Origin of the sequence: Mycobacterium sp. E2733, assembly GCF_001667585.1 — a bacterium.
In the GTDB taxonomy this organism is placed as follows: Bacteria; Actinomycetota; Actinomycetes; order Mycobacteriales; family Mycobacteriaceae; genus Mycobacterium.
Map to the genome: position 1 here is coordinate 170,566 of NZ_LZJZ01000061.1, position 53,801 is coordinate 224,366.

Annotated in this window: 58 protein-coding genes, 1 tRNA gene and 3 pseudogenes; 37 read left to right on the top strand and 25 right to left on the bottom strand. The window is 63.3% G+C overall.

Annotated features, from left to right (window positions below; all coding sequences use genetic code 11):
* The first annotated feature begins 251 nt into the window (after positions 1–251).
* On the top strand, positions 252–482 hold the full coding sequence (locus tag A5678_RS11805; RefSeq protein WP_068042410.1) for a hypothetical protein: 231 nt from the start codon (positions 252–254) through the stop codon (positions 480–482).
* 87 nt (positions 483–569) lie between these two features.
* Here the strand turns inward: A5678_RS11805 and A5678_RS11810 are convergent, their stop codons facing one another.
* The 3 genes from A5678_RS11810 to A5678_RS11820 all read right to left on the bottom strand — a co-directional run bounded on the left by A5678_RS11810 (position 570) and on the right by A5678_RS11820 (position 2,026).
* Positions 570–854 carry an ANTAR domain-containing protein gene (locus tag A5678_RS11810; RefSeq protein WP_197502107.1) on the bottom strand — a complete coding sequence of 95 codons (285 nt, stop codon included), beginning with the start codon at positions 852–854 and terminating at the stop codon, positions 570–572.
* Positions 855–859: 5 nt separating this feature from the next.
* Complete coding sequence (locus A5678_RS27510) at positions 860–1,012, bottom strand: hypothetical protein (protein ID WP_197502108.1); 153 nt, start codon at positions 1,010–1,012, stop codon at positions 860–862.
* 342 nt (positions 1,013–1,354) lie between these two features.
* A complete protein-coding gene (locus A5678_RS11820; protein ID WP_231983642.1) occupies positions 1,355–2,026 on the bottom strand; it encodes a peptidoglycan recognition family protein in 672 nt (223 codons plus the stop codon).
* A gap of 190 nt (positions 2,027–2,216) precedes the next feature.
* Here A5678_RS11820 and A5678_RS11825 point away from each other — a divergent pair, with 190 nt between their 5' ends.
* Positions 2,217–3,752 carry a serine hydrolase gene (locus A5678_RS11825; protein WP_231983643.1) on the top strand — a complete coding sequence of 512 codons (1,536 nt, stop codon included), beginning with the start codon at positions 2,217–2,219 and terminating at the stop codon, positions 3,750–3,752.
* Here the strand turns inward: A5678_RS11825 and A5678_RS11830 are convergent.
* Positions 3,749–4,471, bottom strand: a complete 723-nt coding sequence (locus A5678_RS11830; RefSeq protein ID WP_068042418.1) for a M15 family metallopeptidase — start codon at positions 4,469–4,471, stop codon at positions 3,749–3,751. The two genes, A5678_RS11825 and A5678_RS11830, sit on opposite strands and share 4 nt — an antisense overlap.
* Before the next feature lie 53 nt (positions 4,472–4,524).
* A complete protein-coding gene (locus A5678_RS11835) occupies positions 4,525–5,418 on the bottom strand; it encodes a universal stress protein (protein ID WP_068042421.1) in 894 nt (297 codons plus the stop codon).
* A 330-nt stretch (positions 5,419–5,748) separates the two neighbouring features.
* Between A5678_RS11835 and A5678_RS11840 the strand changes: the two genes are divergently transcribed.
* Positions 5,749–6,066 carry a hypothetical protein gene (locus A5678_RS11840; protein ID WP_068042423.1) on the top strand — a complete coding sequence of 106 codons (318 nt, stop codon included), beginning with the start codon at positions 5,749–5,751 and terminating at the stop codon, positions 6,064–6,066.
* Positions 6,067–6,091: 25 nt separating this feature from the next.
* Here A5678_RS11840 and A5678_RS11845 read toward each other — a convergent pair whose 3' ends face one another.
* Positions 6,092–6,307: a hypothetical protein gene (locus A5678_RS11845; protein ID WP_068042425.1), complete on the bottom strand. Its 216-nt coding sequence runs from the start codon at positions 6,305–6,307 to the stop codon at positions 6,092–6,094.
* 157 nt (positions 6,308–6,464) lie between these two features.
* Here A5678_RS11845 and A5678_RS11850 point away from each other — a divergent pair, with 157 nt between their 5' ends.
* Positions 6,465–7,397, top strand: a complete 933-nt coding sequence (locus A5678_RS11850) for a DMT family transporter (RefSeq protein ID WP_068042427.1) — start codon at positions 6,465–6,467, stop codon at positions 7,395–7,397.
* A gap of 3 nt (positions 7,398–7,400) precedes the next feature.
* Here the strand turns inward: A5678_RS11850 and A5678_RS11855 are convergent, their stop codons facing one another.
* Positions 7,401–8,264 carry a phytanoyl-CoA dioxygenase family protein gene (locus tag A5678_RS11855; protein WP_068042429.1) on the bottom strand — a complete coding sequence of 288 codons (864 nt, stop codon included), beginning with the start codon at positions 8,262–8,264 and terminating at the stop codon, positions 7,401–7,403.
* A 96-nt stretch (positions 8,265–8,360) separates the two neighbouring features.
* Here A5678_RS11855 and A5678_RS11860 point away from each other — a divergent pair, with 96 nt between their 5' ends.
* The 6 genes from A5678_RS11860 (at position 8,361) to A5678_RS11885 (ending at position 12,502) form a co-directional block, all read left to right on the top strand.
* Positions 8,361–8,744, top strand: a complete 384-nt coding sequence (locus A5678_RS11860; RefSeq protein ID WP_068042561.1) for a DUF732 domain-containing protein — start codon at positions 8,361–8,363, stop codon at positions 8,742–8,744.
* Between the two features lie 56 nt (positions 8,745–8,800).
* Positions 8,801–9,223, top strand: a complete 423-nt coding sequence (locus A5678_RS11865; protein ID WP_231983644.1) for a YkvA family protein — start codon at positions 8,801–8,803, stop codon at positions 9,221–9,223.
* 102 nt (positions 9,224–9,325) lie between these two features.
* Positions 9,326–9,577: a hypothetical protein gene (locus tag A5678_RS11870; RefSeq protein ID WP_068042433.1), complete on the top strand. Its 252-nt coding sequence runs from the start codon at positions 9,326–9,328 to the stop codon at positions 9,575–9,577.
* 58 nt (positions 9,578–9,635) lie between these two features.
* The gene (locus A5678_RS11875) at positions 9,636–10,031 is read left to right on the top strand and encodes a DUF4267 domain-containing protein (protein ID WP_068042434.1); all 396 of its coding nucleotides are present in this window, start codon (positions 9,636–9,638) and stop codon (positions 10,029–10,031) included.
* A gap of 60 nt (positions 10,032–10,091) precedes the next feature.
* Complete coding sequence (locus A5678_RS11880; RefSeq protein ID WP_068042436.1) at positions 10,092–11,654, top strand: adenylate/guanylate cyclase domain-containing protein; 1,563 nt, start codon at positions 10,092–10,094, stop codon at positions 11,652–11,654.
* Between the two features lie 20 nt (positions 11,655–11,674).
* The gene (locus A5678_RS11885; RefSeq protein ID WP_068042438.1) at positions 11,675–12,502 is read left to right on the top strand and encodes an LLM class F420-dependent oxidoreductase; all 828 of its coding nucleotides are present in this window, start codon (positions 11,675–11,677) and stop codon (positions 12,500–12,502) included.
* A gap of 3 nt (positions 12,503–12,505) precedes the next feature.
* Here A5678_RS11885 and A5678_RS11890 read toward each other — a convergent pair whose 3' ends face one another.
* From A5678_RS11890 to A5678_RS11900, 3 genes are all read right to left on the bottom strand, one after another.
* Positions 12,506–13,951 (bottom strand): YdiU family protein, encoded by a 1,446-nt coding sequence (locus tag A5678_RS11890; RefSeq protein ID WP_197502116.1) that lies wholly within the window; start codon positions 13,949–13,951, stop codon positions 12,506–12,508.
* A gap of 39 nt (positions 13,952–13,990) precedes the next feature.
* Positions 13,991–14,560 carry a hemerythrin domain-containing protein gene (locus tag A5678_RS11895; RefSeq protein ID WP_068042442.1) on the bottom strand — a complete coding sequence of 190 codons (570 nt, stop codon included), beginning with the start codon at positions 14,558–14,560 and terminating at the stop codon, positions 13,991–13,993.
* Between the two features lie 217 nt (positions 14,561–14,777).
* Complete coding sequence (locus tag A5678_RS11900) at positions 14,778–15,056, bottom strand: WGxxGxxG family protein (RefSeq protein ID WP_068042444.1); 279 nt, start codon at positions 15,054–15,056, stop codon at positions 14,778–14,780.
* Positions 15,057–15,385: 329 nt separating this feature from the next.
* Between A5678_RS11900 and A5678_RS11905 the strand changes: the two genes are divergently transcribed.
* The 11 genes from A5678_RS11905 (at position 15,386) to A5678_RS11950 (ending at position 25,043) form a co-directional block, all read left to right on the top strand.
* On the top strand, positions 15,386–16,348 hold the full coding sequence (locus A5678_RS11905; protein WP_068042564.1) for a hypothetical protein: 963 nt from the start codon (positions 15,386–15,388) through the stop codon (positions 16,346–16,348).
* A 236-nt stretch (positions 16,349–16,584) separates the two neighbouring features.
* Positions 16,585–17,508 (top strand): CoA ester lyase, encoded by a 924-nt coding sequence (locus A5678_RS11910; protein WP_068042446.1) that lies wholly within the window; start codon positions 16,585–16,587, stop codon positions 17,506–17,508.
* A gap of 19 nt (positions 17,509–17,527) precedes the next feature.
* Positions 17,528–18,220: a DsbA family protein gene (locus A5678_RS11915; protein ID WP_068042449.1), complete on the top strand. Its 693-nt coding sequence runs from the start codon at positions 17,528–17,530 to the stop codon at positions 18,218–18,220.
* Between the two features lie 215 nt (positions 18,221–18,435).
* The gene (locus A5678_RS11920; RefSeq protein WP_231983645.1) at positions 18,436–19,437 is read left to right on the top strand and encodes a site-specific integrase; all 1,002 of its coding nucleotides are present in this window, start codon (positions 18,436–18,438) and stop codon (positions 19,435–19,437) included.
* A gap of 148 nt (positions 19,438–19,585) precedes the next feature.
* Positions 19,586–19,774 carry an AlpA family transcriptional regulator gene (locus A5678_RS11925; RefSeq protein WP_068042568.1) on the top strand — a complete coding sequence of 63 codons (189 nt, stop codon included), beginning with the start codon at positions 19,586–19,588 and terminating at the stop codon, positions 19,772–19,774.
* A gap of 129 nt (positions 19,775–19,903) precedes the next feature.
* Complete coding sequence (locus A5678_RS11930) at positions 19,904–20,839, top strand: DNA-primase RepB domain-containing protein (RefSeq protein WP_197502110.1); 936 nt, start codon at positions 19,904–19,906, stop codon at positions 20,837–20,839.
* Positions 20,836–21,387: an AAA family ATPase gene (locus tag A5678_RS11935; protein WP_068042456.1), complete on the top strand. Its 552-nt coding sequence runs from the start codon at positions 20,836–20,838 to the stop codon at positions 21,385–21,387. Before A5678_RS11930 ends, A5678_RS11935 begins: the two co-directional genes overlap by 4 nt.
* 17 nt (positions 21,388–21,404) lie before the next feature.
* On the top strand, positions 21,405–21,944 hold the full coding sequence (locus A5678_RS11940; protein ID WP_068042458.1) for a hypothetical protein: 540 nt from the start codon (positions 21,405–21,407) through the stop codon (positions 21,942–21,944).
* Positions 21,945–23,403: 1,459 nt separating this feature from the next.
* Positions 23,404–23,820 carry a hypothetical protein gene (locus A5678_RS11945; protein WP_068042460.1) on the top strand — a complete coding sequence of 139 codons (417 nt, stop codon included), beginning with the start codon at positions 23,404–23,406 and terminating at the stop codon, positions 23,818–23,820.
* Positions 23,821–23,826: 6 nt separating this feature from the next.
* Positions 23,827–24,303, top strand: coding sequence for a hypothetical protein (locus A5678_RS27045; protein ID WP_156746862.1), 477 nt, complete (start codon positions 23,827–23,829; stop codon positions 24,301–24,303).
* A 356-nt stretch (positions 24,304–24,659) separates the two neighbouring features.
* Positions 24,660–25,043 (top strand): hypothetical protein, encoded by a 384-nt coding sequence (locus A5678_RS11950; protein WP_156746863.1) that lies wholly within the window; start codon positions 24,660–24,662, stop codon positions 25,041–25,043.
* Positions 25,044–25,050: 7 nt separating this feature from the next.
* Here A5678_RS11950 and A5678_RS11955 read toward each other — a convergent pair whose 3' ends face one another.
* The 3 genes from A5678_RS11955 to A5678_RS11970 all read right to left on the bottom strand — a co-directional run bounded on the left by A5678_RS11955 (position 25,051) and on the right by A5678_RS11970 (position 27,263).
* Positions 25,051–25,281 carry a hypothetical protein gene (locus A5678_RS11955; protein WP_156746864.1) on the bottom strand — a complete coding sequence of 77 codons (231 nt, stop codon included), beginning with the start codon at positions 25,279–25,281 and terminating at the stop codon, positions 25,051–25,053.
* Between the two features lie 338 nt (positions 25,282–25,619).
* The gene (locus tag A5678_RS27880) at positions 25,620–26,369 is read right to left on the bottom strand and encodes a hypothetical protein (protein WP_231983646.1); all 750 of its coding nucleotides are present in this window, start codon (positions 26,367–26,369) and stop codon (positions 25,620–25,622) included.
* A 9-nt stretch (positions 26,370–26,378) separates the two neighbouring features.
* On the bottom strand, positions 26,379–27,263 hold the full coding sequence (locus A5678_RS11970) for a restriction endonuclease (RefSeq protein ID WP_068042467.1): 885 nt from the start codon (positions 27,261–27,263) through the stop codon (positions 26,379–26,381).
* A 457-nt stretch (positions 27,264–27,720) separates the two neighbouring features.
* On the opposite strand from A5678_RS11970, the gene A5678_RS11975 reads away from it, so the two are divergent.
* Positions 27,721–27,930 carry a hypothetical protein gene (locus A5678_RS11975; protein ID WP_156746865.1) on the top strand — a complete coding sequence of 70 codons (210 nt, stop codon included), beginning with the start codon at positions 27,721–27,723 and terminating at the stop codon, positions 27,928–27,930.
* Between the two features lie 178 nt (positions 27,931–28,108).
* Here A5678_RS11975 and A5678_RS11980 read toward each other — a convergent pair whose 3' ends face one another.
* Positions 28,109–29,383 (bottom strand): HNH endonuclease signature motif containing protein, encoded by a 1,275-nt coding sequence (locus A5678_RS11980; RefSeq protein WP_068042470.1) that lies wholly within the window; start codon positions 29,381–29,383, stop codon positions 28,109–28,111.
* On the opposite strand from A5678_RS11980, the gene A5678_RS28320 reads away from it, so the two are divergent.
* From A5678_RS28320 to A5678_RS11995, 3 genes are read left to right on the top strand one after another with little or no spacing between them, the layout of a single operon-like run.
* The gene (locus A5678_RS28320) at positions 29,322–29,678 is read left to right on the top strand and encodes a DUF488 domain-containing protein (protein ID WP_068042571.1); all 357 of its coding nucleotides are present in this window, start codon (positions 29,322–29,324) and stop codon (positions 29,676–29,678) included. The genes A5678_RS11980 and A5678_RS28320 overlap by 62 nt on opposite strands.
* Before the next feature lie 20 nt (positions 29,679–29,698).
* Positions 29,699–30,574: an LLM class F420-dependent oxidoreductase gene (locus A5678_RS11990; RefSeq protein ID WP_068042472.1), complete on the top strand. Its 876-nt coding sequence runs from the start codon at positions 29,699–29,701 to the stop codon at positions 30,572–30,574.
* Positions 30,571–31,188, top strand: a complete 618-nt coding sequence (locus tag A5678_RS11995; protein ID WP_068042474.1) for a GNAT family N-acetyltransferase — start codon at positions 30,571–30,573, stop codon at positions 31,186–31,188. Before A5678_RS11990 ends, A5678_RS11995 begins: the two co-directional genes overlap by 4 nt.
* 1 nt (position 31,189) lies before the next feature.
* On the opposite strand, the gene crcB (A5678_RS12000) is transcribed toward A5678_RS11995, so the two are convergent.
* Entirely contained in the window at positions 31,190–31,573 is a 384-nt protein-coding gene (gene crcB / locus A5678_RS12000; RefSeq protein ID WP_068042475.1) for a fluoride efflux transporter CrcB, read from the bottom strand.
* Positions 31,570–31,965, bottom strand: coding sequence for a fluoride efflux transporter CrcB (gene crcB / locus A5678_RS12005; protein ID WP_068042477.1), 396 nt, complete (start codon positions 31,963–31,965; stop codon positions 31,570–31,572). Before crcB (A5678_RS12005) ends, crcB (A5678_RS12000) begins: the two co-directional genes overlap by 4 nt.
* A gap of 104 nt (positions 31,966–32,069) precedes the next feature.
* Between crcB (A5678_RS12005) and pgm the strand changes: the two genes are divergently transcribed.
* From pgm to A5678_RS12025, 4 genes are all read left to right on the top strand, one after another.
* Positions 32,070–33,698 (top strand): phosphoglucomutase (alpha-D-glucose-1,6-bisphosphate-dependent), encoded by a 1,629-nt coding sequence (gene pgm, locus A5678_RS12010; RefSeq protein WP_068042479.1) that lies wholly within the window; start codon positions 32,070–32,072, stop codon positions 33,696–33,698.
* Between the two features lie 74 nt (positions 33,699–33,772).
* Positions 33,773–34,960, top strand: a complete 1,188-nt coding sequence (locus tag A5678_RS12015) for an MFS transporter (protein ID WP_368664893.1) — start codon at positions 33,773–33,775, stop codon at positions 34,958–34,960.
* 53 nt (positions 34,961–35,013) lie between these two features.
* Positions 35,014–35,086: transfer RNA gene (locus A5678_RS12020), tRNA-Ala, on the top strand.
* Between the two features lie 296 nt (positions 35,087–35,382).
* Positions 35,383–36,267, top strand: a complete 885-nt coding sequence (locus A5678_RS12025) for an alpha/beta fold hydrolase (protein ID WP_068042483.1) — start codon at positions 35,383–35,385, stop codon at positions 36,265–36,267.
* Here the strand turns inward: A5678_RS12025 and A5678_RS12030 are convergent.
* Positions 36,256–37,440 carry an ATP-grasp domain-containing protein gene (locus A5678_RS12030; RefSeq protein ID WP_068042485.1) on the bottom strand — a complete coding sequence of 395 codons (1,185 nt, stop codon included), beginning with the start codon at positions 37,438–37,440 and terminating at the stop codon, positions 36,256–36,258. The two genes, A5678_RS12025 and A5678_RS12030, sit on opposite strands and share 12 nt — an antisense overlap.
* Before the next feature lie 874 nt (positions 37,441–38,314).
* On the opposite strand from A5678_RS12030, the gene A5678_RS26465 reads away from it, so the two are divergent.
* Genes A5678_RS26465 through A5678_RS27050 form a run of 3 tightly spaced genes read left to right on the top strand, consistent with a single transcriptional unit; the run spans position 38,315 to position 42,550 of the window.
* Positions 38,315–40,033: a serine/threonine-protein kinase PknH/PknJ gene (locus A5678_RS26465; RefSeq protein WP_156746866.1), complete on the top strand. Its 1,719-nt coding sequence runs from the start codon at positions 38,315–38,317 to the stop codon at positions 40,031–40,033.
* Positions 40,030–40,767: a sensor domain-containing protein gene (locus A5678_RS12040; RefSeq protein ID WP_197502111.1), complete on the top strand. Its 738-nt coding sequence runs from the start codon at positions 40,030–40,032 to the stop codon at positions 40,765–40,767. The genes A5678_RS26465 and A5678_RS12040 overlap by 4 nt, the downstream gene beginning before the upstream one ends.
* 28 nt (positions 40,768–40,795) lie before the next feature.
* A complete protein-coding gene (locus tag A5678_RS27050; protein ID WP_068042489.1) occupies positions 40,796–42,550 on the top strand; it encodes a serine/threonine-protein kinase PknH/PknJ in 1,755 nt (584 codons plus the stop codon).
* Between the two features lie 225 nt (positions 42,551–42,775).
* Here A5678_RS27050 and A5678_RS27055 read toward each other — a convergent pair.
* The 3 genes and pseudogenes from A5678_RS27055 to A5678_RS26475 all read right to left on the bottom strand — a co-directional run.
* A pseudogene (locus tag A5678_RS27055) lies at positions 42,776–42,947 on the bottom strand (dihydrolipoyl dehydrogenase); the annotation flags it as partial.
* A gap of 457 nt (positions 42,948–43,404) precedes the next feature.
* A complete protein-coding gene (gene amrS, locus A5678_RS12050; RefSeq protein ID WP_068042491.1) occupies positions 43,405–44,511 on the bottom strand; it encodes an AmmeMemoRadiSam system radical SAM enzyme in 1,107 nt (368 codons plus the stop codon).
* Between the two features lie 49 nt (positions 44,512–44,560).
* A pseudogene (locus tag A5678_RS26475) lies at positions 44,561–44,659 on the bottom strand (histidinol-phosphatase); the annotation flags it as partial.
* Here A5678_RS26475 and A5678_RS12055 point away from each other — a divergent pair.
* Together A5678_RS12055 and A5678_RS27060 are read left to right on the top strand one after the other, a co-directional pair.
* Positions 44,613–45,827 carry an aldose epimerase family protein gene (locus tag A5678_RS12055; protein ID WP_231983647.1) on the top strand — a complete coding sequence of 405 codons (1,215 nt, stop codon included), beginning with the start codon at positions 44,613–44,615 and terminating at the stop codon, positions 45,825–45,827. The pseudogene A5678_RS26475 and the gene A5678_RS12055 overlap by 47 nt on opposite strands.
* A 63-nt stretch (positions 45,828–45,890) precedes the next feature.
* Positions 45,891–46,163: a hypothetical protein gene (locus A5678_RS27060; RefSeq protein WP_156746868.1), complete on the top strand. Its 273-nt coding sequence runs from the start codon at positions 45,891–45,893 to the stop codon at positions 46,161–46,163.
* A 574-nt stretch (positions 46,164–46,737) separates the two neighbouring features.
* On the opposite strand, the gene A5678_RS12060 is transcribed toward A5678_RS27060, so the two are convergent.
* Positions 46,738–48,018: an adenylate/guanylate cyclase domain-containing protein gene (locus tag A5678_RS12060; protein ID WP_068042493.1), complete on the bottom strand. Its 1,281-nt coding sequence runs from the start codon at positions 48,016–48,018 to the stop codon at positions 46,738–46,740.
* Between the two features lie 259 nt (positions 48,019–48,277).
* Here A5678_RS12060 and A5678_RS27065 point away from each other — a divergent pair.
* Positions 48,278–48,394, top strand: a pseudogene (locus tag A5678_RS27065) (transposase); the annotation flags it as partial.
* Between the two features lie 7 nt (positions 48,395–48,401).
* Here A5678_RS27065 and A5678_RS12065 read toward each other — a convergent pair.
* Positions 48,402–48,638 (bottom strand): hypothetical protein, encoded by a 237-nt coding sequence (locus A5678_RS12065; RefSeq protein ID WP_068042495.1) that lies wholly within the window; start codon positions 48,636–48,638, stop codon positions 48,402–48,404.
* 85 nt (positions 48,639–48,723) lie between these two features.
* Entirely contained in the window at positions 48,724–49,119 is a 396-nt protein-coding gene (locus A5678_RS12070; protein ID WP_068042497.1) for a universal stress protein, read from the bottom strand.
* Between the two features lie 776 nt (positions 49,120–49,895).
* On the opposite strand from A5678_RS12070, the gene A5678_RS12080 reads away from it, so the two are divergent.
* On the top strand, positions 49,896–50,240 hold the full coding sequence (locus A5678_RS12080) for a hypothetical protein (protein ID WP_068042501.1): 345 nt from the start codon (positions 49,896–49,898) through the stop codon (positions 50,238–50,240).
* Positions 50,241–50,631: 391 nt separating this feature from the next.
* Entirely contained in the window at positions 50,632–51,048 is a 417-nt protein-coding gene (locus A5678_RS27070) for a hypothetical protein (RefSeq protein WP_156746869.1), read from the top strand.
* A 502-nt stretch (positions 51,049–51,550) separates the two neighbouring features.
* On the opposite strand, the gene A5678_RS12085 is transcribed toward A5678_RS27070, so the two are convergent.
* The gene (locus A5678_RS12085; protein ID WP_156746870.1) at positions 51,551–51,853 is read right to left on the bottom strand and encodes a hypothetical protein; all 303 of its coding nucleotides are present in this window, start codon (positions 51,851–51,853) and stop codon (positions 51,551–51,553) included.
* Between the two features lie 37 nt (positions 51,854–51,890).
* Positions 51,891–53,801 (bottom strand): hypothetical protein (locus tag A5678_RS27515; protein WP_197502112.1); only part of this gene is annotated, 1,911 nt, incomplete at its 5' end.

The window sequence follows — 53,801 nt, forward strand, 5'->3', positions numbered from 1 at the left end:
AGTCTTTCGTTTGCTCGGGGAGGAGCTTTCATGACCTATCGCCGTCTTGCTTGGGGGCTCAGCGCGGTGGTAGCCGCGGCTATCATTCCGGTCGAGGCCCATGGCGAGCCGCCGACAAAGTGTCTGACCAACACTCCCAAGGGCAAGCAGGTCTACGTGCCCTGCGATCTGCTCAACGCCGGTGCCAATTTCCCGCCGGGGCAGCGTTGTCCTCCACCACTTGAGCAGTACCCGAAAGATGTGGCGGACTGGTGTGGCGAAGGCCCAGGCCTTGCGAGTCCCACGCCAGCGAGTCCTACGAGCCCGACGAGCCCGACGAGCCCCGTGCACCCAACGAGCTCAGTGCGGACCACGAGCCCAACGAGTCCTGCGACCTCAACAACCCCAACGAGTCCTGCGACCTCAACGACTCCCACGAGTCCCACGACCTCAACGAGTCCCACGACCTCAACGACTCCCACGAGCCCGGCCGCTCCCGGTAATGCAGGGTGACAGTTCCGGCAGCTCCGCTCAGTGCACGACGTGCGGCCGCCGAAGTGGAGTATCACCGCTGCGGCGATGGGCCCAGCTCAGTCAGCCACGATGCGAAGGCCGTTGAACCCGTGGTTTCTTCTCTGGGGTGAGGCGAAGCCCGACACATCTGTTCCCAGGCCGCGCACGGCTTCCGCCGGCAACTCGCGGTTGATTACGTGTTCGGCGACCACGCACATTTGCATCCTGGTGTTGCGTGACATTGTGCGGAGTACTGCTAAGGATTGTGCGGCGTCGAGTTTGAAGCGCTCGCTGATGATGTCCGTGGCTTGCGCGATGACGTCTCCAGGCCAGACATGACTCGAATTGGCGCTGTCAGCCATCGCTTCTAGCCGGCCTGCCCGCACTCGCCAGGTAATTCGGAAAGTTCGGTGAGCGTCCTGGCCTGGGCCCGCTGAACCGCGGCGAGCATCCGTGCGCTCAAATCCAGGCATTCCCGCTCCCCGACGCCGCCGTTGACGGAATATGCGATCTGGCGCACCTGGATAGCGAATTGGGTTAGGTCATCACAAAGTTGTTTCATGGGAGCCTTCTGGCGCTGAAAGGGCTTAACAATAGCCATATATGCCGCGGACGCCCACGTCCCGTCCGACTTAGACCCAATTCCGGACGCCTACGTCCAGCCGAATCGGGGTAGTAATGATGCCTAGATCCTATACCGGCGAAGCGGCTTTGCACTACCGCGCCTGTACAAACACCCGCTGCGCTCGATTGCCATCGGTCAACACCTGTCGCTCAGTCACCCTCGCCCCAAAGGGCCCCGTCGCCGGCGTGATCTCACGCTGCTATCGCAATATCCGGGGCCATCGGCGGTAAGCGCTGGTCAGTTGCCTGCCTCGATTGCCGCGACTCGTGCGGCCGCATCGGATCCGCAGAAGCGCTGCAGGTCCACTCCTCCCGCGGCCAGCAGATCGTCAACGCGGCGTTTCAGGTCACCCGAGGAGAGGTGGGCGTACAGGTTTGCGCCGGGGCAAGACGTCTGGGCGAGGTCGCGATGGCCGGCCAATGTCGTGGTTGCGATACGAAAATTCTGGGCGGCCCATGCGAAGACGCGAGCCGCCCCCTGAAGCTGGGCCTCTGACACAGCCTCTTGATCGAAGTCTCCTTCGCAGAGGACTAGGAAATGGCCCGTGGTGTCGTAGTCCGTCGCGGTGTCGCCGGCGATTTCAGTGCTCCGGAGTTCGTAGACGTTGCCATTGCGGTCGACGCCGACGTGGTAGGCGATGTCGATCCACCCGTGCTGATCCTGGTGGTACCGCTGATCCAGTCGGAGGTGGCCTGGGGCATTGCGGTTGTCGCCGAGGACGACGGCCTCGTGGTGGAGGGTCATCCGGGTGATGGTGTGGCGCTTTCCGCCAGAGCGGGCCGGGCGCGCGCCCCAGGCGTCTCGGCATAGCAACAATGCCGAAGTGGTCGCGGTCAGGCCGACGGTGGTCGTCGCGGAAATAGGCGGAGCCGAAGGTGGCCTGGCGCCGATCATGGACGCCACGCCCACGCCGCCGGCCAACCCTAAAAGGCGGCGACGGCTGACAACGGCTGGCGGTTCATGGGGCCGGCCGAGTGCAGGCTCGCACATCGTCCTCACGATACGGGCGTGATCCCGGGGCGCGGGATGCGTTTGGTGTCCTCTCTTGACGCCGTCAAGATTCGAAAACAAAATCGCAGGTAACGAGATGAGCTCCACGATGAATCGACCGGTCGCCGCAGGCTTCCGCGGTGCGATGCGAACCGCCATTGCCGCCGGGACCGCCCTCCTTGCGATCACCACCGGTTGCTCGCGTGGCGACGCGGGACCGGCGCTGGGGGCGAGCACGCAGACCCCCAGACCGGACGTCGCAACGGTCGTCAAGCCGCCCGACCCGGCTCCCGCAATCGATTTCGTACCCGTCTCCAAGCTGATCAATGGTGCGATTGCGGCGAACCGTTTGCCAGGCGCGGTGGTCGTCATCGGGCATGGTGGCAAGGTCGTCTTTCACCAGGCCTACGGTTCGCGCAAACTTGCAGGCGAACCGGGACTCGACGGGCTGCCGGCCCCTGCGGAGCCGATGACCGAGGACACGATCTTCGACTTGGCGTCGTTGACGAAGAACGTTGCAACGGCGACTGCGGTCATGCAGCTCTACGAGCAAGGCAAGGTTGCGTTCGACGATCCCGTGCAGCAGTATCTGCCCGACTTCAACACCGCGAACGATCCGCGCCGCGCAACGGTGACCCTGCGCATGCTCCTTACGCACACTTCCGGCGAAACCGGGGACGTCAACCTGGGCGACCCTTGGGGTCTGGACCACGCCGACAAAGAAGAGGGGATCCATCGTGCGCTCACCACGCCGCTGGAGTCGGCTCCCGGTGGAGTTTTCCGCTATTCCGATATCAACTTCATCCTGCTCGGCGCGCTGGTCGAGAAGGAAACCGGTGAGGCGCTGGACGCGTACGTTCAGCGAAACGTATTCGAGCCGCTTGGCATGGAAGACACCCACTACCTTCCTCCGGCCCAAGCATGTGGTCCGCACGCGACGCTGGGAGCTGCGATCGCCTGGGCCCCCGCCCCCCAAGGCCGGGCGCCGGACGCCTGCCCCGCGGGTACCTGGAGCACCGGTCTCTTGCCGCGCATCGCGCCGACAGCACGCGACGAAGAGGGCAGAGCCGACCCGGGCAAGAATCCCGATCTCGATCACCTGCTTCGGGGCACCGTCCAGGACACGACGGCGCGGCGCATGGGTGGGGTGGCCGGGCATGCCGGCGTGTTCTCGACGGCCCACGATGTCAGCATCTTCGCGCAGGCCCTGCTGGACCGGCTCGCTGGCCGTCCGAGCCAATTCCCTTTGGCGCAAACAACTCTCGAGTTGATGACAAGTCCACAGCAGCCGGGACACACGCTTGCGCAGCTGAAGGCGGCCAACGATGCCACCCAAGAAGCCGTCGCAAAGAGGCCGAACAAGACAGATCCGCTGCTCGCTCCACGCTATCCGGCGATCGCGGGGCAGAACCTGCGCGGCTTCGGCTGGGATATCGACACGGGCCAGTCCACGCCGCGCGGTGTGATCTTCCCCATCGGTAGCTTCGGCCACACCGGCTTCACCGGAACCTCGGTTTGGATAGATCCACGCTCAGATACCTACGTAGTTCTGCTGTCGAATTCGATCCACGTCCGAGGCAGTCCACCGATGACCAATCTGCGAGGTGACGTCGCAACGGCGGCGGCACAGGCCCTGCGTCTTTAGGGCCGCTCGAAGTGTTGATAGTCGAGGGGACCCGTCCATTCGCCACCCCACCGCCAGCCACGATCTGTGAAGACGTGCACCGCTGGATCGCCGTTGTGCAGGAGCCCCGGGTCGCTGCGGCCGCGGTCCAGATAGGCCGCCGCGTTCTGCGGTTCGAAATACCCGCTGGCGTAGAGGCACGGGTTGATGAGCGGATTGAGATCGATAGCCCGACCGTAAGCGTGCGGAGACCATTCGTCGGTTCCCGGGATGCGTCGGCAGTTGAACGCCGAAGTGTTGTTGTCCTCCATGGATAACTCGTCGTCGGCGTCCGGGTAGTGGTCGACCGTGCGGATCTTCTCGACCGGGTAGCCAAGCCGGTAAAGCCGCTCGAAGATCGCGCTGACCTCCGGCGCCAGGTCTTCATGCACGATCAGCTCACCGCGATGCATCCGGCCGTCGAAGCCGATGTGGTCGACGCTGACCCGTCGCAGCTTTTCCGGCTCGACTGGGCAACCAGGCCGCCAGCTCTCGCCGAGTTCGGCGGCGGTGACCGGTTCCACGGTGGCGCCGGCGGGTGCTGACGGCACGCTGGCCGACGACGCGGCCGCCGATGGTGACGGTCTGGCAGACCCTGGCGGTGTCGCCGCCGGAGGTGGCCGCGCAGTGGTGCACTGCACCAGCACGAGACACGCCGCGAGCATTCCGGCCACCGCGGCACCCCGCCGCTCGAAGGGCATCAATGAGTCCTCACCGTTGGCTCCACTGAAATGGTTGGTCAGACTGCCAGTGTCTATCGCGCCACGATCACGGGGATCTTGGCCCTATTGACCACCGACGCACCGACCGAGCCCAGCACCTTGCCGGCGAACGCGCCGCGGCCGTGGTTGCCGACCACAAGCAGTTGGGCCTGTTCGGACGCCTCGAGCAGCCAGCGCACCGGCTCGCCGATCTCGATCCTGCGACGGACCCCCACGTCGGGATAGCGGTCGTGCCAGCCCGCCAGCCGTTCGGCCAGCACCTCCTCCTCCGCGGATAGCCGGGCGTCCCATTTGGCGTCTTGGAACAACGTTCTTGAGGCTGCTACCCGGGGATCGTCCCAGGCGTGCAAAGCCACCAAGCGGACTCCCCGCCGTAAAGCCTGCTCGAACGCGATCGCGGTCGCTGCCTCCGATGCCGGTGAGCCGTCGATGCCCACCAGCACGGGCGCGCCTGCGGCCCTGCGAAATTGGGCTTGCTCGTCGCGGATCACGGCGACTGGGGAGTGCGCGTGGTAGACCAATCCCGAAGTCACCGAGCCAATCGGGCGGTGGGCCAAGGCGCCGCCGTGGCCGTGACTGCCCAGCACGACCATCTCCACGACACTGGAGAGCGCGACCAGCGCAGGGACCGCCGCTGAAAAAAGGACCTTGCTTTCGACCTTCACCCGACCGAGGTCACCAACGCTCTGCTCGGCGACCCTGATCGCCGACCTGATGAATTTGCGTGCCCGCTTCGCGTGCCATTGCCTGAAATCGGTCCGCGGGGTGACCTGGAACCACCCCGGTACGGGGGCGTCGACCACATGCACCAGGGCCAGCGGCGCATTCCGCAGCGCGGCATCACGGGCCGCCCACCGGACGGCGCCCAGCGCCGCTGCCGAGCCGTCCACCCCTACCAAGATCGCGCCACATGGTGGTTGCCACATTTCAGCTCGTTTCTGATCGGCTGCTACCCATCGGCAGGATCATTCAGGGCGGCCGAGATCGTCAGGGCCGAAGCGACGCAAGCCGAGGGACCAAAGGCACCGATGACGCGCGGCACACGCCGAGCTCCACTGCGTGTTCGCAGGTCACAGACGTAGTGCCCCGCGGGCAACAGCCGTCCCGGCCGAGCTTCGAGTGCTAGGCTTCGGGGGCTCGATCTGCTATCCCGCCAGCCGACCATGGGCTGGGGCGCCAGATGGCCACTTGATTTCTTGCCCCCCTGGGTATAAGTGCTCTTACACCACCGTGACTACGCCCCGAATCGAGGAGAAGTGACCAGAAAGCTGCTTCTTGCATTGACGTTCGTCATCGCGTTGATTGCTCCGGCTTCGATCCCCGGTGCGTTTGCCACGGCCCACGCTGACCCGATCGGCTTCCCGCCGGACTGGCCCTTCTATGAGATGCAAACCGAGCAGACGATGTGCAGGGCCATGGCGGAGGGCTGGTCGCGTGCGCAGATCGTCGGCGCGATGCAACAGGCGAACAACCAGAGTGTGACGGGGCTGAACCCGGAGCAGGCCGCCAAGCGGGCCAACATGTGGGTCGACCTGGGCCGAATCAAGTACTGCCCCGGCGCAGTCGCCAACTGATCCCCACGTTTTCGACGCTGCACCGCTAGCAGAGGGCGGCAGAAAACCATCCGCCGGCCACCAGGGCGATGACGAGCGCGGCGGTCGTGTGCCCCGTCGACGCGGCCACGACGATGCCCGTGATCGCCGCGATGAGGGCCATGACCACGAACACGGCCAGCAGTATCCGGTGCGAATGGATCGCTCCGCTGGGACGCGGCGCAACGACAACGTGCTTGCTCGAAGCATTGGCTGCGGCCATTTAAGCTCCTGCTGGTTGTGACCTGGGATACACGATGAGCATAAATGTGCGGTGAGTCACAAACAAACTCCGCTGGCCGCTCCTGATGTCGGGGCAGGCCGCACCATTCGCGCAGGGCTCAGTTAGTCTCGCTGACCTCTCGGGTATCCACGCAGGCATGGGGTGGGGGGCATCGCATGCGGTCGCGATCTTTTCGGCATTGCTGTCGGCGTTCTGGGCCGCGGTGGGCATCGTCGTTCGGCAGCGAGCCGCCCAGCACGTTCCGCCTGATGAGGGCATGTCTGGGGCGATGGTGACGACCTTGGCGATGCGACCGCTGTGGTGGGCGGGCACCGTCGCCGCCGTCGCCGGCTACGTTTTTCAGGCCGTCGCGCTCGCGCACGGATCCCTGCTGCTGATCCAGCCGCTGCTCGTTTCGTCGTTGTTATTCGCATTGCCCTTGAGCGCTCGGCTCTGCCGCCAACGCATCAGTGCGGTCCAGTGGGGCTGGGCGACGCTGTTGACCGGCGCACTAACGGTCTTCGTGCTCGTCGGCCAGCCCCGCGCCGGCCACAACCGTCCCCCTGTGCCGGCGTGGACGCTGGCGTTGTTGGTGACGGTGCCGTTGCTGGTCGTCTGCGTCATGGCGGCCGGCCGCGCCGTAGGTCGTGTACGCGCGATGCTGCTGGGCGTCGCCGTGGCGGTCCTGCTCGGCATGATCGCCGTCTTGACGAAAATCTGCACGCACCGCTACGCCGTCGGCGGCTGGCACGCGCTCCTGACCGTCCCCGCTCCCTATGTCTTGGTCGGCCTGGCGGTCGCAGTGACGATGGCGCAGAATTCGGCATTCCATGCCGGGGCGTTGCAGGCGTCGGTACCGATCATGTTGGTGGGGGAGCCCGTCGTCGCGGTCTTGCTCGGCGTTGGGGTGCTGGGTGAACACCTGGCGGTGGGCCGCTCGACGGCGCTGGCGCTCGCAGTCGCCGTCTGGGGAATGGTGGCCGCCGCTATCGCGCTGAGCCGGAGCCAGGCGATCGAAGTGGGCAGCCAGCAACAATCCACGTACGCCGATGCCGCCCGGCTTGCGGACCTCAGCGGAAAACCGAACTAGGACCTACGAATCCTGCGCGGTTTCCAGCAGCCGCAGCGGGTGCAGACCGTCGACCGCGCCGACGAACGGGGGGTGGATGCTGTAGCCGAGCATGCGGCGAATGTCGTCGGAGACCGATCGGGCGATGTCGCGCGATATCGACAACGTGAAGGCTTCCATCGGTCGCAGCCACGGTTGGCAGTACTGGGCGGTGACGGCGAGGCGGTCGCGACTGGTGGTGTTGGCGCCCCCGCCGTGCCACAGGGTGCCCACGAAGAAAACACACGAGCCGGCGGGCATTACGACCGGCAGGGCCTGATCGTCGGGACCCGGCCGGCGCTTACCCCAGCGGTGGCTGCCGGGGTAGAGGACGGTGGCGCCGTTGTCGGCGGTGAAGTCGTCGATGGCCCAGATCGTCGCCGCCGCCAATGGTTCTCGCGGACGCGGGATCGGATAGAACCCGTCGTCGTGGTGTGCCAGCTGGGCGGCCTCTCCGGGCTGAATGTTGATGGCCTGCAACGCCGAAAGCAGGTAGTTGGGCATCAGCAGCCGATCAAGCACCGCCAGCACGCGAGGATTGTCGACGATCCCGTCGCATACCCGCGTGCGGCTCAGCAGGCTGTAGACGCGCTGGGTGCGCCGGCCCTCGAAGGAGTTGCGTCCCGTGTGCCCCAGCCACGGGCGCACGACGTCGCGGATCTGCTGGCACTGCTCCGCAGTGAGCAGGTCCTCCCAAATGACGTAGCCGTCGCGGTCGAGGGCCGCCATGTCAGCGTCGACGATCGCGCTGTCGAGGAAGTTTCCGCCGCTCGCCGTCCGCTTGTACCGCTGTGCCAGATCACCCCTGAGGTCTTCCAGCGTCGTGACGGATTCGTCGTCGATGTTCATTGGCCCTCGTCCTTCATTCCGCCAACCACACTAAGCCGAGTTCGCACGGGCCGACAGGACAATTCGCGCCGTTTGTACGAGGATGAGGCGGTGCGGATGCTTCTCGTGCTTGCGAGCTTCACCGCCGCCGTCGGCGTGGCCACGCCCGCGCAGGCCGACCCGGCCGGCAACCCCGATGCGAACTTCTTGACGGCGCTCGATCAGGCCGGCGTCCCGTACAAGAACGGCGCTGTCGCCATTCGGGTCGGCAAGACGGCCTGCGAACTGATGGACCAGGGTCACTCCCAAGCCGACGTCATCCAGAGCGTGTCGTCGGAGAATGCCGGATTCACGGTGGCGGACGCGACCCACTTCACAACCAGCGCGGTGGATGCGTACTGCCCACAGCACATTGGGGAACCGACAACCGAGCCGCCGGTACCCCCGTCCGCTATCTGGACCATTCCCTTCATTCCGTTGCCGCCCTTAGGCGCTGCTTAACAGGAACCTGTTCGCAGCGCGGCTGGCATGCGGGGGCCGCGGCCACGAAGATATGAATGATGTGGCCTGACTGGTGGATGGTTGCGGTAGGCATCCTGAGTGCGTTCGCCGTGATCTGGGTGATTCTCGCCGTCACCTTCTGGCTGATGCGACCCGAGGCCACAATGCAGGACCTGGTGCGTCTCCTGCCCGACGTGCTCCGGCTGCTGAAACGCCTCGCCGCCGATACCGAACTGCCGCGGCGGATCCGGATTTCGTTGGTGGCACTGATCGCCTTCGTCGTGTCGCCCATTGACCTGATACCCGACGCCATCCCGGTCATCGGGTTCGCCGACGACGTGATCATCGTCGGCCTGGTGCTGCGCTGGGTCAGCCGCACAGCGGGACCGGGGGCGCTCGCCAAGCATTGGCCCGGAACGCCCGACGGCCTTGGCACCTTGTGCAAGCTATGCGGGCTGCCCGACCCTGCGCTGGACTGACCCGGCCGCACCTTTGCGCTACGTGACGACCATGTGAGAGCCTCACATCCTCGGTACATCCCCGGGCAAGCGGGGGCTCAGCCGTGCTAGGAGCGTGCGGTCATGGACGTACTTCGGCGCACCATGCGATACCAGGTCCGGGTCGGCGCGCTGATCGAACTGGCATTGTGGCTGGCGATCCCATATTTGTGTATCGGGTTCGTATGGACGCTTTTTCACACTGAAGAGGCTCGACTCATCCAGGCCCGGGTGGAGGCTGTGTTCCCCACCGCAGCCGACGCCTTGGCCTTCGGCTTGACCACCGCATTGTGGCCGGCGTCCATACAGATCGCCCACGCGTGCCCCGCGCCGTGACGGGCTCTTGGGGCGAAAGCCATGCGCAGGAACGCGGTTTGCTTTTAGGCTGCCGAGCATGTCAATCGACCGAGCGGCACTTCTCGCGGGCACCATCCGACTCACCTCCGGCGTCTGGTTCCTCGTCGAGCCCTTGAGCGCCAACCGGTTCTGGGGAGATCCCGGCGAGCCGACTCCGACGGCGCGACTTTTGTTGCGGTCCATGGGATATCGCGACGCCTTGATCGGCGGCTTGCTCGCCGCGGCGGCGTTGCGCGGTAAGAACACCCGCGGCTGGTTCCTGGCATCGGGCGGCGCGGACGCCGCCGACCTGCTCGGCGGCATCAGCGTTCATGACGAGCTGAAGCCCTCGCAACGGATCATCGGCTTGGGCGGCGCCATCATCGGCATAGGCGTCGGGCTCTGGGGCGCGGCCCGTCGGACCACCGGAAAGGGCGAAGCCCCGACACCGTGACCCGAGCTAACCGGTAAGCATTTGCTGGTCCAGGCAGCGGTGCGGCCGTACGCTCATTTGATGCCGGAAACAGCGTATGCAAAGTGCGGCGATCTCAGCCTCGCGTACCAAGTGTTCGGCGACGGGCCGATCGACCTGGTGTTCGCCGGATCATTCGTCAGCCACGTCGAGATGTTCTGGACGGTGCCCCAGTTCGAGGCGTTCATGGTGCGGTTTTCCGGCTTCTGCCGGGTGCTGCTGTTCGACAAGGCCGGGGTGGGTCTCTCCGACCCGGTCCCCAAAGTGCGCACGCTCGAGGATCGAGCGGCCGAGATCGAGGCGGTCATGGATGCCGCCGGTTTTGAAGCGGCGGTGCTGTTCGGGGCGAGCGAGGGCGGGCCCGCCGCCATGTTGTTCGCCGCGACCCGACCGGAGCGGACGCGTGCGCTGGTCCTCACCGGCGCCTCCGCATACACCGGCTGGGGGACGTGGGACGACATGGAAGGCGATCCGGTTGCGCTCCGGGAAAAGATGGTGCCTCTGCTGAGCGATGCCTATACGCCGTCGGTGGATCAGGTCGCCGGGTTCCAGGCATTCGGCCGTGCGATCCGCTCATCCTGGGGCAGCGGTGAAGCGCTCCGGGGCCTGCTGCCGTCGATCCGGTCGACGCGCCAGCTGGCGATGCTGGAACGCATGAGCGCGAGCCCGGGAATGGCGAGGGCCACAATGGAATCCGCGTTTTCGATAGATGTCCGGTCGATCCTGCCCACGATCAGCGCGCCCACGCTCGTTGTCCATGCCCAGGGCGATCTGGTACCGGTTCAGTTCGGCCGGTATATCGCCGAGCACATCCCGAACGCGCAAATGCTCGAAGTCGCCGGCAACGACCACGTGCCCTGGCTGGTCGATGCAGACCGGATCGCGACGGTGATCGAGGAATTTCTGACCGGAAGCCACGGCGCTCCGCCCCAATCCCAGCGCGCTCTGCGCACGGTGCTGTTCACCGACATCGTCGCCTCGACCGAACATGCGGCGGCCGATGGCGACGAGCGATGGCGTGCGGTCCTGCAACGCTTTGGGCAAATCACCGCCGAAATGACGGAACGATACGGCGGCAAGGTCGTCAAGAGCACCGGGGACGGCCACCTCACCACCTTCGACGGCCCGACGCAGGCGATCCGCTGCGCCGAAGCCCTGCATGACGAGGCGGAGAAGCTGGGGATCGAGATCCGGATAGGCATCCACACGGGGGAGTGCGAGCTGTTGGGCACCGATATCGGGGGGATCGCGGTGCACATCGCCGCGCGCATCCTCGCGCTGGCGGGCGCCGGCGAGATCCTCGTCTCGAGCACGGTCCGGGACTTGGTCGTCGGATCCGGAACCCGCTTCGATGACCGAGGCAGTGTGGGGCTGCGCGGGGTGCCGGGCACCTGGCAGATTCTCGCGGTCGACCGTCACGGCGCGGGCACGTTGTCGCGCGAAGCGCAGCTGGCGGCGGCACCCACGCCCGGTCCTCGAACGGCGATGCGCCGGTCGGACCGAGCGGTGGCCGTGATGGCGAGGCGAACGCCGTGGATCCTTCGCGGGATGGCGCGTCTGGTCCCGGTCACCGACCGCAGCCAAGCAGTCGCCGAAACAAACTAGATGCGGTTGACTTGAGCACCATGGGCCTAGGCGTGTTGACATTCGTGACCGACGAGGGCATCGGCCCGGTAGACCTGGGGCAGGCACTCGAGCAGCGTGGGTTCGAGTCGCTTTTTCTGGCCGAGCACACGCACATTCCGGTGCACCGGAAGACCCCGTACCCGAGCGGCGGCCCGATTCCGCCGAAGTACTACCGAACCCTCGATCCTTTCGTGGCGCTGACCGCAGCGGCGGTCGTCACCGAACGGCTCATTCTGGGCACCGGCATTGCGTTGGTTCCCCAACGCGATCCGATTCACACCGCCAAAGAAGTGGCCTCGCTGGACCTGTTGTCACAGGGCCGATTTCGGTTCGGCGTGGGCGTGGGATGGCTGCGCGAAGAAATCGCCAACCACGGTGTCGATCCCGGCATTCGGGGCCGAGTGGTTGATGAGCGGCTGGATGCGCTCGTGCAGATCTGGACGCACGAAGAGGCCGAATTCCATGGCCGGTTCGTCGATTTCGATCCCATCTACAGTTGGCCCAAGCCGGTGCAGAAGCCCTACCCGCCGCTGTATCTGGGCTGCGGTCCCGCGGGCTTCAAACGCATCGCCCGGCTGCATGCCGGCTGGCTCTCGATGACACCGTCGGCGCGGGTCTTGGCGCCTCAGTTAGAGGAACTGCGCGAGGTGGCCGGACAGGACACACCGGTGATCAGCTTTCACGGCGGTGCGTCGACGGCCAACGAGCTCGAGGGCTACCTCGGTCTCGGTCTGGAGCACCTGCTGGTGGAATTGCCCACCGAGCCTCGCGACCAGACCCTCCGCCATCTCGATGAGCTGCAGGCCGAGTTCGCCAGGATCACGTAACGACTAAGTGCCGCAGAACGTTTGGTACTTACCGAAGTCCTCGGGCGCCGGCTCGGCGTAACGCTTTAGGCCCGGCCGCTCGTCATAGGGTGCGGTGACCGCGGCGAGGAGCTGGTCGAGGGGGCCGAGATCGCCCGCCGTGGCGGCGGCCAGGGCTTCCTCCACCAGGTGGTTGCGCGGAATGTAGATCGGGTTGGCCCGATCCATGACGTCGGCGTCGGGGCGCAGGGTTTGCCATCGCGACAGCCACGCATCGAACCCTGCGAGGTCGATGAACAAGCCGCGCACGGGTTCGGCATCGCCTCGTGCCGCTCGGCCGAGGTGGCGGAAAAACGAGGTGTAGTCGACGTGGCTGTCCTTGAGCAGGGCGAGCAACTCATCGCTCAGTGCCTTCAGGTCTTGGGCCTCGACGTCCGCGGGCAGACCGAGTTTGGCGCGCATTCCGGACCACCACACGGCGTCGTACTCGCGCTGGAAAACCCCGAACGAATCCTCCGCGAGCGCGACCGCCTCCTCGACATCGTCGGACAGCAGCGGAAGCAGCGTCTCGGCGAACCGGGCGAGGTTCCAGCCGGCGACGACGGGCTGGTTGCCGTACGCGTAGCGGCCCCAGAAGTCGATGGAACTGAAGACCGTGTCGGGGTCGTAGGCCTCCATGAAGGCGCAGGGCCCGTAGTCGATCGTTTCGCCGGAGATCGTCATGTTGTCGGTGTTCATCACCCCGTGGACGAATCCGATCAGCATCCAGCGCGCGATGAGCGATGCCTGGACGGCGACCACCCCTTCAAACAACGCGAGGTAGGGGCGTTCGGCGCCCGCCGCGCTGGGGTGGTGGCGGGCGATCGCATGGTCGGCGAGGCGGCGCAGCAGGCCGGCGTCGCCGGTGGATGCCGCGAATTGGAAGCTGCCCACGCGCAGGTGGCTACTGGCCACGCGGGCCAGCACGGCCCCGGGCAGCTCCGCCTCGCGCAACACCGGGCGGCCGGTGCCCACGACGGCCAGCGATCGCGTCGTCGGCACCCCCAGCGCATGCATCGCCTCGCTGATGATGTACTCGCGCAGCATGGGCCCAACGGCCGCGAGGCCGTCCCCGCCCCGTGCGAACGGCGTCGGCCCGGAGCCTTTCAGGTGGATGTCGCGCAGCCGCCCGTCGTTGGCGACGAGCTCCCCGAGCAGCAGTGCGCGTCCATCACCCAACCGGGGCACGAAACCGCCAAACTGATGCCCGGAGTAGGCCTGGGCCACCGGAACGGCGGTGCTGGGGACCAGGTCGCCCACCAAGAAGCGCATTCCGTCGGGACTTCGCAGCCAGGCGGTGTCCAGCCCGAGCTCTGCGGCGAGTCGCTCGTTGAGGGCAAGTAGCCGTAAGTCGGCGGGGGCCTCTGCTTGCCAGCGGACGGCCATTTCCGGCAATTCGCGGAAGAACCGGTCCTGTAGAGCAACGGTCATTTCCGGGGCGACACTCACCTCAACGAGCTTACGGAAGTCCTACGAGCCGAGGGCCTGCCCGATGAGGTCGCGGGCGCGGTCGAGCATCGACGCGAACGGTCCCAGCGCGAAATTCAGCTTGGCTGATTCCACGCCGGGATGCGGGTGGGTAGGCGCGATGGCCTGGGCCGCCCGCACCGCCGCACCCATCCGCTTGAGGTCGGCGTCGTCGACTTCCTTCTGCAGCACGGGGAACTCCTCGCTCTCCTCCTGCTTGGCGTGGTCGAGCACGGCTTGCCGGAGCTTGGTGACCTCGTCGATGAACTCTTTCGAGGTGATGTCGAGCTTTTCGATGCGCGACAACAGCTCCTTGGCTTCGTGCTCCTCTTTGAGTCGGGCGTCGACGATCGCGTCGCCGGCATCGGCTTCGCGGCGCACGCGCGGGTGCACCACCATTTCTTCGGCTGTCTCGTGGACGGCCAGCAGCTGGCGCAGCGTCGCGAACGGCTTCTCGCGCGCCTGAGGATCTGACGCATGCAGCACCTCGTCGAACATGTCCTCGATGAGGTTGTGCTGCGCTTTCAGAAATGCGACGACCTCGTCGGGCGATTGGACAATCATGTCGGCCATCGCAGATACCTCCACTGTCTCTTGGGGAATTGGGACTCGCACTATGGGCTGTGTGCGGCTTGATGAGGCATACCCGCTGTATAAACCCCTAAACGAGGCCTCCGGGCCAACGGCGGCCCAGGAAATCGTTTGAAGCACAAGCCGTTTCTTTTCGGGCGCCGGGCCAGATCCCCGCCAGGCGTGGCGCCTGACGGGGATCTGAAGTCGAGCGAAGGGACTAGACGCGGCGGTCGCCGGGGGCGGCCGGTCCGACGCCGGTGCCGACGACGGCGTCCTTGCGGCGCTTCAGCCCGGCGAGTCCGCCCAGGCCGAGGAGGCCGAGCAGGCCCCACAGCCCGCTGTTGTCGCTGTGCTGGTTGGTGTTGTTGTCGTTGTCCGCCAACGTCGTTGTGGTGGACGACGGCGCGGGTGCGGTCGGGCCGGCGGCATTGGCGACGCCCGCCCCACCGAACAACAGCGCCCCGGTGGCCGAAACGATTGCAATGGTCTTACGCATGTGAACTCCTTGTGGAATTGCCTCGGCCGGATCCCAGACGGGTGCCGAGACGCATTTCGGGGCCAGGGTGCTCTAGTCCCCACGGAAAGCGACGCCCGGCCGAAGCCGCGGCGTGGCAAAGCATGGCTACCCCGGAGAGCGGGCGTGAAACTCCTGAGCTGCGCATTGGCTTGTTTGCTGGCCGTCGGTCTAGGTACTCGGCCCTCGCCACAAAAGCGATCTGGATCACACGTCAGAGGCCGATGTTATCTGTCGGGGGCCGAATGGGTAGCCGCAAGGGAGGCGCTTTCGTGCCGATCCAAACAATCAACGCAGGAGGCGAATTTTCGATGACTTCATCCGACAAGACGACGGTGCTGGCGCAGTTGCGTGCGCTCCACCAGCTGACCAACACCGAGATCCAGGTCGCCGAAACCCGCATCGCACAAGCGCGTACCGAGGCCGTTGAGCGTGAGCTGACGCAGAACGCATCGAACGCGCGCGAGCGGTCCGAGTCCATAGAGAAGGCGATCCGCGAGCTTGGCGGTGTCCCGGACATCGTCGGCCCCTTCCTGGGCCGCGCCGCCGCGGCGGTCAAGGCCCTGACCGAACAGGCCCAGCCGTTCGACGAGGCGCTTCTGGGCGACCTGGCGCTGGAGGACCAGTTGCTGGACCGCGCCCGCTACCTCAAAGCCCTGGCCGTCGCGGCCGAGCTCCCCGACGTCGAGAGGCTGGCGACGCGGCTGATCACGGCGCACTCGGCGACCGTGGACTGGCTGACGACCGTGCTCGCCGAGGACGCGCTGGGCGGTCCGGCCGCGCTGCGCCGCACGCCGCTGCAGGCGGCCGCCGGTACCGCGGTGAAACTGGTGAACTTGCCGGTCGAGTGGTCGGTCCGGGGTGTCGACAGGGCCGCGGACGCGCTGCGCTCGGCCCGGCCGACGTTCAACGAGCTGGTCAGCCGCGGCGCATACGCCGGTGACGTGGCGACCCGGGCGCTCGCCGCATCGCGGAACGCCGCTCTCGAGGCGGCCGAGAAGGTCACCCGCAACGAGGGGGCCCGGCAGACCGCCAACGCGCTGCACGCGGCACGCGCCGCTGTGGGAGTGCTCGACGCCGACGAGCTGCCCATCGCCAACTACGACGAGCTCAACGTCAGCGAGGCCGTCGCCGAGGTGAAGGAACTCGCCAACCCGAGCGACGTGCGGGCGATCATCGCCTACGAAGAGGCGAACAAGAACCGCCAGCGGGTCGTGTCGGCCGCGCAAACGCGTGTCGCCGCGATCGCGCAGGAGGTCGTCGGCATCAACTAGCGGATTCATAGGCAAGGCCGCCCGGGCGAGTTCCCTCCGCCCGGGCGGCTTCGTCCGTCGGGGCGAAGATGCTGCAACGCAAGGTGTTTCGCGCAGCGGGACGCAATTGGGGCCGCCGCTCGATCCGCGCGTCTTCACTTTCCCGGGGCATGCCCAACCGCCCGTTTCGGGATATCGCTACGGTTAAGGCACCAGCCCCACATTGACGACCACGAAAGACGGCAGATCAGCTAAAAATGTACGACCAGGTCAATAGCAGCACGACGGAGCCCGACGACGTCATCGGCTACCGCATCGATCCCGTCCTGGCCCGGAGTTGGCTCCTGGTGAACGGTGCGCACGCCGACCGGTTCCAGTCCGCGGTGCACTCCCGGGCCGACATCGTCGTACTCGACATCGAGGACGCCGTCGCGCCGAAAGACAAGCACACCGCCCGCGACAACGTGGTGAGTTGGCTGGGCGGCGGCAACACCGACTGGGTCCGCGTCAACGGCTTCGGCACCCCATGGTGGTCGGACGACCTGGCCGCGCTGGCCGGCACACCGGTCGGCGGGGTGATGCTCGCGATGGTCGAGTCGGTGGACCACGTCACCGAGACCGCGCAACGGCTGCCGAACGTGCCGATCGTGGCGCTGGTGGAAACGGCCCGCGGCCTGGAACGCATCACCGAAATAGCCGCTGCGAAGGGCACCTTCCGGCTCGCCTTCGGCATCGGCGATTTTCGCCGCGACACCGGTTTCGGGGAAGACCCGAGCACCCTGGCCTATGCGCGGTCGCGCTTTACGATCGCCGCCAAGGCGGCCAGCCTGCCCAGCGCGATCGACGGGCCCACGATCGGCTCCAACGCGTTGAAACTGATCGAAGCCACGGCCGTTTCCGTGGAGTTCGGGATGACGGGAAAGATCTGCCTGACCCCGGATCAGTGCGCCGTGGTGAACGAGGGCCTGTCGCCGTCACAAGACGAAATCTCATGGGCCAAAGAATTTTTCGCCGAGTTCGAACGTGACGGGGGAGAGATCCGCAACGGCTCCGACCTGCCGCGAATTGCCAGGGCCACCAAGATCCTCGAGTTGGCTCGCGCCTACGACATAGAATCGCCGGAGTTCGACGACGAAGAACGGGATCATTCCCCCGCGCCGTCGGACACCTATCACTACTGAGCGGCGGAACGGGCCCAAGATGAGCACTGTGGTGGATTTCCATTTCGACCCGATGTGCCCGTTCGCTTACCAGACCTCGTTGTGGATCCGCGACGTTCGCGAGCAACTGAGCATCGCCGTCGACTGGCGATTCTTCAGCCTCGAGGAGGTCAACCGGTCGGAGGGCCAGAAGCACCCGTGGGAGCGCGAGTGGTCCTATGGATGGTCTTTGATGCGCATCGGGGCACTGCTGCGCCGAATGGACATGTCGCTCCTGGATCGCTGGTACGCCGCCATCGGACATGAATTGCACACGCTGGGCGGCAAACCGCACGACCCCGCGGTTGCCCGACGCTTGCTGAGCGACATCGGGGTCGAGGAGTCGGTCTTCGATGCGGCGCTTGACGACCCGACGACCCACGACGAGATACACCGCGACCATCAACGAGTGATCGATGCCGGCGGCTACGGGGTGCCGACGCTGTTTCTATTGGGACAGTGCCTGTTTGGCCCGGTCCTGGTCGATCCGCCGATCGGGCCAAAGGCCCTGACGCTGTGGAGCGTCGTCACCGGCATGGCCGAGTTGCCCCACGTGTACGAGCTGCAGCGGCCCAAGTCCGTGGCCGATGTCGAGCTGATCGGTCGAAGTCTGCGTCCCTATCTGGATGGGCGCGATTGGGTCAGCATCAATCGCGGGCAGGTTATCGACCCTTCCTCCTACCTGGACAAATAATCCTCTGAGCTGCAACAACCCTCAGCATCCCTCAAGTCATACACTGTCAGCGGTAGACTGAAATTGCCACCTATATCGCACGTCTATTGCACGGAGAAAGCATGAGCAGAAGCAAGAAGCGGTCACGCAGGGGGTGGGGCCATATTCGGCAGTTGCCGTCGAAGAAGTATCAGGCGTCCTACATCGGGCCAGACATCCAACGTCATACGGCCCCAGTGACCTTCAGCATCCACAGCAATGCCGAAGGCTGGTTGTACCAGGAGCGGTGCCTGATTGAGCGAGGGGAGTGGATTGCCCCCGCACAGCGTAAGACGGAGCGTCAAGCAATGGTCACGCTGGGGAAGTTCGCCGCGACCTGGCTCAGCCAAAGGCCTCTCAAACACACGACCCAGGTCCATTACCGACGGCTGGTGGCCCATTTCCCCCCGCTGGATGACTTGCCCTTGGAGAGCCTGACACCACAGCGGGTACGGGAGTGGTATGCCACGACCCTGGTCACGAGGCCCACACTGCGTAGCCATGTTTACGGATTACTGCATGCGCTCCTGGCCACCGCCGTCTCTGACGGCCTGCTCACTGCTAACCCTTGCCAGATAGAAAGGGCGATGCAGGTCACCCGCAAGCGTCAGCCGGTGATCCTCTCCATTGGTGAGTTGGGACATGTGGCCGACGCCATTGAACCCCGATACCGCGCCCTAGTGCTGATTGGCGCTTGGTGTGGATTACGGTGGGGTGAGCTAATCGAGTTGCGCCGCAGGGATATTGGGGCTGGCGCTGTGCTTCTCACGGTGGAAAGAGGGGCCACCCACAACGGTGGGTGCCGGATAGGCACCCCGAAGTCGGGGAAGGGCAGGACCGTGGTTGTCCCTCCCCACATTCGCCGGGACATTCTTGAGCACCTGGAACTGTTCGTGGGGGAGGACAAGGAGTCCCTCCTCTTCCCGCCCTCTCGTGGGGGATGTCATCTGAGGGACACCAGTTTCAGGCCCCACTTCGACAAGGCGCTGCAAAAGATTGGGCGGCAAGGGGTTCGGGTCCACGACCTCCGGCACTTTGCCGGTACGGCCACGGCACGGGTGGGGACTCTGCGAGAGACCATGTCCCGGCTGGGTCACTCCACGGTGGGTGCTTCCCTCTTGTACCAGGGTCTGGTCTCTGGGCGTGATGTGGAAGTGGCTGAGGCTTTGTCGGCATTGGCGGAAAACGACGAGAAATGACGCCCATCGTCGTGCTGTTGTGTTAGTCTGACCCTGTCTGTCCCGCCAGACCGAGAAAATGCGATACGTTACAACATCTTTCAAAGAGGCTTTCAAACGGCGCGGGGAAAGCTCTTCCGTTTTCCCTGCCACTCAAAAGGTGTTTGAGATGCCCACTCTTCAGCCTGCCCCACGTCGGCAATACGTCACGGTCCAGCAAGTCTCGCAGCAGCATCAGATCAGTGAGCGGACTGTCTATCGCTTCGTTCAACGCGGAATCCTGCGGCCGTTTCGGGTGGGGCCAAAGCTCATCCGTTTTGACGCCGACGAGGTAGAGCAAGCCTTCGCACGGCGCTAAAAGCGTGTTCTACCAGTGTATTTCAAGAGATATCAAAACCAGAGACAGCCCCCAACCGCTGAGCCGGGGGCTTGTCCCATCAACTTTTTTCGATCGATTGGAGCGATCATGTGTGATCGTACCCCCTCTGTGCCTGATGTGGCAGCCGCCGCCGACTACCTGGTGGCCGTCATCGGCAATACGCAAGGGTTTGTTCACGTCGGGGTGGGCATCCACCCCTACCGCACCGACAGTGGCAGCTACAGATTTCGTCGCTGGTGTGACTGCCCTTTCAGCTGGCCCGATGATGCCGATGACGTATTGATGCTGCTGCGGGAGTATTCCGGCGAACTGGATTGCTACCTGGCTCCCAACGTCATGACCGGTCCTCAGCGGGCCAAGTGGACTTCGGTTGCCCCCATGGAGGTTCACGCAGACATTGATGGCGGCAGGCTGGATCTGGACAAAGTCCGTTCAATACCAAGTGCCTGTGCCGTCGGCAGCGGATCACCGAACAATGGCCACGTCTATCTGCTACTGACAAGGCCGGTCAGCCATCACCACCATGAGCAACTGTGCCGTGGACTGAGCGCGTATTTGGGTGCCATCGACTCAAAGATCTCCGATAACGACATGCTCAGAGTGCCAGGGACTTTCAACTTCAAGCCGACTCTTGCCGCCCACCCTCCAACGCCGGTCAACTGGCTGTTGCCGCCGCCCACTGCGCGGGTTGATCCCGAAGAACTGGCCGCCGCCATTGGGGTGGAACTCACCGAAGAGCCGCCATCAACCACCAAGCCGGTTACCAAACAAAGCACAGGGGGTGGAGTGGTTCTTGCCGATGAAGCGGAGCCGTTCAACCTGGACCTGCACCCCCAGGTGACGCGTGCCCTGGCGAAGGCTACCGGAGATCGATCAGCCGACACCATGCGTGTCATCGGAGTGTGCTCCCGCAGTGGCCTGACCGAAGCAAATGCGCGGTGGGCAGTGCTCCAACGCGATGACCTGGCCGAGCGGCTGCTCTGCCGCCATGACGATGATGTGGCCCGCTGCTTTGGCCGAGCATTCAGTGAGGACCACCGGTGACCGACGATAAAGCCTTGGGCGACCGCTCATTTCAGCGTGAGATCGTCTGGAAGACGGCCGACCAAATTAAGGACCGGCAGGCGGAATGGGCCTGGCATTTCAAAGGAGGTGGACGACTCGCACGCGCTACCCATGCACTATTCGTGGGCCGACCCGATGTCGGAAAGTCCACCGCAGCAAGGTGGTTGGCGGCGAGCTACACCAGGGGCACCGTGACCGGCTGTTTCTACAACCAACCGCAAAACGTCGCCTATATCGCCAATGAAGAGTCGCTGGAGGTGATCGTCAAACCCAGCCTGCGCGGGGTGGGTGCCGACATGCAGAGGGTCCACTTCCCCGAAGTGCGGGTGGACGACCACCGGGTACCGCTGCTGTCCATCGTAGACGAAAAAGCCCTGACTGCAGACTTTCTCGCTCGCGGGATCAGCATCGTCGTCATTGACCCGGTGATGGCGGCGATCAAAAGCGGTGCGACATCTACCGCACTAACGAAGCCCGGGAATACCTGGAGCCGTGGGCACGGATCGCCGAAGCCATCAACGGCCTGACGCTGGGGCTGGCGCATTTGATCAAGGTTCCTGGTGGCGACATTGTCGCGGCCATCAACGGCTCCTCGGCATTCGGCGAAGTACCCAGGGCCATCATCGCTTTCGCCCAGGACCAGCAGGTCGATGACGACTTCCAGTGGGTGCTGAGCCAGGAGAAAAACAACCTCGGCCGCAAAGACCTGGCGCTGACCTACACCATCAAATCCACTGAGGTCTGCACCGACGATGGGCATAAGACCCAGGTCGGGCAGTTCGTGCTCGGGGAATGGTCAGACCGCCGGGTCGCCGACGTATTCCAGGCCGACAAAGCCACCGCCCGACTCGGCCCGCAGAGCTGGGAGGTGCTCGACGCCGTCCACCAGGGACCAGGGGAAGTCAATATCGCCACCGTTGCCGCTCGTACCCGCATGTCCAGCAACGACGCCGGGAAATACCTGCTCCGCTTGGCCCGCAGTGGATTGCTGACGAAGGTACCGGGAAAACGCGGTGTCTACGACTGGCCGGGACGGCTCCGAGATGAGCTGCGTCGTCCTACAGGTGGTGGTGGATGTGGGTGAATAGATATATATGTGTTCTCTTTCCTTTGTGTCGGAAGTGTCGGATGTGTCTTAACTCTCTGACCAGGCAAAAAGACACTTCCGACACCTCTGCGGGTAGACCACGAAGTGTCGGATTGGGTGAAATTCACTTCTTCCCACACCCCAACCTGTGCAGCCGATAAGGTGCCGCCCGTCGAAAGTCCCTGCGATTACAAAGTTTTCAAAGACCTATCCAAGAAAGGAATAGATAAGCTAAGTAAAAAATGAAAACCTCCCGACGCTGGGAGGTCGAGAGGTTTCCGGCGTTGGCTGGGCGAACCGCTCGTCCCGTTGATGCCGCTACCATGCCGAACCCTGCAGGTTACCCTGCATTCGGCGGTTCCAACTCCGACCGTAATCCACAGCAGCCGGAAAGTCCAGTCCTGCAAAAGGATTGGAAAAGAGGAAGAACCACACTATGGAATGGCCTAGGACTTTTTCCGTTGAGATTTCGATGCCTTCCGCCCGATCCTGGCCAAGTGTGCTCGTCGGGCACGTCGGCAGCTGACGCGCACGACAGGGGAGAGTAAGCAACCGTGGAAGCCCGAGAGGAAACTGGGCTACGCTAATGCCAGCACAGCCCTAACTCCCTGATCTCTAGGCGGCGGCGGCAGGCATTGCCAGGAAGCACCTGGCAGTTGGCGAGCTGCGGAGCCACAGCGGATGACCGAAGCCCTCTGTCGCACAACACGTCACCGGTGACCGCTCAAAGACCTTTCCGCATCGAGAACATTCCCAAATCATCGTATCCGCGCCAGAAAACCCTCCGTAAGCAGCGGCGAATCCTGCTGCAATTCAGGGACTTTGAGTTATAGAAGGCAGCAAAATTCACCTTACAGAAGGAGAAGCGATGGTGGTCCCTTTCCCCTCAGGTGGTATGACCGCCTCTCAGACTGGCGAGAATTCATGTGTTCATTTCTCCTGGCCATCCTGATCGGCATCTTTGCCAGGCGGCAGCATCTGGTTTTTATGCCGCTCGCTCTGAAAAGTTCAGCGTGGGACTTCCGTTGGCTTCCGCTGTCACTTCCACCCAAGAAATCTCAAAGAAGTGCCAGTGTTGTGCGTAGTGTATGCGCGCATCTGCATATGACTACATTGGGGAAGGATTGAAAACAATGGCCACGCCATATTTGGACGCTGCTTTATGCACAGGTGGGGCGGACCACTTTGAATCCAATGGCAATAGCGGTTGCACTTGAAAGCGTGGCGGCGAAAGAAAACTTGGATTTACACCTAAGGCCTTCGTTCCTACGGCCCGGCGGCGCAAGGAATTCAAATTACAATCGCGTAAGACCACATTTGGTCAGATTATTGTTCTCAGCGTCAATTAATTGGGAACTACGGCCCATGTACTTGGTGCCAAACGGCCCTTGCTTGATGGCGGTGGCGGCGGACCCTTAATCGCATTATCCGGCAAATAGCTCCCGAGGGGGCAACGATGAAGATTACCGCCAACATTGCCGAAGCCGTTCACCGCCATACACGCTCGCCCATCCGGAGACTTTGGCTGGTCGCCGCTGGCGTGTGGCTTTTCGGCGCTGCACTGTTATTCGCGCTGCTGGGCTTTGGCCTGCTCGCGTCACCCTCAACACGTGCCACTGTGACGCTGTTCATTATGTGCGATGATGGCCATGAGGGCGTGGCGGGCGGTCACACCAGTTGTGCCTTCGCCCGCAACGTGCACGACGGCTACGAGCACCTGGGCAACCACTTCGACGCCTACTCCCCTACCACCAAGCAGTGGTACGAGGTGGTCTGCGACGGAACCGCCCACCCCACCCACTTCGTCGACGGCTCGGTATTGAACTCGGTGCTGTGCTACGCCGGTGACAACGCTGAAGTAGTCGTTTGGTAATTGACAATGGTTCAGAAGGCACTGACACCGACGAAGAAAAAACTACTCGAAGCGTCGCTGGAGCCCTTACTGACCGTGATGCGGATAGATGAAATGGGGAAATCAGTTGCAACATTAGCAGTTTCGCTCACGTGCTTGGCGGCGGTGTCAAATTTCTCTGCACCGTCTGCCCACGCAACCGCAAAATGGGTCGCGACGGCCAACTCGCCTAGCCATGAGCAGATCGAATTCGCCTGGGGTATGAGCCAAGCGGAGGCCGAATCTCGGGTTATGGCTCAGTGTGCTCGGATTGAACGCGCCGACGACTGCCAATTGCTTGCCTCTGGTCCTGATTGCGTGGGCATTGCCTGGGATGGTGACCAGCCCATCAACCATGCCCATGCCGTTTCCGGCGGTGGCCGAGATGTTGTTATCCAGGGCGCGATAGCTGCGGCCGGTCCTCACGCCAACGGTGCAGAGGCACGCTGTAGCTGGGACAGGTAACGGAATGAAGAGATTATCGGCAGCGGCAGCCGTAGCATCACTTTTGTTGGGTGCGGTGTTGGCACGGTCTCTCGTAGCGGTGCCGCCAGCCCACGCTGATCCGTATCCCGGCGAAAGCTGCAATGACCCTTCCCTGCTTGTCAATACGGGAGGGCAGTGGTTGGTGTGTGCCGGTACCCGCTGGGAGCAGTGGACTGAACAGGTGGACGTGGGCGGGGTTAAAACCATTGGCGCTCCATGCAACGTCCCCGTCGGCGTCAGTCGGGCGAAGGCAGTGGACTCGTCTGGTGCGACTTATTTCGCAATGTGTTTTCCGGGTCGATGGACTCCTTATCGACCATAAGGGGAGAGATGAAATGGGGAAATCTGTTGCGGCATTAGCACTTTCGCTGGTGTTTTTGGCCGGTTGGGATCTACCTATCGCGGCCGCCGATGACGGCACGCCGGTGGTGGTTAACTGCTACCAGCCGCCGCAAGTCAAGCCGGAAAGCATCATTTTGATGTGCGGTGACGGCACCTGGGCCGTCGACAAAATCGTCTGGACCAGCTGGAAGGTTGCTGGTGCAGAGGGCACCGGCATTGAATATCGGCGTAGCTGCGTTCCGACTTGTGCGCAAGGTTCGGCGACCTATTCTCCGGTTACGATTACGCTCACCGGTGCCGCCTCTCCCGATTACCGATACACAAGCGCGACCATCACCAACCAAAACACAGGCATCTCCAAGACTGTTGGGGTCTAAGAAATGACTACACGTTCTCAATGCTGACGAACATGCCGTACTCAGATGATTCGTTGAGGAACGTGGTGCCGTTTTCAGCGGCCTGAACGTTCCAGCCGTTGATGGTGATGTGGAAGGGCGCTGAGCATAACGAAGCGCAGCGAATGATGGACTGAAAGCGAACAACTGAAATGAACTGGTACAGACCCTGTCTGGTGGCAGCCGCCGCACTGTGCCTTGCTCTAGGCACAGCGGGCATTGCGGTTGCCGACCCTACTATCGGCTCATACTGCAGCCACGCCGAGCACAATGAGGTCATCGGCAAGGTGCGCTGTGTTTACAACTTCGCCGATGACCTGTACCACTGGCAGACCGATAACGGGGTAATTGATCACGGACGAGACTGCCCTTGCCCCGGCCCACACTGCGGCATGGATTGGGGATGCTGATGAGCAAGCCACTTATCGCATTGCTGATCAGTGTCGCTTGCCTTTGCCCAGCGTGGTGAATCCCCTTCACTCAATGCCCTGGCCTGTGCGGACTCACACTCCCCGGGGGAAGCGATACAGTTGATGAGTTCGACTGGTGCCGAGACGACTACCTGGTTTCAGGCTTGATGCAGGCGAACACCTCGATCCTGGTGCGATCAGCAGCGCCGGGGGCACCGACCATTTGTATGGCGCGAACGTAGTCGAGGGTGTCGTCGTCGTATAAGCCCACCTGCCGGTGTGCGGAGTTGTCCTTGCCAATCCGATTGCGGCAGAACGCATCAACGATGAGCTTGGCCACGTTGTCCAAGTCGAGCAAGCGCGGTGCCTTTTCAACGCTGATCCGAAACGCCCACCAAAGCGCATCTGGCACAGGATAAGTCATCTTTTTCGCTGCGGCCTCGCGGTACTTCTCGCGCTTTTCCCGATCTGTCTTACCGGGCCGCATATCTGCGTATGAATACGTCCAACGCACCTTCAGGTCAAGCACTTTGGAGAAGCGGTCGGTGTTGTCCAGGTCTATATTCGGTGGAATTTTATGAATCATGGTGTCCGGCTCTTGGTCGGTGCCCCCCTGCGAATACTTCGGCGTGAGGTTGTAGCCGAAAGCCGGGTTGTTCGCCCCCGTTTCGCGGATGAAGTGCTGCTCCATCGCACGGACCTCCGCATCGGTGGCTGTTGTCGACTCCCAGAGGATCTCTTTGCGGACGCTTAGGTCTAAACGATGCTCTGTTAGGTCGGCGGCGATTCGTTCTTTGGCGCTGGGGCTACCGAAGTATGAGATTGCGCCGGTCAAATCCATGCCAACATAAATCTTCCCGTTGGGGTAGGTGATCTTGTAGACCTGCTTGCGTGCCATCGTTCGGATTTACTTTGGCTCTAGCGACTTGAAGTACTCAGGGTGGATCGTGACGTCTTCAACGACTCTCGGCGTACTAGTGACTCCGATCTCGTATTGCTTGAGTAGCTCGCATAGCCGGTCGCCATCGATCAGGTCAATGGGTGGTGCTCCATCTCGTTGGGACTCCGCACGCGCATCATTCGTGAAGGTGCCAGTCGTTATCAGCAGACCCTTCTCGCCACGGCCAGCCATGGCACCACGAAAATCCCTAACAGCAGACGCGCCGACACTCCCGGAGTAACGCTTGCACTGAAAGAAAACCGGAAAGCTCAGGAGTGAGATCTGGTAGACACCGCGACCATCAATGCCACCGTCACCACTTCGACCGGTAACCACGGGGCTGGATACCCCGGCCTCTCGCAAGAGCCGCTGAGCCAGTCGCTCAAAGGCTTGTGGCGACATACTCAATAATGTGTCAAGAAGAGCGTCCTTCCAGTCGGCCTCTGCCTCGGCTTCGGCTTGGTCAATCTCGTTGTCCAAGTTAGACTTTGCGCCCTTCTTCTTCCCTTTCCTACGGTTATCTGCGATGTATTCCGCTCGCATTGTTGGTATTTGATCCTCAGTCACCGTTTCACCGAGTTCTGTAACAGACCAGACGCCACGTTGACTGTTCGTCAGCAGTCCCATGCCCTTGAGGTATGTCCGCGCCCAAGCTAACCGGTACTGGACCTCAGTCATCGGCCCATCGCCGTGGAGCACACTCTGGACTTCGGGCGAAAGGTCCTCCCGGTCGATGACCGCTGCATCGAGTTCGGCGATGGACGCAGAACCTCCGAGGGCAATGACAGCCTGAAGGGCAGGCCAGAGGAAGAAGTGATAGGGAGGTACTTCCACGGTCATGGATATAAGCATGCCAAGTGGTCGGGAAGCGAGGATCGGCCCCCACATTGACCCAGGCCGGATCGCCAGCACCTTGCCGCCCACTGTGCGTGCGCGTAGTTATCAGCTAGTTGGTTTTCGGCCAAGCGTGGTGGTGGGTAGGCGGCGAGGTGACCGGCGGGCAGTGTGTCATGGCCGGTAGGACCTACATGGCATGAAGCCTGTCTCCGCCACCGCCGTCCTTTGGCATACCGCTCAGTGATTTTCAGGGGTGGTCCGAGTGGGGTCCGGACTGCGGTGCGCAGATTCTCCTGTAGCTCCTGGGCTGTCCGTCGTCGCTCTTTTGCCCTGCTCTAGCTCACGCCTCAGATGACGCCACCGCGCCGCATACCGCCGCAGAGCTTCCTGGGCTTCTGTGCCGGGCGGTATAGATGGTCGGCGAATGAGCCATGGGAAAGCGTATTCCCAGGCAGGATTTAGGATGAATGTCATGGCCGAGCCTAACTACGTCCTTAGATGGGCACACCTGGGCCTGGGGCGTAATCCTCGCTACCGCGACCTCCTGGCCAAGCAGGGTCGTATCGCACACGAGATGATCGAGGAGTTTTACGCCGAGCAGCAGCGGAAGAATGCGGCGATGCGAGTCTCAGGTCAACCTCTGCGCCTGGCTCCCCGATACGCCAACGGAAGAAAGATCTGACGGCCAAGCGCCACCCAATCCGGGGGGCTTTTCCCTTTGCTGTCGCACGTATATCGCACGGCATCACCATGCTCGTCGTGAAAAAGCCTCTGAGCAGCACGAATGCGGATGGGCGCGACTGGGTCAGCATCAATCGCGGTGAAGTCATCGACGTCTCCCGGTTCACCGGCGAAGAGACCTAGGCCGCGTGTCGCGCGAGTGACACTCCGATGCGGATTTCCACCTTGCTGACCGTGATCGCTGGGGCGCGCGGCGGGGCCATCGATCGGTAGCTCTTGCCGGTCGGCGTCGTGAATAGTGCTCTGTGGGTGTGATTTTCGTCGACCGTGGTGCTGACCCGCCAGCCCGCGGCTTCCTTGGTGTAGTTGCAACTTTCGCACAGTCCCAGACCGTTGTCCGCGGTGGTCGGGCCGCCGTCGGCCCACGGCTGTGCGTGGTCGCGGTGCCTGATCGGCGCGTCGCAATACGGAGTGCGGCACCGCTGATCGCGTAACCCGATGAATTCGGCCAGCCCACGAGGAAAGATGCGTGCCCGCGACTCCATCGCCACCAGCGCCCCGGCCCGAGGATGCGCATAAAGCCTGCGCAGCGTCGCGCGTGAGCGTCGGTCGGTGGCGGCGCTGCCGATCATCGAGCGCGCAACCGTGGCGGGGATGGGACCGTAGCCGGAGATGTCGGCCGGCGCATCGTCCCCGCCGAGCAGCGTCTCGTCGGTTAGCACCAAGCTGACCGCGATCGGAGTCGGGACCGTGGCGCTGCGGCCGGTGACCCTTTCGACCAACGTGTCTGCCATCACCTGTCCGCGTGAGCGACCGTCGCCGCGGGTATCCGCTTCGCGCCGCAGCGCTGCGTACACCGAAACGCCCTGGGCCACAGGGAGTAACGCGGTGAGATACGTCATCGTGTCGGGCGCCGGCCGAATGCTGACCGTGCGTTCCTGCTCGGCCTTGGCCGCCCGCTCGACGACGGCGTGCGGATCCAGCCGGTAGGCGACCGATTTCGCGGCCGCCGCCACTCGCGCGTCGCCCATGCCGGCCAGGCTCGCCGCGTCCGCGCACAACTCCGCGTCCAACGCGCGGCGGTCCTCGACGTCCAGGCAGGCGCTCTCGCGCACGATCAGCGTCGCGCGCCACTCCGACAGCGCCCCGCATTCCAGCGCCGCCAGCGTGTGCGGCATCTCGTGCACGAGGGCCTTGGCGAAGCCGAGATGGCGACCGCCCCGCGCGGGGGAATCGCGTCGCGCCAGTGCGACCTCGCCCGCCACGCCCCGTCCCCGCCGCGCCGCGGGCACCCCGGCGGCCGCTTCGGAGGCGCGACGAGACGCGTCCAGGGCGGCAGCCGCCCGGGCTTGTCCCGCGGCGGCGGCGCACTTGACCGTTTCCAGCTCTGCGATGCGTTCTATCAGCGCCGATTCGTCGGCGGCAGGGTCGACCTCCGCTAATGATTCGAACATACGTTCGATAGTAAACCGGGTCACCGACACGCCTACGCTGGCGAGGATGAGCGCCAAGAATCGAATTGGGTGGCGCGGGTCTACGACGACGTCACCCCGGAGGAGGGCGTACCAGCACCGGCCCGAACGGTTCGACGAGTTCGCCACGCGGTACAAGGCGGAACTGCGCGACAACCCGGGGCTCGAGGAGCTGCGGAAGCTAACCAGGCGCGGTGTGGTCACCGTGGTCACCGCGACCCGCGATACGGACATCAGCCAGGCGGCCGTTCTCGCGGAGCTGCTGAAAAGCCACTGAACGCGTGAGACGATCGGGCGATGCGGCTGGGATTGCACGCCCTGGGAATCGGCGCCGGCGCCGACCGGGCGGTGATCGATGCCGTCGCGTCAGCGGCGGACGACTGCGGCTTCGCCACGCTGTGGGTCGGCGAACACGTCGTCATGATCGACCGGCCCGCCTCTCGCTATCCCTATTCGGATGACGGCGTCATCGCCGTTCCCGCACAAGCGGATTGGCTTGATCCGATGATCGCGCTGAGCTTCGCCGCCGCCGCCTCGTCGCGGATCGGGCTGGCGACGGGCGTACTCCTGCTGCCTGAGCACAATCCGGTGGTGGTGGCCAAGCAGGCCGCCAGCCTGGATCGGCTCAGCGGCGGACGGCTGACACTGGGCATCGGTATCGGGTGGTCGAAGGAGGAATTCGCGGCGCTCTCAGTGCCTTTCGCTCATCGCGGCGCGCGGACCGCCGAGTACGTTGCGGCGATGCGCGCTTTGTGGCGTGACGACGTCGCTTCGTTCGACGGCAATTTCGTCTGCTTCGATTCCATCCGCGTCAACCCCAAGCCGGTGCGCGATCGTCGGATCCCGATCGCGATTGGGGGCAATAGCGATTCGGCGCTGCGCCGGGTGGCGACGTGGGGAGACGGCTGGTATGGGTTCAACGTCGACGGCGTGGAGGCCGTCCGGGAACGCATCGCCAAGCTGGAGCAGCTCTGCGCCGGGGCGGGGCGTGATCGTGGGCAGCTGAGGCTGTCGGTGGCGCTGCGCGATCCGGGCGTTGCGGATATCGGCGCCCTCGCCGGGTTGGGCGTTGACGAATTGGTTCTGGTCGCAGCGCCGCCGGACCGGCCCGATGCGGCTGTTGAATGGGTCTCGGCCCTGGCTGAGCAGTGGATGATGGCGGCACCGGCATGAGCGCGGCCGATCCCATCCTGCCGCGGGAGTTGACCGACATCCCCGACGAGGTGCGCGCCGTCCCGCCGCCACCGATACCCGCGTTGCCCGAGCCGTACGGATTGCGTCTCGCCGACCCGGACGCCGACGCCGACATGATCGCCGAGTGGATGAACCGGCCGCACCTGGTGGAAGCGTGGGAGTCCGCCTGGCCGGTGACGCGCTGGCGCCGTTATCTGCGGGCACAACTCCGAGGTGGCTTCTCCCGCCCATTCATCGCAACACTCTATGGAACAAACCGCGCGTACATCGAATTGTACCGAGCGGCAAAGGATTCCATCGCTACCCGATACGAGTACGATGCGCACGATCTTGGTCTGCATGTCGCGGTGGCCGATCTGGATTACATCAAGCGGGGACACGTCAGCTACCTGCTGCCGTATTTGGTGGGCAGCATCTTGGGGCTTGATCCGCGATGTCGGCGCATCATGTTCGATCCCGACCACCGCAACGTCTTGGCGCGCACGTTCTGCGAGCGGGGCGGCTGCGCCTTCCTCGGCGAACACGACATGTCGAACCGGCGGATGGCGCTCTACGTGCTGCCCCGGACGCCCGACGACGTTCCTTGGGGGTGACTCAGAGCCGTTCGGCGATCCACTGCCCGAGGAGCGCCGCCGCTTCGCCCAGCGCGAGGCTGACGACGATGTTGGCGACCGCTACGCGCACTTGTCGCTCCTCGCCGAGCCGCTGGGTTTCCAGCATCCAGGTGGAAAACGTGGTGTAGGCGCCGACGAAGGCGGTTCCGGCCAGCAGGGCCGCCTCCTTGCTCAGCACCAGGCCCCCGAGAAAGCCCAGCAGCGCGGCGCCGGTGATATTCACGACCAGCGTGCCGAACGGGAAAGACTGGGCGGCCCGGCGGGCCACCGCGCGATCGACCACGAAGCGCAACACCGATCCGACGCCGCCGATCAGCGCGACCCCAGCCCACACCGCAGCGGTCGTGACAGCGCCGGACGTCATCCGCGGATCCGTACCCGGCGCACCAGTTTGGTGGCAAAGTGCACCGCCAACAATCCGAACACGATGCTGGCGAAGGTGTAGCCCGCGGCCAGGCTCCAGTGGCCGTGCTCAACCATCCTCAGCGTCTCGACCTGCATCGTGGAGAACGTGGTGAGCCCGCCGCACAATCCGGTGCCGAGCATGGGGCGCCGGTAACTCGACAACGGCAACCGCTCCAGCAGGCGGGTGGTGAAGTATCCCAGCAAAAAAGCGCCGACGATGTTCACCGTGAACGTCGGCCACGGCCATTTCGCCGGGTCGCCGGCCATGAGCGTGCCCAGGGCGGCACGGGCGAGGGAGCCCAGCGCCCCGCCCGCGAAAACCGCGGCCAGCTCGCGATAGTCGTGTGCCACGCCTGATCCCTTCCCTCTGCCAGGACTTACGGGTGGGTGAATCCGGGACGTCAGAAAAGTACCTGACAAGTCAGCGAGGTGCGTCGCGGGCAGAATTGAGAACCATGGCCCACCCCCGTGCCGGTCAGCCGGCCCAGCCCGAAGACCTCGTCGATCTGCCTCACCTGGTGACGGCCTACTACTCGGTTCAGCCCGATCCCGACGACGTCGCCCAGCAGGTGGTGTTCGGTACGTCGGGCCACCGCGGCTCGGCGCTGGACGGTGCGTTCAACGAGGCCCACATCCTGGCCATCACTCAAGCCATCGTCGAATACCGTGCCGCCCACGGCACCACCGGGCCGTTGTTCATCGGCCGTGACACGCATGGCCTTTCCGAACCCGCTTGGGTGTCGGCGCTGGAAGTATTGGCGGCCAACGACGTCATGACGATGATCGACTCGCACGACCGCTACACCCCGACGCCGGCGGTCAGCCACGCCATCCTCAGCTACAACCGCGGGCGCACCGAAGCGCTGGCCGACGGGATCGTCGTGACGCCGTCGCACAACCCGCCACCGGACGGCGGCTTCAAGTACAACCCGCCCAACGGCGGGCCGGCGGACACCGATGCGACCAACGCAATCGCCAAGCGCGCCAACGAGATTCTGCGTGACGGCTCCGGGGTGAAGCGGGTTCCGCTGGCCCGAGCGCTGCAGACTGTCCGGCGCCACGACTACCTCGGCGACTACGTCGACGACCTGCCCAACGTGGTCGACGTGGATGCGATCCGTGCGGCCGGGGTGCGGATCGGGGCGGACCCGCTCGGCGGCGCGAGCGTCGACTACTGGGGTGAGATCGCGCAGCGGCACCGCCTGGATTTGACCGTGGTCAATCCGCTGGTCGATGCGACCTGGCGGTTCATGACGCTCGATCACGACGGCAAGATCCGGATGGACTGCAGCTCACCGGATGCCATGGCTGGCCTGATCGCCAGCCGCGACCGCTACCAGATCGCCACCGGCAACGACGCGGACTCCGACCGCCACGGCATCGTCACGCCTGACGGGGGCCTGCTCAACCCGAACCATTACCTGGCGGTCGCCATCGACTATCTCTATACGCACCGGCCGTCGTGGCCGGACGGCATTGCCGTCGGCAAGACCGCGGTCAGTTCGTCGATCATCGACCGGGTGGTCGCCGGCATCGGGCGCAAGCTCGTCGAGGTACCGGTCGGATTCAAGTGGTTCGTCGACGGGCTGATCGGTGGCACCATCGGCTTCGGTGGCGAGGAGTCCGCGGGGGCCTCGTTCCTGCGGCGCGATGGCTCGGTATGGACCACCGACAAGGACGGCATCATCCTGGCGCTGCTGGCCTCCGAGATCCTGGCGGTCACCGGGTCGACTCCGTCGCTGCGCTACCAGGAGTTGACCGCCGAGTACGGCACGCCGTTTTACGCGCGGGTCGACGCGCCCGCCGATCGTGAGCAGAAAGCCCGGCTGGCCAAGCTGTCGCCCGAGCAGGTGACCGCGACCGAGGTGGCCGGCGAGCCGATCGCCGCCAAGCTCACCGTGGCGCCCGGCAATGGCGCCGCGCTCGGCGGATTAAAGGTGACCACCGCCAACGCATGGTTTGCCGCGCGGCCGTCCGGCACCGAGGACGTCTACAAGATTTACGCGGAATCCTTCAATGGCCCCGAGCATTTGGCGGAGGTGCAAAAAGCCGCGCGCGAGGTGGTTAATAAAGTCATTGGGTGACCATTTCCCTCCGCCTCGCCCGTTCGGGGGGACGCGGCACCCGTTCTGGCCGGCTGCCACGCGAAGTCTGGATCCTGAGCTGGGCGAATGTGATGGTCGCGCTGGGCTACGGTGTCATTTCGCCGGCGATGCCCGCGTTTGCGCATACCTTCGGGGTCAGCATCAAGGCGGTGACTTTCCTGGTCACCGTCTTTTCGCTGAGCCGGCTGTGTTTCGCGCCGGTCAGCGGCGCGCTGGCGCAGCGGTTGGGCGAGCGGCGGATTTACATCGGTGGTTTGCTGATCGTGGCGTTGTCCACCATCGCGTGCGCATATTCGCAGGCCTATTGGCAACTGTTGCTCTTCCGGGCCGTCAGCGGTATCGGCTCGACGATGTTCTATGTCTCGGCATTGGGACTGATGATCCATATCAGCCCGCCCGACGCCCGCGGGCGGATCGCGGGGTTGTTCACGACGTCCTTCATGATCGGTGCGGTCGGCGGGCCGGCGATCGGCGGCCTGACGGCGGGGTGGGGGTTGACCGCTCCCTTCATCGTGTACGGCGTCGCGATGCTGGGTGTGGCGGTGGTGCTGTTTTACGGTCTGCGGCATTCGGAGCTGGCCGCGCCCCCGCCGCCCACCCGGTCAACGGTGACGATGCGCCAGGCGCTGCGCGTCCGCGCCTACTGGGCGGCGCTGCTGGCCAACTTTGCGACGGGCTGGGCGGCATTTGGTCTGCGCGTCGCGCTGGTGCCGCTTTTCCTCGCCGACGTGATGGGGGAAAGCGTCGGCGTCATCGGGGTCGCGCTTGCCGCATTCGCGGGCGGCAACGCCCTGGCCGTCGTCCCGAGCGGCTACCTGTCCGATCGGATGGGTCGGCGCACGTTGTTGATCGTCGGCCTGGCGGCGTCCGGGGTGGCGACCGCCGCGCTGGGAGTCGTGTCGTCATTGTCGGCGTTCATGGTCGCAGCGGCGGTATCGGGTGCGACCACAGGCGTTTTCATGTCGCCGATGCAGGCCGCCGTGGCGGACATTCTCGGCAGCGAGGCACGCGCGGGAATGCCGGTGGCGGCGGTGCAGATGCTGTCCGATCTGGGTGCCATCATCGGCTCCCTGACGGTCGGTTGGGCCGCCGAGAAGCTGAGCTTCGGCTGGGGATTCGGCATCAGCGGGATTGTCTTGCTGGTCGCGGCTGCCGCTTGGGTGCTGGCACCGGAAACGCGGACGCTGATCCATCCGGAGCACGGCCTGGCGGAGCCCCAGGCGGACGGCGAGGCTGCGTGAACAGCAACTTTGAACCGGGGTGGCGGTTGGTGTAGCTTCGATTGGCACGACTTGGGGCTATGGCGCAGCTGGTAGCGCACCACACTGGCAGTGTGGGGGTCAGGGGTTCGAGTCCCCTTAGCTCCACTCAAGACCCGCAGCTCAAGGTGCAATCTCGGATTGGTCCGCCGCGCCAACATTCTCGTCAACACACAGCATTAAGATCGCATGCCATGGCGTCGGTGAGGAAACGCGCCCGCGAGGACGGCACCGAGTACTACCCGGTCCGGTACAGGGTTTGATAGTTTGGCGATCTCTGCTCATGCAAGGTCGGGACCGGGTTTGCGAAGCCAGGGAAAATAAGGCATTCGCCCGGGACAACTCCATCGTTATCGCAGCGCATTACGCAGAGCGCTGATGCGCTCGTTGTTACGGTTGAACTAATGAGCGATCCCACGGGAACAGCGCCGAACGATGGCTTCGAGTTCGTCATCGCGGAACCGGGTGTCGAGCTCGCGGTGCAACGATCCGGAGAAGGTCCGACCGTTCTACTGGTCGGCGGTCTCGGGATGCCGAGCATCACGTGGGACATCTGCGGGCTTCCCCGGTCCCTCGTCGAGGCGGGATTCCAGGTCATCGCATACAACGCGCGTGGAATGTCACCATCTTCCGCACCAGCCGCGCCTTACTCGGTGGCAGACCTCGCCGACGACGCCGCCGCCATACTCGACCATTTCCAGGCTGGGCAGGCCACGGTCGTCGGCTATTCGATGGGCTGTTACACCGCGCAGATGCTGCTGCGCAGCCGGCCTGAGCTGGTGCGTGCGCTGGTCTTGTTCGCCGGGCTGCAGCCCTCGCCGGTGGGTGCGATGGTTGGTGAGATGGAACTCGGCCTGATCGAGCGCTACGGCGAATTGCCGCGCGAGGTACTGGTCTTCGAGCAATTGCTGACCACCCTGCACCCGCCGATGCTGCAAGATCCGGCGACGGTGCAGGGCTGGCAGCAGGCGCTGTCGGCCGGCTATGAGAGCGGGTGGGGCGGATTGGAGGGGTTCAAGGGACAGCTGTCCGCATCGCACCAGTGGATCACGGCCGGCGAACCCACCCCGGAACATCTCGGCGCGATCGACGTGCCCACGCTCGTCCTGGCATTCGAACACGACCTGTTCTTTCCGCCGGCCCTCTGCGAGGCGACGGCCCGACTGATCCCTGACGCCGAATTCGCACAGATCGACGGCGCAGGCCACGGCGGCATCTTCACGGCACCGGGCGACAGCGTCGCCCGGATCACCAATTTCTGCTGTGCTCACCGGGATTCACAGCGCTAGGTGACCGCCATCCCAGTCGTGGTCGTGCATGAACGCGTCTGGGATGTTCACTCGATAGCGGGCGGCCTCGGCGAAAATGGTTGCCGCCACGAGCGGCAGCGCCAGGCTCGGCACAGGATCACGGCGGGTGAAGACGACTCCGTCAGTACGCCGGTAATCGCGCAGAAATTCGCGGAAGGTCTTGTCATTCCGCGACAATTTGCGCCACCCGTATGTCAGCATCGCAGGGCCCAGCATCTTGCTTACGCCAGGTTTGGGCACGATGACCTCGTCGTTTACGCCGAAAAATGCTCTGTCGACCCGCGTTTCCGGATCGAACAACAGAATTCCACCGGTAGCCCGTGGATTGCATTCGACAGTGAAGAGCCCCCGGCCCGGCACCTCGATGAAATCCAAACCCATCTGCCCGGTGAAATTGAACGCCTTGACGCATTCGCGCACCCATGCGGTGATGCCCTCGTGCTGGACAGACTCAAACATCAGGCATGACGTGCCTCCGATCGCATAGCGCACCGGGTAGACGGCGTGTGCTTTTACCTGACCGTTGTGGCAGACGGAATACGAGCAATAGTTCGTGCCGTCGGCCCACTCCTGCGCGATCCACGGATTGTTCGCTTCGAACTTCAGGCCGTGGGGGAGCTTCCCCGGACGCACCTTGTAGACGTCCTCCGAGCCGCGCGAGTAGACGCGCTTGAGGGCGACGGGCTGGTCGAAATCCAGCGCCTCGAGCTCCTCTTGGCTGCGGACCAGCGCAAAGTCGAGGGTGGGTATGCCCAGCGTTTTGAGTGCGGCCTGGAACTCGTACTTGTGCCCTAGCCGGGCCTCGAGATCGAAATCGGAGAAGAACAACTTGCAGCCGTCCGGGAACAGGCCTGGGTATCGCTTGATCGTGTTTGCCAGGATCTCGGTCGATTCGTGGACCGTCACGAGCAGGTCTACGCCCTCCTCGCGGGCGATCTGCGCGAGGGTCTGCGTCCATTCGACCGGTTCATACCTTGGCCGGGGCGTGCGGAAAGTTTTCCTGACCGACGAGGAGAACCTGGTGACGGGAAAGGGCACCGAGTCCGTGATCAGCACATCGTGGCCGGCCGCGGCCATTAAGCGGGCCAGATGAAGTGACAGGTACGACCGACCGAAGGTGATCAGCACGGTCTTTGCGCCAAATTCGGACATCGAACCTCCCTTTGGGAACAGCCGCCACGCGCTTCACGGTCCTGACGCACGCGAGCGCTCGATCGCTGCGGATTCATGGCCTAGGCTTATCGACTCAAACCAATACAAACAAGCGACTACCCGTTTAAGTCACGCACACGCATGACCAAGGCGCAACCCGCAGCCCAGTCCCGATGCCCATGCCCCTTCCGGTTCTCGAGCTTTTCAATTGCACGACAACGAATTTGGCAATAATGGCCAAGCCGCACTAGGTATGCTGATTCGGGCGAGCGCCCACCAAATGTCAGTGGGGCGCCCCCACAACAGCTGTGATTGTCTGTCGGTCGGCATTCACGGCAACTCGGCATCGCACGTGATACCTGGCGTCGGCCCTGGCCAGCGACGGCCCGCCACAAGTACGAGCGTGAACCGATGCCCCGCGGCGATCAATGCCGTGGAAGCCACGGATCCGCGCGTTGTTGTCGATGTATCTGCAGCTGCCGCCGACAAGGCCGACGTGGCACTCGTCGTCTAGTTCCATAATCTGATGTGTCAGGCGAATCCGGCCTTGCAATCCGTTATTCATCCCCACTCGGATGGAAAGCCCCGGAATCCTGTTCTGGCAGGAGTTAATTCACGTCAAGGGCTATTTCAGCGGCGAGTGAGTACCCGGGAATCGCTACGGTGATGCGACCGCGCTGTGCCATCCAGGTTCGGTTCGTGGCGCGCACGCACCGGTCCGGGTGGTGGACCAATGGTCCTGGCAGCCGGGGACAAGTGGCCCTACGCCGTGCCTTGAAGCTGCACGAGGATGAGAAGTCTAGCAACCAAGGGAGCGCTCGGTGGTGGCCTTGATCGCTGCGGCGAGCGCGAATCCGTCGATAGGGGCGAGCGGATGGAACCTGTGCAGACACCAGCGGGGTCCGTAGTGGAGGGCACGCCGTTCGGGCGCTACCGGTTGGTGGAGCTTTTTGGCCGCGGCGGCATGGGCGAGGTGTGGCGGGCCTATGACACCGCCATGGATCGGGTGGTGGCGCTGAAGATGCTGTTGCCGAACGTCGCCGAGGATCCCGCCTATGCCGAGCGGTTCCGCCGCGAGGCCCATGCCGCTGCGGGTTTGAACGAGCCCCACGTCATACCCATCTACGACTTCGGCGAGATCGACGGACGGCTGTTTGTGACCATGCGGCTCATCGAGGGCCGTGACCTGCAAACCCTGCTGGCCGAGGGGCCCCTGGAGCCGGCCCGGGCGATTGGGATCATCGACCAGATCGCCTCGGCCCTGAACGCCGCGCACCGGGTCGGGTTGGTGCACCGCGACGTCAAGCCGTCCAACATCTTGATCGCCGAGAACGATTTCGCCTATCTGATCGACTTCGGCATCGCCCGCGCCGTCGGCGAGGCCGGGCTGACCAGCGCCGGCGCGGTGATCGGCACCTGGGCCTACATGGCCCCCGAGCGCATCAGCACCGGCCAAAGCGATCCCCGCAGCGATATCTATGCGTTGGCCTGTGTGCTCTATGAGTGCCTGACCGGCAGCCCTCCCTTCCCCGGTGAGAGTCTCGAACAACAGATCACCGCGCATCTGACCACCCCGCCGCCACGCCCGTCGGCCATGCACGCGGGCGTGCCGGCGCTGATGGACACGGTCATCGCTACCGGCATGGCCAAAGACCCCGACCAGCGCTACCCGAGCACCATAGAGCTGGCGCGAGCTGCCCGCGCCGCGATCACCACCCCGCTGCCGCGGACCGGCCCGCCACCGCCAGCGCCAAGTATGCCCCCCGCTGGGCCACCAAGTGCGCCGCCCGGTTACTTCCAGCAGGCCACCGGAGTTGCTGCGCACCCACCGGTTTATTCCGCTCCTTGGGGGGCCTATCGGACCGAGGCTCCGTTCGCCGCCGCACCGCCGGGTGCTATCGAACATATCGGTGCGCGCGCCGAGCCGTGGTGGCAGCGCCACGCAATCGCCTTGACAGCCGTTTGTGCGCTGATCGTCACGGCCGTCGCCGTCCCGACGATATTCTGGGCCACAAGTCGCTCGAGTGCCCAGAACCGCCCGTCGCTTCTTTCAGTTAAGGACATAAACACCTTGATGGGCAGGAGCGATCTCGAACTCATCGACAGATACACGGAACTGGAAGATTCGTATTACTCTGTGTCCCCTCCGGAATGTGATCCAGTGAATTCCGTCGGTGACAAGGCCGCGTATTCGCCTGCTGGCATAACCAACATCACTGCAGAACAACTGAGTCAGACCGGTAATCGCGGCAAAGAAAGCGTTACTCAGCTCCTAGGGCAGGCGCCGTCCGCCACCGCCGCACAGCAATTTCTGACCAGAATGACTTCAGCCTGGCGAGCCTGTGACGGAAAGCAATATGCCGACCTCACGGTGAAGATAACCGCCAGAATCACAGACACCGCGCCTCACAGGGCGACTGCACTGCTCGATATCCAAGGCGATTTTGTGGGAGGCAAGAACCTGCTGTGCGAGCATACTTTCGCTGTCGATGGTGATGCTGTCGCAGAGGCCGTCGCATGCGTCGACGACATCGCCAACAAGTCGAAGATCATCAGCGACAAGATACTTCACCGAGGAGACAGTCAACGATGACTTATGCGAACGGCCCCAGATATCCGTGGTGGCAGCGAAAGGCGCTGGTCTGCTCCGCGATCGTATTTGCCGCAGTGGTGGCGATAGCAGCTACCGCCATTATCGCGACAGCGGCTCGCCCCGCTTCGCCCCGTCTTACCGAAACGGATCAACCAGTGGCGGAGGGCGTCGGAAGGTCGTTGCTCTATCCGCAGGAAGTCAACTCCATTTTCGGTGTGAAGGGCATCGCCGTCACCGCTAGTTACGGGAAATTGGCGCACGATACTGCCAAAATCGATCCCGCTGAATGCAGCGCCGTCGCCAATCCGGAGTCCGAACAGGTCTGGGAGGCCGTCGACTGGGAAGCGTTGAGCGGACTGTTGCTCCAATCGCCGGAGGGCGATAATTCCCATTTCGTACTCGAGGCTATCTTCGGCCTCTCTTCACCAGCAGAGGCACAAAAGATGATGACGAAATCGGCCCAGGAATGGAAGTTCTGCCTTGGCAAGCCTTTTTCGGTCACTGAGGAAGGTAAAGAGCCTGTGCGAGAGTCCATGATCGACTTCAATCCGAGCGGCGACATCATGACAGCCTTAGTTACGGTCGAAGGCACTCGATATCGCTGCCAACTTGTGCGCACACGGCTGTCCAAGTATGTGGTCGATGCCCAAGCGTGCGGCTTCGATATCACGGATCAAGCCGAGAAAGTCGCGGAGCTAATTGTCGGCAGACTCAAAGAGAAAAGTGGCAGCTAGTGCATGAAACTGGCCCTCGGGATCGGATGTGAACGAGACAGTATTCGGGAAGTACCGTCTGCTCGAGCTGCTCGGCCAAGGCGGTATGGGACAGGTGTTTCGCGCCTTCGATACGGTAACCGAACGGATCGTCGCCCTGAAGGTGCTATCTCCAGACATGGCTAAGGATGACGTATTCAAAGAGCGGTTCCGGCGTGAGGCGCATGCGGCGGCCGGATTGACAGAACCGCATGTTATCCCGATCCATGGCTTCGGCGAAATCGACGGGCGCCTGTATGTCGATATGCGGCTGATCGACGGCCGCGATCTCGAATCGATGCTTGCGGCCGGACCGTTGCCGCCCGATCGCGGTGTAATGATCATCGAGCAGGTGGCCGCCGCGCTGGCGGCTGCTCATCGGGCCGGGCTCGTGCATCGGGACGTGAAGCCGTCGAACATCGTTGTCGCCGCTAATGATTTCGCGTACCTGATCGACTTCGGCATCGCGCGCGCCATGGACGAGTCGGGCTTGACGGGCACCGGTATGGCGATTGGCACCTTCGCGTATATGGCGCCGGAGCGATTTGAGACTGGCCGACCTGATCACCGCTCCGATATCTATTCGCTGGCGTGTGTGCTGCACGAATGCTTGACCGGTCAGCAACCTTTCGTGGAAAAAGGCACCGAGCAGCAGATCGCGGCGCACTTGACGAGGCCACCGCCACTGCCCTCGGCTATTCTGCCCCAGGTGCCGCGTGAATTCGACGCGGTGGTGGAAAAGGGCATGGCCAAGAATCCAGATGAGCGCTACCAGACGGCCACTGATCTGGCTCGAGCGGCGCGCAGCGCCCTTGCGGGCCATTCCACGACGCTGCCGTATGGCATGCCGTCAGTGACGCAGCTGAATTCAGGTATGCCGTCGGGTGTTCCGGCTTCTTTTTCACCGCGCCCGCCGGGACCGACGCCGGACTGGGCACATGAAACCCTGCTGCGACCTACTTCGGTGCCGCCGACGGCCCTAACGGGCGCGCCGCCCCCGTCGAGACAGATGCCATCACTTGCACGTCGCCGAAAGTGGGTGTTCGCCGGCATCGCCGCCGCGGCTGTGCTTGCTGTTGTGGCAACGATTGCAATGGTCCTGGTCGTTCTCCAGGAGAGCGGTGACTCGGGCCGCAAGACCCCGCCCTCCGCGCCCAGCGCAGCACCACCGACTACCCCGCCGACGACAGCGCCAACCCCGGCAGGGCCCGATATCGACACGCTGCTGTTGAATGGCGGCGAAATCAGTTCGACTACGGGAATTGCAGGTATGCAGCTGGATGGCAGCCGCCAGACCTGGCCATACGTTGTTGCCCCGGTGGCGACGGCGCCCCCCGAGTGTGAGGCGCTGGCTTACTCCGGGTCGTTCGATGAAGCAGAACTGAACGGAACCGGCTGGATCGCGATGCGCGGCGAGATTTACAGGGGACCGGACAGCCACGGGCGTCCGACGGCACAGGAGGCGGTTGTTGAACTGCCGACCGCGCAGCTTACGATCAATCTCCGGGACAGGATTGCCGCCGCGTGGCACCCGTGTAATGGGAAGACCTACACGGCAGAAGGTTATTCATGGGAATCGCGAGTGATGTCCAAGAGTGATCGAACCATCGCGGTTGCCGTGGAGCAGGCAGATCCTGATTGGTCGTGTCAAACGGTCATTACCAGTGCACAGAACTATGTCGTCCTAGCTGAAACATGTAAATTGGGCGCTCCAGCGGCGGAAGCGATAGCCGACAGGATCATCGCTCGCGTGAATGGCCGGTAGAAATCGGCACCGGGGTTGTCCTCGACACCGCTCTAGCCGGCCACGACGGATGGCACCGGGGTTCCTCCGCGGCCATGGCGGTAGTTGCTGGATGATGGGACCCGGCGGCATGATGGGACCCGACCGCATGGGTCAGGGCGGACCGATGGGTCCTCAACAAACGCCTACGACGACGACGCCTCTACGCCGCGCCCCTAGTGTCAACGATGTGGAAGCAAGGCTGACGTACTTGATGTCGGAGATCAGCCTGACGAAGCTGCTTGGGTCGCGCAGTCGGTGCGCCTTGCCGTTGGCCACCAATGGGAACTTGGCCGCATTGATGTCGTGAGCCGCGGCCTCCTGTTCGGGCAGCCCGAACCTGGCCACTTGGGGGCTGGCAGATCGTCGCCCGCGGCAGAAGTATGCACCCAGGAGCCGCCCCGGTCGCCGATGAGCAGCTTCAGCGGTTACTAGCCGCCTATGCCATCCTTCGCGACCCGGCACGTCGGGCCGCCTACGACCGTAGCGCGCCAGGCCCGACACAGGCCCGCCCGGTCAAAACCACAGCCGGGGACAGTCACGCAGTCGACATCCCCATCACCCGCAACGCCCGCCCCCGCCCCGAGTCGGCACGAACGCCGCCGCTGTGGGTGGGACCGGTGCGATGGCACCGCTGAACCGTTGCGTCCTGCATTTATTCGACATCCCCATCACCCGCAACGCCCGCCCCCGCCCCGAGTCGGCACAAACGCCGCCGCTGTGGGTGGGACCGGTGCGATGGCACCGCTGAACCGTTGCGTCCTGCATTTATCGATGGCACCGTCTACGGAGAAGGACCTCACTGGCACCATCGCCAAGGTCGCGAGCTAAGTCCTTCACGCCTCGGGGAGGTTGGCCCGGATAGGTAGCCGCCGCGGGCCCCACTGTCCGGCCGGGCCGTCGTAGATACCGGCCAACTGCCAGCCGCATGCGCGGCAGCGGCCATCGTCTGTTAGGGCATAGTGCCGCATCGCATACCAGTCGCGAACCACGACAGCTGATCCGCACCCTGGGCACAACGTGCTGTCGCCCTCGGCGTCGTGGACGTTGCCGGTGTAGACGAACCGCAGGCCTTCATTGATGCTGATACGGCGGGCCCGCGTCAGCGCGGCGGGCGGTGTGGGCGGTGTGTCTAGCATCTTGTAGTCGGGATGGAATGCGGTGAAATGCACCGGTACGTCGACGCCGAGGTTCTCCCGGATCCACGCGCATTCGGCTGCGATTTCCGCGTCGCTGTCGTTTCCTCCGGAAATCAGCAAAGTGGTGATCTCTAGCCACACCTCCGTCTGATGCCGCAGGTAGACCAAGGTGTCCAAGACATCGTGCAGATGCCCGACGCAGACCTTGCGGTAGAAGTCTTCGGTGAACGCCTTCAAGTCGACGTTGGCGGCGTCGATGTGCAGGTAAAACTCGGCGCGGGGCTGCGGGCACATGTAGCCGGCGGTCACCGCAATCGCGTGGATTCCCCGATCGTGGCAGGCGTCGGCGACATCAGCGGCGTATTCCCAGAAGATCGTCGGATCGTTATAGGTGAATGCCACACTGCGACAACCTAATTCGTCAGCGGTGCGCGGGATGTACGCAGGAGTGGCCGTACTGGCCAGCGTGTCGATCTCGCGGGATTTGGAGAGATTCCAGTTCTGACAAAACTTGCACGCCAGGTTGCACCCGGCGGTTCCGAACGAGAGCACGGCCGATCCGGGGAGGAAGTGGTTGAGCGGCTTCTTCTCGATCGGATCGACGCAGAACCCGCTCGAACGTCCATAGCTGGTGAGCTGCACCTGGTCATCAATCCGGCCGCGGACGAAGCACAGGCCGCGCTGGCCCTCGTGAAGTTTGCAGGCGCGTGGACATACGTCGCACTGGATCCGCCCGTCATCGAGGCGATGCCAGTGTTTGGTGGCGACAGTAAACGGGTCGTTCTGCGAGAGGAGGGTGGTCATAGCATGCTCGAGCGCCAGGCTACCCGCCTTTACACCTGGTCAGCACCAGTTAAGAAAGCAGGTCGTTTGTCGCCACGGCGCTATCGCGGTGCGGGCTCGCGGTGCCGTCCAAGCCTGTTAGCGTCCCGCCCGCTTCGCGCACCAAGATTTGTGCGGCGCGCTCTTGGATTTGGGATACCGCCGACTCGGGTGCGGCGCGCAGAATCACCACCGACAGCGGCAATGCATCGATACCCGCAGGGCCACCGTCGATCAACAGCGAGCCGTTCGGTCAGGTTGGTGGGACGCCGGTGAGCCGCTACACGCTCACCAGCGGGCACGGCATGCGCGTGGGAATCCTCACCTACGGCGGCATCATTCAGTCGATCGAGGTCCCCGATCGCACCGGACATGTCGGCGATGTGGTGCTGGGATTTCCGACTCTGGTCGGCTACCTGAACAACACCGGATCCGCCAAGACCTATTTCGGCGCGATCATCGGCCGCTATGGCAACCGCATCGTTAAGCGAGCTTTCTCGTTGAATGGCAACGAGTATCACTTGCCGATCAACAATAACGGCAATAGCCTGCATGGCTGCACCGCGGGCTTCGATACGAAAGTGTGGCAGGCCAGTCAGGAGAACGGCACCGACAGCGTAGGCCTGAAGCTCCAATATGTCAGTCCGGCAGGCGAAATGGGCTATCCCGGGACGCTGACGACCACCGTCACCTACACCCTGGATGAGAAGAATGAACTGCGGACCAACTACCACGCGACCACCGATGCGCCGACCGTGATCAACCTGACCAATCACAGCTACTTCAACCTGGCAGGTGAAGACACGCTCGACGTCTACGACCAAAAGCTCACAATCGATGCTGACAACTACACGCCGACCGACTCGACACAGATCCCGACGGGGCAGATCGCCACGGTGAAGGGCACACCGTTCGACTTCACATCAACTACCGCGATCGGGGCGCATATCACGGCGAACGACCCGCAGCTGTTGCTGGCCCGGGGTTACGACCACAACTGGGTGATCAACCGCGGCAACAACACGGGCCTGGTGGAGGCGGCCAGGGCCGAGGATCCGCAGACAGGGCGTGTCTTGACTGTCTCCACAACCGAGCCAGGGGTGCAGTTCTACACGTCCAACTTCATCGACGGGTCGTTCACGGGCACGAGCGGGCATATCTACCGGCAGGGAGCGGGATTCACGATGGAGACCCAGCACTACCCGGATTCGCCAAATCACCCGAACTTCCCGACCACCACGCTCCACCCGGGCCAGACCTACGATTCGACAACGGTTTTAGCCTTCAGCGCGGAATGAGCGCCGGTGCGGGCGCCCATATCTGCGGTCGGGCCTCACCATTATCTGATTTTTGAGAGGCACATGAAGTTCGCGCGCCGAAGCCATGCGATAAATCATCGCGGTAGTCACTATCGGTCAGCGCTGCGACTGCTCGATCTCGTCAAGCTGTCTGTCGAGATCGGCCAATTCGATTGCCAGGCGACGCAACTGGTGTGCGACGGCGGCGCGTCGTCGCTCAAGCTGCGCGCGGCGCTCTTCGCGGCCCGCGTCGTGTGCCTCGGTGTGCATGGTGATCGCTTCCGGCGGTCTGGCTGTAAAGGTGCGGAAAACGGCAGTGTGCGATCTGTGCGGTGACGGGCAAGCTGTTGCGCGACTGATAGCACAACTACAGTCAAGCGACACGGCGTCACCGTCGGCCCAACGGACCGATCGGCTCAGGGGTGAGCGGACGCGCGTGTCTTTTGGTGCCTTGGTCTGCGGCTGTGGCACAACGGGTCGGCACACCGTGGCGTCCACGGCGACAATTCGCGCGCCATCTCTTCTGTGCCGTTTCCAAGGATTAACGGCTGCGACAGCCACTCGGATGGACCCCCGCAGGTTTCGCACAATCGGTCGGGCGCTGGCTGAGTATGAATCTGAAGCCTCATGGTGTCGATTGTGGAGGGACCGTCGGGCGCAGCGGTCCTGATTCGGGCACGTCTCGGGCACAGTTTCAATACAAGCGATTCCTTCAAACGGAGGTTGTGCAGGTCGCATCATGGGGCCCGTTACCCCGTCGAAAAGAGCTCGGCAGCACACCCGCTTCGCGGTTCTCGCCGTTCCGCAAGCATGTACGCGCAGGTGCTCTACCGGTTCTACAGTAAGCAGTCGCCGACGTCTTTTCAGGACCTCGCTTCGGCGACGAGGTTCCAGAAAATGGTCGAAACCGTTATGTGCCCGACCGCGGTTGAGGCGATGTCGTCACCCGTGTGCCGCCGGTGATGTCGCCGCCCGCGGCTCGCCGGCGTCCCACCAGGTACCAGGTATGCATCACACCCTTGCCCTTGACCACGACGTCACCTCGCTCTTCGAACAGGAAGTCGTCCTTGAGCCGTTCATAGACTTCATGCGGTACTTGGATGCGGCCCTCGCGATCAGTTGACTCCATGCGTGAGGCGACATTGACCGCATCTCCCCATACGTCGTAGAAGAATCGGCGCGCACCGACCACGCCGGCGATCACGGGACCCGCAGCCAGCCCGATTCGCAGCGGAACCGGTCGTCCCCAAGGGTCGCGCAGGTCTGCCACCGCGTCGGCGATGTCGAGCGCGAGGTTTGCGAGCGCCTCGAGATGATCCGGGCGGGACATGGGCACTCCGCTGACCACCATGTAACAGTCCCCGCTGGTTTTGATTTTCTCCAAGTCGTGGCGATCGACCAGCCGGTCAAGATCGGTGTAAAGCTGGTTTAGGAACTTCACCAAGTCCGCAGGGTTCGTGGTGCTGGCCCATTGGGTAAATCCAGCGATGTCGGCCAGCAGAATCGAAGCGTCTTCGTACTTGTCGGCGATGATGCTCGCGTCCGGATTCTTCAACTGCTCGGCGACACTCGCGGGCAAGATGTTGGCCAGCAACGACTCCGATCTCCGGTACTCCAGGTCCATGACCTCCTCCGCATGGGCCATCTCACGCAGCGCGTACCAGACCGTTGCGACAATCATCCCGCAGGCCACGACCAGCGCGAAGGCGAAATTCACTGTGACGGCCCAGGCAGGCCGGATTCCGGTGTCGTGCGGAACAACGGTATACAACGTCACCGCGAGCCCAGCGCCGATGCCCACGAGGCCAGAAACGAGGGCGATGTGCTCGACACCGAGCAGCAACACCACAAGGGGAGCCGACACGAGAAAGTAGAACTGCAGACCCGAGCCGGTGCCCACCAACCAGCAGAGGACGAAGATCGTCGCGTAGGTGCAGCCGATAAAGGTCACCGGTGCCGCCAATTCACCGAACCGGTGAAGGCGTGGCACCAGTGCGAAGATGATTGCCGGGACGACGTAGATGAGAAGGACGCGTCGGAACTCCGCTCCGGTGACGACGCTGAAGCCGATTCCGAAGCTCAAGGTGCAGAAAGCAGCTGACCATGTCGCGAGCCTCAGCACCCGGAGCCGACGCTCGACGCGGAGGCCGTAGTGCTGATCACGTACCGGGACGGTCGCGCTCCAGCGCAGACCCCCGAGCCGCTTCGACCGGCGAAGCGGACCACCTGGTCGCGCGACTGGCGGGTTTTCGCACTGGCCGCCATGCCCTTAGCTTATTACCTTGTGCTGCAATAGTTTTGGAATTGATATTTGTATTGACCGGATGGCCTTTGCGCACCGCGCTCGGTTAAACCGCTGACCAGCGAGAATCGAGAATATCTCGGAATGAGCCGGCCAATTACCCGTAGACTGACCGCGCCAGACGCCGAGATGACCGAGCACCACGGTTGACCAGGTAAGTACCGAGATGGCCGAATGGTGCAACCGGCCGTTGGAGCCGACCTATCCGGTGGTGTTTACCGACGCGATCTTCCTCAAGGAGCGCGACGGCCGGGTTGGGAGCTAGACGACGCTCAGGCGGGTCGCCCTTGGGCGCGACGGATGTTGTCCTGTTCGTGAAAATTCGCGTCGGGGCACCAGATGATTGGCCACTCTAGCCAGGGCGGGTCGATCTCGTGGTCACCAAAGAACACGGTGTGTTCCGACTGAGAGGGCACCAGCTTCCAGCCCCATTGATCGCCGCGCAACTCACGCACCAGCAGCGCTCCGTCAGCCGAGCGGCGCACGGTCCCTCGCGGCGCATCGTTCATGTGCTCAGTTCTACATCTTTTTTGAGCCGCCAGCAGCAACTCGGCGAACTAGGGGCGTCACCGACAGCGGCGCAATCTTCCAAAGTCAGGCGGTGGTGTGGACGATCAGCACATCGGTTCTGGCCCGGCGTGACACATTGCCCGGCACGGAGAATAACCGGCCGATTATCCGGTCCAGCCCTACCCGACCGACTATCAGTAGGTCGGCCTTCGCCTCATTAGCGAGGCCCACCAGCGCCTCTACCGGAGCACCGGGAATTGGCCGCTCTTCGATGTTTCTCGCTCCGGCCGCTTGAGCCCGATCGCTGGCCTCGCGCAAGACCGCAGACGATTTGCGTGCAGCCGACGAACCCGATGAATATCCCGTCGCAATGATCAGCTTCGCGTTCGACCGGGCAGCAATCTCAGCTGCGCGGTCGACTGCGCGCAGCGATGTCGGCGACCCGTCGGTGCCAACCACCAACGTCTGATAGCCGCTCATTTGCCCCCAAGGTCTCCGATAGCCGTGTCATTTGTCCTGGTGGAATACCCTGCCAAGCAGTGTTTACAACACTCCTTAATAATTTCCACCGTTGTGGGAGCATGCCGCAAACGTTGGGGGCGTACTGGCCTGGCAATGTGCCCGTAGTTGGCGATCTGGTCCGCTGCACCGATGGCTCGTGAATGACGAGGCTGCCGCCTGCGGATCCTGGGTAACGTCGATGCGGTACCAGCCGACTTAACGTCCATGATGATGAAGAGGCGGCTGATTGTGTTGAGCTTTTCCTTTGCGTTCATCGTCACCGCCGTAGCGGGGGCAGTGGTGGCTGTCGTAGCTTGCGCGGTGCTGTTAATGGTCATAAGAGCGGAGGCACGCGGAGACGCGGCGCGCCGCGAGGCAGCAGAAGCCCCGACAGAAGCCAGGGTGGCGGTGGCAGAAGCAGTAATTGCAGAAGCCGAGGCAGTGATCGCAGCGGCACGACTACGCCTGCTCGGAGGAGCCGCTTCCTGACCCCCATCGGCCATGGAGACGACCCCGCCTGGGCGGCAAGAAAGTGCGCGCGTACCCCAGGAGAGAAGGAGCGGCCCGATCAACGCGGGGCCCTGTGCGGCGTGCGCCAGTCCGTCGCAGTCAGCCACGGTGAACGGTCAGATCCTGATGCCGGAGCAGACCGGCAGGGTCGCAATCTATGGCGCCTGTTCGGATAGCGGTCGTTTTGCTGCGCGGTTCGCAGCAGACTTCTATAAGTGGTCCATCACTTGGATTAGGGTTAAATCATGGGTGCCGAGTTCATCGAAATCCGGATAACCCACCCTCAGGGATTTGTCCAACCCGCACCCGAGGCCGTGCGCCCCCGACTGCTGGACTGGCAGGTTGATGTCAAGGGCAGGCACGTCGCCGGGCGTTACCGGATAACCCGCTACGAGCAGGATGGCCAACCGAGGTGGTGGTTGGACGGAACTGGCCAGCACCCATGGACGAGCGACGATGTCGAGTATCTAAAGGACGTGGCCGAGCACCACGCGGGCCGGCTGCTGCACAGACAGCGGTGGCGGCCCAAGAGCATGTACAACGGCCAGGAGCCGCCGCTGTGGATAGGTGGTCGAGGGTGGTTTTCATAGGTGACCGCTCTTGGCGCCGTCAAGATCCGAGATGGAAACCGCAGGTAACGACCGGTACTTAATCGGAACGAGGCGGAATTAAACCGCAGTTAGCGCCTCATTCTGCCTGGTTAAGCAGGGGTTCGAGTCCCCTTAGCTCCACAAATTCGGCGGCCCTACTCCGACCCCGACCGAAAATGAGGGGAAAGGGTAGGTGCGTCTGTGGCGGTAAAAGGGCAAGGCTCCGTTTCGCGAACAAGGGTGTTCTTTCGTCGCGAGTGACGTCGAGATCGTCGATCCCAAGAGCATCCTTCAGCAGCTAAGGTTCAATTGACGTCGGAAAACAGCCTGACGCAGCCGCTGAAGGGTTGCAGAGACTGGATGCAAGTGTGGCGAGAAGGGAGAAATTGCAGTGAATCTCTCAGCAGCGCATCTCTCATTATTTGGCTGGGGGTGCTTGGGCGCCGCATTCCCCGAAATCACTCGACAGGCTCAAATAAAGGCTCAGAAGGTCGATGGGCCCTTCAGGTACTACTTTTTCACGGTGGTGTTCGTAATTGCCTCCGGATTGGTGGTTTTAGCATTGCCTGGACAGCTTTCAGCCTTGACTGCAATCTATGCGGGAGCGGCCGCACCGGTGATCGTGTCAAAAGGGGCGGAGACGTTCGTCAGTTTGAAGCCCAAACAGGACGGCGAACATTCCACAGCTACAACGCCGGGCGCCGTCCTAGACGATATATCAGGTCTAACGCCGGATGCCATCTATGTCAAAACCAACCAGCGCTTCTTGAGGGCGAATAGTTTCGCAAGATTTCTTCTCTCACTATAACCTATCCGAAAGAGTGCCGTGTATGGTTCAAGCGAGGGTTCGATGCGCAGTTATACCAGGTACGCAACTTGCTTTGTGCTTCATTGTTGACATGTAACGTTCGAACTCGCGATGGGCGCGCTCTTTCCAGGCCGAGGCTCGGGACTTTTCGCGGTTATTAACAAGATCGTACAGTTCTTAGATCCCGAACGACGTCGTCTGTGAACGAGCCTGTTGATACGATTGAGGTCGAAAGTGATCCCACGGCCTCTAGAGCAGATTGAAATGCTTTGGCTCGGCGACGTCTATGAGTTTGACTGCAGTGGATGCCGAATCCTTACGGAGAGCTAATACAAACTGATAACTTGGGTTAATTGTGGTTGGGCTGCGCTTATATCCGACCCTGATAGGCCAATCCGAGATGAAATAGCCGAGGCAATATCTAGTCTCGGACTTCGGACAAAGGCCGAGGCGCAGCCAAACCTATTTCCTTTGTCCTGCTGGCGGCTTAGCCGGTTTGTCGCTAACCTTGCTCTGCGATGATTTCACCGGTTTCAGTCGAAACCATCGCCGCTTTCCGTAGCGTCCCCTCTGCGGTGCGCACCGTCAAGTCGACGAACTGGGACTGATCCTCCGACAGCGGCTGGGGTTCGACGACGGCACTGGCATCGAGGCCTCTATATCGGGCCACCTTCTCCGCCAGGGTTTTCCGATCGGGCAGGGACCGAATCCCCGGTGGTGGTTCCTTCGTCTGCCTGCGCGTGTCCTCGATGAGGACGTCTGGCGCTGATTTAGCGATCAGCTCTCGCAGTTCGTCGTCGGACAACTTCCCCATCGCATGTACCGTCCTTCCTTGCTGGTGGCTAGCATCCCAAGCCGAGGCAAGTGAATTGAGCAAGCGTCTTATACGCGATCGCGAGGTCATTCGCGTCGGTTAGCGTGGTTAGCCTGCTAGAAAAATCATACTTTGCCTCAAGCAGCGCGGCGGCCGGTGAGTTACAGGCCAGGATCGACCGCCATAAAGCACGGTGAAACGGGCCTGAGGCGGTGTCATAGGGCGGCTTGGTCGGTGACCAGTGCGCGCCGGTACAACCGAATACACCGCGCGCGCCCGCCGCTAGCAGCGTCAGCGCAATGCTTTGGCCGGCAAGTCTTCCAACAATCGGCTGCCCGGGCTTCCAATCGGCGGCTTTTGTAGAGGCTGGCAGTGCGCCCCAGCAGCAACCCAACACGGCGAAATCGACGTCTGAGGTCGGGAGATGACCCAGGGTCACAGCTTCGACGCAGTTGCCTGTCGGCCATTCACCCCAGAATCGCGTGGCATCGGAGTCGGAGCCATGCAGCATGCAATAGAAGTGGCTGCCGTCAAGTTCGCCGGGCGTGAGGCTGCGCGAGTCCGTTGGTCCGCTCACCAGCAGACTGGTGGCGCCCGGCAGAGTGTCGAAAATTTCTATCACGAACTCCCTGGCCGAATTCCGGATCCCGCTGCGTACTTTCGTAGCGGCCGGCTCGGCCTGCAAGGCCTTGAGTGTGAACAAGGCATCGTGGCAGTCGGGAACCCGCGAGACTGGTATCTCAGGCAGCCAGTCACCGTCTATATCGACATAACTGTCGTCCGACCAGACGACAAAACCGTCAGGATCAGCTGCACGCACGATCTGTTTCATGGATGCGGAGGTCTCGGGGGGGATTGACTCGACTTGCGCGGAGGGGATGACGTCATAGCCGCCAAGGATCACGACTTGCGCTGGTGGCCGCTCATCGATCCTTGCGCGGAGGGCCGCGGCAATGTCGTCTACCGTCGACGCCCCGACGTTGGCAACGTCACATACCCGATGTCCCCCTCGGCCGATCGCGTCGATAATGGTTGCCACCACGTTGGGCGTGATGTGTTCGCCCAATTTAACGAGATCGGTCAGGAACAGAAGAGGCGGCAAGTCGCGGCCGCCGCCTATCTCAAACTTGTTTTGGCTCAGTGTGGGTCGATTCGAGGGTTGCGTCGGCGTGCCTGGCGAAAGGCGCGCTGATGTTGGCGCTCTCACAATCGCTTCGGACGTGACGGGTTGCGCTGTGCCGGAAGTGGCATCTGCGGCGAGGATGAGGTCAAATTTGATCGTGACCGTTGTGGCGCGCGCAGGGATTTCGAACGCCATCGATTCCAGACGGGGCTGGGAACCGACAGCCGCGGCAGGCGCGGCCAGGGGGGTCGTTCGTGTGGGCGTTGTGGCTGCGGCTGCGTCGGGCGCGTTCGGTTCAAGAATGTTAGTCGCGCCGCTTGGAAAGATGGCGTAGCCGTCTGCCTCAATCCTCATCTTCAGATGACCCGATCGGTCAGTGCGGATCCATCTCGGAGATGCGGCTCGCTGATTGAGCAGCTGAAGCGTGTCAGGATTGGGGTGGGCCGGATGTCCACGGCCACAACAGATCCCCACCACGTCGGTTGAACCAAGGGCATCGAGGAACCCGGGACTGACCGCATTGTCGGAACCGTGATGCGACAGTTTGGCAAAGACGTACGGAGCCTGTTCAGCGATGGACTTCAGCAGCCGGTCGCGCTCAGCCATCAGTGTCTCATCACTGGATCCCAATGAGGCAAACTGAAAATCGCCGCCCAGCAGTATGTTTCGCGGTCCGCTTAGCGTGGGAACGGAGAATGTGCATACCACTGACTGGGCGTTGACAAGGTGGCCCAACCGTTGCTGGGCGTCGAGTGCATTGACGATGACACCGCTGTCTTGAGCAGTCAGCCGCAACGCCTTTGCCGCGTCGATGAC

Excerpts from the sequence above, each read along its gene's own strand:
- A5678_RS11990 (WP_068042472.1), top strand. The coding sequence starts at position 29,699 with ATGCGGCTGGGATTGCACGCCCTGGGAATCGGCGCCGGCGCCGACCGG.
- A5678_RS12065 (WP_068042495.1), bottom strand. The coding sequence starts at position 48,638 with ATGAACGATGCGCCGCGAGGGACCGTGCGCCGCTCGGCTGACGGAGCG.
- A5678_RS27880 (WP_231983646.1), bottom strand. The coding sequence starts at position 26,369 with ATGGCACGCAAGCAGGTCTACAAGATCACCTACCCCAACGGGAAGATT.
- pgm (WP_068042479.1), top strand. The coding sequence starts at position 32,070 with ATGGCCCACCCCCGTGCCGGTCAGCCGGCCCAGCCCGAAGACCTCGTC.
- A5678_RS11860 (WP_068042561.1), top strand. The coding sequence starts at position 8,361 with ATGCTTCTCGTGCTTGCGAGCTTCACCGCCGCCGTCGGCGTGGCCACG.
- A5678_RS11970 (WP_068042467.1), bottom strand. The coding sequence starts at position 27,263 with ATGCTTATATCCATGACCGTGGAAGTACCTCCCTATCACTTCTTCCTC.
- A5678_RS11995 (WP_068042474.1), top strand. The coding sequence starts at position 30,571 with ATGAGCGCGGCCGATCCCATCCTGCCGCGGGAGTTGACCGACATCCCC.
- A5678_RS11875 (WP_068042434.1), top strand. The coding sequence starts at position 9,636 with ATGTCAATCGACCGAGCGGCACTTCTCGCGGGCACCATCCGACTCACC.
- A5678_RS11975 (WP_156746865.1), top strand. The coding sequence starts at position 27,721 with ATGGCCGAGCCTAACTACGTCCTTAGATGGGCACACCTGGGCCTGGGG.
- A5678_RS11905 (WP_068042564.1), top strand. The coding sequence starts at position 15,386 with ATGACTTCATCCGACAAGACGACGGTGCTGGCGCAGTTGCGTGCGCTC.
- A5678_RS28320 (WP_068042571.1), top strand. The coding sequence starts at position 29,322 with ATGCGTTCTATCAGCGCCGATTCGTCGGCGGCAGGGTCGACCTCCGCT.
- A5678_RS11950 (WP_156746863.1), top strand. The coding sequence starts at position 24,660 with ATGGGGAAATCTGTTGCGGCATTAGCACTTTCGCTGGTGTTTTTGGCC.
- A5678_RS12070 (WP_068042497.1), bottom strand. The coding sequence starts at position 49,119 with ATGAGCGGCTATCAGACGTTGGTGGTTGGCACCGACGGGTCGCCGACA.
- A5678_RS11900 (WP_068042444.1), bottom strand. The coding sequence starts at position 15,056 with ATGCGTAAGACCATTGCAATCGTTTCGGCCACCGGGGCGCTGTTGTTC.
- amrS (WP_068042491.1), bottom strand. The coding sequence starts at position 44,511 with ATGACCACCCTCCTCTCGCAGAACGACCCGTTTACTGTCGCCACCAAA.
- A5678_RS11890 (WP_197502116.1), bottom strand. The coding sequence starts at position 13,951 with ATGACCGTTGCTCTACAGGACCGGTTCTTCCGCGAATTGCCGGAAATG.
- A5678_RS11845 (WP_068042425.1), bottom strand. The coding sequence starts at position 6,307 with ATGGCCGCAGCCAATGCTTCGAGCAAGCACGTTGTCGTTGCGCCGCGT.
- A5678_RS11980 (WP_068042470.1), bottom strand. The coding sequence starts at position 29,383 with ATGTTCGAATCATTAGCGGAGGTCGACCCTGCCGCCGACGAATCGGCG.
- A5678_RS11830 (WP_068042418.1), bottom strand. The coding sequence starts at position 4,471 with ATGCCCTTCGAGCGGCGGGGTGCCGCGGTGGCCGGAATGCTCGCGGCG.
- A5678_RS11910 (WP_068042446.1), top strand. The coding sequence starts at position 16,585 with ATGTACGACCAGGTCAATAGCAGCACGACGGAGCCCGACGACGTCATC.
- A5678_RS11855 (WP_068042429.1), bottom strand. The coding sequence starts at position 8,264 with ATGAACATCGACGACGAATCCGTCACGACGCTGGAAGACCTCAGGGGT.
- A5678_RS12025 (WP_068042483.1), top strand. The coding sequence starts at position 35,383 with ATGAGCGATCCCACGGGAACAGCGCCGAACGATGGCTTCGAGTTCGTC.
- A5678_RS12080 (WP_068042501.1), top strand. The coding sequence starts at position 49,896 with ATGGGTGCCGAGTTCATCGAAATCCGGATAACCCACCCTCAGGGATTT.
- crcB (WP_068042475.1), bottom strand. The coding sequence starts at position 31,573 with ATGACGTCCGGCGCTGTCACGACCGCTGCGGTGTGGGCTGGGGTCGCG.
- A5678_RS11925 (WP_068042568.1), top strand. The coding sequence starts at position 19,586 with ATGCCCACTCTTCAGCCTGCCCCACGTCGGCAATACGTCACGGTCCAG.
- A5678_RS11915 (WP_068042449.1), top strand. The coding sequence starts at position 17,528 with ATGAGCACTGTGGTGGATTTCCATTTCGACCCGATGTGCCCGTTCGCT.
- A5678_RS11880 (WP_068042436.1), top strand. The coding sequence starts at position 10,092 with ATGCCGGAAACAGCGTATGCAAAGTGCGGCGATCTCAGCCTCGCGTAC.
- A5678_RS26465 (WP_156746866.1), top strand. The coding sequence starts at position 38,315 with ATGGAACCTGTGCAGACACCAGCGGGGTCCGTAGTGGAGGGCACGCCG.
- A5678_RS11865 (WP_231983644.1), top strand. The coding sequence starts at position 8,801 with ATGATGTGGCCTGACTGGTGGATGGTTGCGGTAGGCATCCTGAGTGCG.
- A5678_RS12040 (WP_197502111.1), top strand. The coding sequence starts at position 40,030 with ATGACTTATGCGAACGGCCCCAGATATCCGTGGTGGCAGCGAAAGGCG.
- A5678_RS12030 (WP_068042485.1), bottom strand. The coding sequence starts at position 37,440 with ATGTCCGAATTTGGCGCAAAGACCGTGCTGATCACCTTCGGTCGGTCG.
- A5678_RS11870 (WP_068042433.1), top strand. The coding sequence starts at position 9,326 with ATGGACGTACTTCGGCGCACCATGCGATACCAGGTCCGGGTCGGCGCG.
- A5678_RS11810 (WP_197502107.1), bottom strand. The coding sequence starts at position 854 with ATGGCTGACAGCGCCAATTCGAGTCATGTCTGGCCTGGAGACGTCATC.
- A5678_RS11825 (WP_231983643.1), top strand. The coding sequence starts at position 2,217 with ATGAATCGACCGGTCGCCGCAGGCTTCCGCGGTGCGATGCGAACCGCC.
- A5678_RS11955 (WP_156746864.1), bottom strand. The coding sequence starts at position 25,281 with ATGCCCGCTGTGCCTAGAGCAAGGCACAGTGCGGCGGCTGCCACCAGA.
- A5678_RS11835 (WP_068042421.1), bottom strand. The coding sequence starts at position 5,418 with ATGTGGCAACCACCATGTGGCGCGATCTTGGTAGGGGTGGACGGCTCG.
- A5678_RS11895 (WP_068042442.1), bottom strand. The coding sequence starts at position 14,560 with ATGGCCGACATGATTGTCCAATCGCCCGACGAGGTCGTCGCATTTCTG.
- A5678_RS11850 (WP_068042427.1), top strand. The coding sequence starts at position 6,465 with ATGGGGTGGGGGGCATCGCATGCGGTCGCGATCTTTTCGGCATTGCTG.
- A5678_RS11885 (WP_068042438.1), top strand. The coding sequence starts at position 11,675 with ATGGGCCTAGGCGTGTTGACATTCGTGACCGACGAGGGCATCGGCCCG.
- A5678_RS27060 (WP_156746868.1), top strand. The coding sequence starts at position 45,891 with ATGAAGTTCGCGCGCCGAAGCCATGCGATAAATCATCGCGGTAGTCAC.
- A5678_RS27045 (WP_156746862.1), top strand. The coding sequence starts at position 23,827 with ATGGTTCAGAAGGCACTGACACCGACGAAGAAAAAACTACTCGAAGCG.
- A5678_RS11945 (WP_068042460.1), top strand. The coding sequence starts at position 23,404 with ATGAAGATTACCGCCAACATTGCCGAAGCCGTTCACCGCCATACACGC.